Annotated in this window: 49 protein-coding genes and 5 pseudogenes (2 of these 54 cut by a window edge); 32 read left to right on the forward strand and 22 right to left on the reverse strand. The window is 64.3% G+C overall.

All coding sequences use genetic code 11. The features are described from left to right. A protein-coding gene (gene tkt / locus F6X42_RS10900; RefSeq protein ID WP_187634214.1) for a transketolase crosses the window boundary here: on the forward strand, positions 1–708 show its 3' end. It extends 1,377 nt beyond the left edge of the window; 708 of the gene's 2,085 nt are visible here — the last part of the coding sequence; its start codon lies beyond the left edge, outside the window; its stop codon occupies positions 706–708. Positions 709–757: 49 nt separating this feature from the next. Here tkt and F6X42_RS10905 read toward each other — a convergent pair whose 3' ends face one another. Next, positions 758–922, reverse strand: a complete 165-nt coding sequence (locus F6X42_RS10905) for an FmdB family zinc ribbon protein (RefSeq protein ID WP_187634215.1) — start codon at positions 920–922, stop codon at positions 758–760. A gap of 224 nt (positions 923–1,146) precedes the next feature. On the opposite strand from F6X42_RS10905, the gene F6X42_RS10910 reads away from it, so the two are divergent. Beyond that, a complete protein-coding gene (locus F6X42_RS10910; RefSeq protein WP_187634216.1) occupies positions 1,147–1,599 on the forward strand; it encodes a VOC family protein in 453 nt (150 codons plus the stop codon). A gap of 108 nt (positions 1,600–1,707) precedes the next feature. On the opposite strand, the gene F6X42_RS10915 is transcribed toward F6X42_RS10910, so the two are convergent. Genes F6X42_RS10915 through F6X42_RS10925 form a run of 3 tightly spaced genes read right to left on the reverse strand, consistent with a single transcriptional unit; the run spans position 1,708 to position 5,512 of the window. Beyond that, on the reverse strand, positions 1,708–2,523 hold the full coding sequence (locus F6X42_RS10915) for an enoyl-CoA hydratase-related protein (RefSeq protein WP_187634217.1): 816 nt from the start codon (positions 2,521–2,523) through the stop codon (positions 1,708–1,710). Continuing rightward, a complete protein-coding gene (locus F6X42_RS10920; protein ID WP_187634218.1) occupies positions 2,520–4,715 on the reverse strand; it encodes an acetate--CoA ligase family protein in 2,196 nt (731 codons plus the stop codon). Before F6X42_RS10920 ends, F6X42_RS10915 begins: the two co-directional genes overlap by 4 nt. 2 nt (positions 4,716–4,717) lie before the next feature. After that, positions 4,718–5,512: an enoyl-CoA hydratase/isomerase family protein gene (locus F6X42_RS10925; RefSeq protein WP_246530042.1), complete on the reverse strand. Its 795-nt coding sequence runs from the start codon at positions 5,510–5,512 to the stop codon at positions 4,718–4,720. A gap of 308 nt (positions 5,513–5,820) precedes the next feature. Between F6X42_RS10925 and glnH the strand changes: the two genes are divergently transcribed. The 4 genes from glnH to F6X42_RS10945 all read left to right on the forward strand — a co-directional run bounded on the left by glnH (position 5,821) and on the right by F6X42_RS10945 (position 9,070). Further along, entirely contained in the window at positions 5,821–6,573 is a 753-nt protein-coding gene (gene glnH, locus F6X42_RS10930) for a glutamine ABC transporter substrate-binding protein GlnH (RefSeq protein ID WP_187634275.1), read from the forward strand. Positions 6,574–6,636: 63 nt separating this feature from the next. Further along, entirely contained in the window at positions 6,637–7,293 is a 657-nt protein-coding gene (gene glnP, locus F6X42_RS10935; protein WP_187634220.1) for a glutamine ABC transporter permease GlnP, read from the forward strand. Further along, positions 7,290–8,018: a glutamine ABC transporter ATP-binding protein GlnQ gene (gene glnQ, locus F6X42_RS10940; protein WP_187634221.1), complete on the forward strand. Its 729-nt coding sequence runs from the start codon at positions 7,290–7,292 to the stop codon at positions 8,016–8,018. The genes glnP and glnQ overlap by 4 nt, the downstream gene beginning before the upstream one ends. A gap of 17 nt (positions 8,019–8,035) precedes the next feature. After that, a complete protein-coding gene (locus F6X42_RS10945) occupies positions 8,036–9,070 on the forward strand; it encodes a C45 family autoproteolytic acyltransferase/hydrolase (RefSeq protein WP_187634276.1) in 1,035 nt (344 codons plus the stop codon). A gap of 107 nt (positions 9,071–9,177) precedes the next feature. Here F6X42_RS10945 and pdxR read toward each other — a convergent pair whose 3' ends face one another. Then, on the reverse strand, positions 9,178–10,707 hold the full coding sequence (pdxR, locus tag F6X42_RS10950) for a MocR-like pyridoxine biosynthesis transcription factor PdxR (protein ID WP_187634222.1): 1,530 nt from the start codon (positions 10,705–10,707) through the stop codon (positions 9,178–9,180). 204 nt (positions 10,708–10,911) lie between these two features. On the opposite strand from pdxR, the gene F6X42_RS10955 reads away from it, so the two are divergent. Then, entirely contained in the window at positions 10,912–11,664 is a 753-nt protein-coding gene (locus F6X42_RS10955; RefSeq protein WP_187634223.1) for an SDR family oxidoreductase, read from the forward strand. A gap of 30 nt (positions 11,665–11,694) precedes the next feature. Beyond that, a pseudogene (locus F6X42_RS10960) lies at positions 11,695–12,068 on the forward strand (SDR family NAD(P)-dependent oxidoreductase); the annotation flags it as partial. A gap of 146 nt (positions 12,069–12,214) precedes the next feature. Here the strand turns inward: F6X42_RS10960 and F6X42_RS10965 are convergent. From F6X42_RS10965 to F6X42_RS10995, 7 genes and pseudogenes are all read right to left on the reverse strand, one after another. Continuing rightward, positions 12,215–13,600 carry a GntP family permease gene (locus F6X42_RS10965; protein WP_187634224.1) on the reverse strand — a complete coding sequence of 462 codons (1,386 nt, stop codon included), beginning with the start codon at positions 13,598–13,600 and terminating at the stop codon, positions 12,215–12,217. 185 nt (positions 13,601–13,785) lie between these two features. Then, positions 13,786–14,661 (reverse strand): amidohydrolase family protein, encoded by an 876-nt coding sequence (locus tag F6X42_RS10970; RefSeq protein ID WP_187634225.1) that lies wholly within the window; start codon positions 14,659–14,661, stop codon positions 13,786–13,788. Between the two features lie 43 nt (positions 14,662–14,704). Next, positions 14,705–15,988 carry an MFS transporter gene (locus F6X42_RS10975; protein ID WP_187634226.1) on the reverse strand — a complete coding sequence of 428 codons (1,284 nt, stop codon included), beginning with the start codon at positions 15,986–15,988 and terminating at the stop codon, positions 14,705–14,707. 60 nt (positions 15,989–16,048) lie between these two features. After that, entirely contained in the window at positions 16,049–16,771 is a 723-nt protein-coding gene (locus F6X42_RS10980; RefSeq protein WP_187634227.1) for a GntR family transcriptional regulator, read from the reverse strand. 270 nt (positions 16,772–17,041) lie between these two features. Then, a pseudogene (locus F6X42_RS10985) lies at positions 17,042–18,152 on the reverse strand (hypothetical protein). Between the two features lie 342 nt (positions 18,153–18,494). Then, a complete protein-coding gene (locus F6X42_RS10990) occupies positions 18,495–20,330 on the reverse strand; it encodes a thiamine pyrophosphate-requiring protein (RefSeq protein WP_187634228.1) in 1,836 nt (611 codons plus the stop codon). Positions 20,331–20,426: 96 nt separating this feature from the next. Continuing rightward, positions 20,427–21,329 (reverse strand): YihY/virulence factor BrkB family protein, encoded by a 903-nt coding sequence (locus tag F6X42_RS10995; protein ID WP_187634229.1) that lies wholly within the window; start codon positions 21,327–21,329, stop codon positions 20,427–20,429. A 159-nt stretch (positions 21,330–21,488) separates the two neighbouring features. On the opposite strand from F6X42_RS10995, the gene F6X42_RS11000 reads away from it, so the two are divergent. The 8 genes from F6X42_RS11000 (at position 21,489) to F6X42_RS11035 (ending at position 30,617) form a co-directional block, all read left to right on the forward strand. Next, entirely contained in the window at positions 21,489–22,571 is a 1,083-nt protein-coding gene (locus tag F6X42_RS11000; protein ID WP_187634230.1) for a ligase-associated DNA damage response exonuclease, read from the forward strand. Positions 22,572–22,581: 10 nt separating this feature from the next. Further along, entirely contained in the window at positions 22,582–24,255 is a 1,674-nt protein-coding gene (locus tag F6X42_RS11005) for an ATP-dependent DNA ligase (protein WP_187634231.1), read from the forward strand. Positions 24,256–24,700: 445 nt separating this feature from the next. After that, complete coding sequence (locus F6X42_RS11010) at positions 24,701–25,162, forward strand: response regulator (protein ID WP_187634232.1); 462 nt, start codon at positions 24,701–24,703, stop codon at positions 25,160–25,162. Between the two features lie 271 nt (positions 25,163–25,433). Continuing rightward, positions 25,434–26,300 carry a glucose 1-dehydrogenase gene (locus tag F6X42_RS11015; RefSeq protein WP_187634233.1) on the forward strand — a complete coding sequence of 289 codons (867 nt, stop codon included), beginning with the start codon at positions 25,434–25,436 and terminating at the stop codon, positions 26,298–26,300. Positions 26,301–26,387: 87 nt separating this feature from the next. Then, positions 26,388–26,702 (forward strand): hypothetical protein, encoded by a 315-nt coding sequence (locus tag F6X42_RS11020; RefSeq protein WP_187634234.1) that lies wholly within the window; start codon positions 26,388–26,390, stop codon positions 26,700–26,702. 92 nt (positions 26,703–26,794) lie between these two features. Beyond that, positions 26,795–27,355 carry a (2Fe-2S)-binding protein gene (locus tag F6X42_RS11025; RefSeq protein WP_187634235.1) on the forward strand — a complete coding sequence of 187 codons (561 nt, stop codon included), beginning with the start codon at positions 26,795–26,797 and terminating at the stop codon, positions 27,353–27,355. Continuing rightward, positions 27,352–28,359, forward strand: a complete 1,008-nt coding sequence (locus tag F6X42_RS11030) for an FAD binding domain-containing protein (RefSeq protein ID WP_187634236.1) — start codon at positions 27,352–27,354, stop codon at positions 28,357–28,359. Before F6X42_RS11025 ends, F6X42_RS11030 begins: the two co-directional genes overlap by 4 nt. Beyond that, positions 28,356–30,617, forward strand: a complete 2,262-nt coding sequence (locus F6X42_RS11035; RefSeq protein WP_187634237.1) for a xanthine dehydrogenase family protein molybdopterin-binding subunit — start codon at positions 28,356–28,358, stop codon at positions 30,615–30,617. The genes F6X42_RS11030 and F6X42_RS11035 overlap by 4 nt, the downstream gene beginning before the upstream one ends. Before the next feature lie 19 nt (positions 30,618–30,636). Here the strand turns inward: F6X42_RS11035 and F6X42_RS11040 are convergent. After that, positions 30,637–31,059: pseudogene (locus tag F6X42_RS11040) on the reverse strand (PRC-barrel domain-containing protein). A gap of 263 nt (positions 31,060–31,322) precedes the next feature. Here F6X42_RS11040 and glgX point away from each other — a divergent pair. The 3 genes from glgX (at position 31,323) to F6X42_RS11055 (ending at position 36,025) form a co-directional block, all read left to right on the forward strand. After that, positions 31,323–33,536, forward strand: coding sequence for a glycogen debranching protein GlgX (gene glgX, locus F6X42_RS11045; RefSeq protein WP_187634238.1), 2,214 nt, complete (start codon positions 31,323–31,325; stop codon positions 33,534–33,536). A gap of 141 nt (positions 33,537–33,677) precedes the next feature. Then, positions 33,678–33,854, forward strand: coding sequence for a DUF2934 domain-containing protein (locus tag F6X42_RS11050; protein WP_187634239.1), 177 nt, complete (start codon positions 33,678–33,680; stop codon positions 33,852–33,854). Between the two features lie 95 nt (positions 33,855–33,949). Further along, positions 33,950–36,025: an AI-2E family transporter gene (locus F6X42_RS11055; protein WP_187634240.1), complete on the forward strand. Its 2,076-nt coding sequence runs from the start codon at positions 33,950–33,952 to the stop codon at positions 36,023–36,025. A gap of 430 nt (positions 36,026–36,455) precedes the next feature. Here F6X42_RS11055 and F6X42_RS11060 read toward each other — a convergent pair whose 3' ends face one another. Further along, the gene (locus F6X42_RS11060; protein WP_187634241.1) at positions 36,456–36,647 is read right to left on the reverse strand and encodes a hypothetical protein; all 192 of its coding nucleotides are present in this window, start codon (positions 36,645–36,647) and stop codon (positions 36,456–36,458) included. A gap of 63 nt (positions 36,648–36,710) precedes the next feature. Beyond that, positions 36,711–38,351, reverse strand: a complete 1,641-nt coding sequence (locus tag F6X42_RS11065; protein ID WP_187634242.1) for an FAD-dependent oxidoreductase — start codon at positions 38,349–38,351, stop codon at positions 36,711–36,713. 263 nt (positions 38,352–38,614) lie between these two features. On the opposite strand from F6X42_RS11065, the gene F6X42_RS11070 reads away from it, so the two are divergent. The 4 genes from F6X42_RS11070 to F6X42_RS11085 all read left to right on the forward strand — a co-directional run bounded on the left by F6X42_RS11070 (position 38,615) and on the right by F6X42_RS11085 (position 42,675). After that, positions 38,615–40,774, forward strand: coding sequence for a hybrid sensor histidine kinase/response regulator family protein (locus tag F6X42_RS11070; RefSeq protein WP_222945543.1), 2,160 nt, complete (start codon positions 38,615–38,617; stop codon positions 40,772–40,774). 152 nt (positions 40,775–40,926) lie between these two features. Next, positions 40,927–41,205 carry a hypothetical protein gene (locus F6X42_RS11075; RefSeq protein ID WP_187634243.1) on the forward strand — a complete coding sequence of 93 codons (279 nt, stop codon included), beginning with the start codon at positions 40,927–40,929 and terminating at the stop codon, positions 41,203–41,205. 188 nt (positions 41,206–41,393) lie between these two features. Continuing rightward, the gene (locus F6X42_RS11080; protein WP_187634244.1) at positions 41,394–42,161 is read left to right on the forward strand and encodes a hypothetical protein; all 768 of its coding nucleotides are present in this window, start codon (positions 41,394–41,396) and stop codon (positions 42,159–42,161) included. Between the two features lie 28 nt (positions 42,162–42,189). Then, positions 42,190–42,675 (forward strand): hypothetical protein, encoded by a 486-nt coding sequence (locus tag F6X42_RS11085; RefSeq protein WP_187634245.1) that lies wholly within the window; start codon positions 42,190–42,192, stop codon positions 42,673–42,675. 115 nt (positions 42,676–42,790) lie between these two features. Here F6X42_RS11085 and F6X42_RS11090 read toward each other — a convergent pair whose 3' ends face one another. The 3 genes from F6X42_RS11090 to F6X42_RS11100 all read right to left on the reverse strand — a co-directional run bounded on the left by F6X42_RS11090 (position 42,791) and on the right by F6X42_RS11100 (position 44,644). Further along, entirely contained in the window at positions 42,791–43,810 is a 1,020-nt protein-coding gene (locus F6X42_RS11090) for a class I fructose-bisphosphate aldolase (protein WP_187634246.1), read from the reverse strand. 78 nt (positions 43,811–43,888) lie between these two features. Continuing rightward, positions 43,889–44,308 carry a secondary thiamine-phosphate synthase enzyme YjbQ gene (locus tag F6X42_RS11095; RefSeq protein WP_187634247.1) on the reverse strand — a complete coding sequence of 140 codons (420 nt, stop codon included), beginning with the start codon at positions 44,306–44,308 and terminating at the stop codon, positions 43,889–43,891. Between the two features lie 15 nt (positions 44,309–44,323). Beyond that, positions 44,324–44,644, reverse strand: coding sequence for a thioredoxin family protein (locus F6X42_RS11100; RefSeq protein ID WP_187634248.1), 321 nt, complete (start codon positions 44,642–44,644; stop codon positions 44,324–44,326). A gap of 199 nt (positions 44,645–44,843) precedes the next feature. Between F6X42_RS11100 and F6X42_RS11105 the strand changes: the two genes are divergently transcribed. From F6X42_RS11105 to F6X42_RS11125, 5 genes and pseudogenes are all read left to right on the forward strand, one after another. Next, positions 44,844–45,140 (forward strand): DUF2628 domain-containing protein, encoded by a 297-nt coding sequence (locus tag F6X42_RS11105; RefSeq protein ID WP_187634249.1) that lies wholly within the window; start codon positions 44,844–44,846, stop codon positions 45,138–45,140. A 183-nt stretch (positions 45,141–45,323) separates the two neighbouring features. Next, a pseudogene (locus F6X42_RS43940) lies at positions 45,324–45,724 on the forward strand (hypothetical protein). 235 nt (positions 45,725–45,959) lie between these two features. Continuing rightward, positions 45,960–47,303 (forward strand): sugar efflux transporter, encoded by a 1,344-nt coding sequence (locus F6X42_RS11115; RefSeq protein ID WP_187634251.1) that lies wholly within the window; start codon positions 45,960–45,962, stop codon positions 47,301–47,303. A gap of 217 nt (positions 47,304–47,520) precedes the next feature. After that, positions 47,521–48,555 carry a phosphogluconate dehydrogenase (NAD(+)-dependent, decarboxylating) gene (gene gnd / locus F6X42_RS11120; RefSeq protein WP_187634252.1) on the forward strand — a complete coding sequence of 345 codons (1,035 nt, stop codon included), beginning with the start codon at positions 47,521–47,523 and terminating at the stop codon, positions 48,553–48,555. Positions 48,556–48,626: 71 nt separating this feature from the next. After that, positions 48,627–49,325 (forward strand): HAD family hydrolase, encoded by a 699-nt coding sequence (locus tag F6X42_RS11125; RefSeq protein WP_187634253.1) that lies wholly within the window; start codon positions 48,627–48,629, stop codon positions 49,323–49,325. 29 nt (positions 49,326–49,354) lie between these two features. On the opposite strand, the gene F6X42_RS45270 is transcribed toward F6X42_RS11125, so the two are convergent. Beyond that, entirely contained in the window at positions 49,355–49,483 is a 129-nt protein-coding gene (locus tag F6X42_RS45270; protein WP_281393953.1) for a hypothetical protein, read from the reverse strand. Between the two features lie 268 nt (positions 49,484–49,751). On the opposite strand from F6X42_RS45270, the gene F6X42_RS11130 reads away from it, so the two are divergent. Further along, positions 49,752–52,145, forward strand: a complete 2,394-nt coding sequence (locus tag F6X42_RS11130; RefSeq protein WP_187634254.1) for a phosphoketolase family protein — start codon at positions 49,752–49,754, stop codon at positions 52,143–52,145. A gap of 13 nt (positions 52,146–52,158) precedes the next feature. Continuing rightward, positions 52,159–53,327, forward strand: a pseudogene (locus F6X42_RS11135) (acetate/propionate family kinase). 15 nt (positions 53,328–53,342) lie between these two features. Here the strand turns inward: F6X42_RS11135 and F6X42_RS11140 are convergent. Next, positions 53,343–53,597: a BON domain-containing protein gene (locus tag F6X42_RS11140; RefSeq protein ID WP_187634255.1), complete on the reverse strand. Its 255-nt coding sequence runs from the start codon at positions 53,595–53,597 to the stop codon at positions 53,343–53,345. Between the two features lie 216 nt (positions 53,598–53,813). On the opposite strand from F6X42_RS11140, the gene F6X42_RS11145 reads away from it, so the two are divergent. Continuing rightward, on the forward strand, positions 53,814–54,509 hold the full coding sequence (locus F6X42_RS11145; protein ID WP_187634256.1) for a YceH family protein: 696 nt from the start codon (positions 53,814–53,816) through the stop codon (positions 54,507–54,509). Here F6X42_RS11145 and F6X42_RS11150 read toward each other — a convergent pair. After that, positions 54,490–55,062 carry an SLATT domain-containing protein gene (locus F6X42_RS11150; protein WP_246530043.1) on the reverse strand — a complete coding sequence of 191 codons (573 nt, stop codon included), beginning with the start codon at positions 55,060–55,062 and terminating at the stop codon, positions 54,490–54,492. The two genes, F6X42_RS11145 and F6X42_RS11150, sit on opposite strands and share 20 nt — an antisense overlap. Positions 55,063–55,084: 22 nt before the next feature. Next, positions 55,085–56,128 carry a rod shape-determining protein gene (locus F6X42_RS11155; RefSeq protein WP_187634257.1) on the reverse strand — a complete coding sequence of 348 codons (1,044 nt, stop codon included), beginning with the start codon at positions 56,126–56,128 and terminating at the stop codon, positions 55,085–55,087. Positions 56,129–56,475: 347 nt separating this feature from the next. Here F6X42_RS11155 and F6X42_RS11160 point away from each other — a divergent pair, with 347 nt between their 5' ends. Beyond that, positions 56,476–57,052 carry the 5' portion of a trypsin-like peptidase domain-containing protein gene (locus tag F6X42_RS11160; RefSeq protein ID WP_187634258.1) on the forward strand. Its footprint extends 842 nt past the window's final position, so only the first 577 of its 1,419 coding nucleotides appear in the window; the start codon lies at positions 56,476–56,478; its stop codon lies beyond the right edge, outside the window.

A 57,052-nucleotide genomic window follows, 5' to 3' on the forward strand; every position in this document is an offset into this window, starting at 1 on the left:
AAGCCGCCGATCCGCCTGTCCGCGATCATGGAAGTGCCGGCAATCTACGTGTTCACGCACGATTCGATCGGCCTCGGCGAAGACGGTCCGACGCATCAGCCGATCGAGCAACTCGCGTCGCTGCGCGGCGTGCCCGGCCTGACGCTGCTGCGTCCCGGCGACGCGAACGAAGCGGCCGAGGCATGGCGCGTCGCGCTGACGCAGCCGCATCGGCCGGCGTGCATCGTCTTGTCGCGCCAGCCGCTGCCGACGCTCGACCGCAGCCGCTATGCGCCCGCGAGCGGCGTCAAGCACGGTGCGTATGTGCTCGCGGATGCGCCCGCTGGCAAGAAGCCAGAGGTGATCCTGATGGCGACCGGCAGCGAGCTATCGATCTGCGTCGATGTGTACGAGAAGCTGAAGAGCGAGGGCATCGCGGCGCGCGTCGTGTCGATGCCGTCGTGGGACATCTTCGAGCGCAAGGACAGCGCGTATCAGGAGTCGGTGCTGCCCGCGGATATCGAAGCGCGCGTCGCGGTGGAGCAGGCCGCGTCGCTCGGTTGGGATCGGTATACGGGGCGGCTCGGTGCGCAGGTCGTCATGCATACGTTCGGCGCGTCGGCGCCGATTGCGGATCTGAAGAAGAAATTCGGCTTCACGCCGGACGCCGTGTATCAGGCGGCCAGGCAGCAGATCGAGCGAGTGAAGAAGGGCAAGGGCGCCGCCTGATTTGCTGCGCTAGATGCGGTGGTGAACCTTTCGCCCGGTCAGACAGAGTTCAGCTCTTTCTGGACGTTTTTGGCACAAATGGCGTGGGTATGTGCTGAACCTGCTCGCTTCCGCATTGCGGACAGGGCGGATGGGCGGTTTCATGCTCGGCAAGATGCTCGGCATGTTCGAACGTCTGACCGCACTTGTCGCACCTGTACTGGTAAGTCGGCATGGCATTCCTCCAACGAGAATCGTGCGCGTCGTACTGGCCAGATACTGTCTACGACGCCCGGCAATAATCCATTCTACGTGTTTCAGCGGGAAATATGATGAGCTTCCGATCTATTGCACAGCCGGCGGCGCAGCGGTCGACATTGACGAAACGTTTACCGGCGATGTTCGACGCGACGAACCGAGTTTGTGAACGCAATCCCCTGATTGCAAGCGGAGGATTAAATGGCTAACTCCACCAGGCCGCGCGTCATCGGCTTCAACCACGTCGCGCTGGAAGTCGGCGATATCGAGCAAGCGCTGGCATTTTATGGCCGCATCTTCGACTTTCAGTTGCGCGGCAAGAGTAAAACGATGGCCTTCATCGATCTTGGCGATCAATTCATCGCGTTGCAGGCCGGGCGCAAACAGGCCGCCGATGACGGCCGGCATGTCGGCCTCGTCGTCGATGACAAGGAGGCGGCGCGCGCCGCCCTCGAGGCGGCCGGCGTCGAGACGATCGACGGTCCGTTTCTGGATTTCCGCGACCCCTGGGGCAATCGCATCGAGATCGTGGGCTACGACAACATTCAGTTCACCAAGGCTCCGAACGTTCTGCGCGGCATGGGCCTGACGCAATTGACCAAGAACGAGAGCGCGAAAAAGGAACTGGCGGACAAAGGCATGGCGGCGAGCTAATCCCTTGTCGATGATGGTCTCGTGCGGGCCGGATTGCGGTCCTTCAGTCACGCTCGTTGGATGGCCGCCTCGCGCCACCAATACCAACCGATGCTTCGGCGTATGAGACTAATGCCCTTTGAAGACGGGTGGCCGCTTTTCGAGTGTTGCTGCGAGCGCTTCAATATGGTCGTCGGTGTTGTGGCACATGCCCTGGAAGACGGCGCAGTGCTCAAGGAAGTCCGCGAGTTCCATCCGCTGTGCGGCCTTCATGAGCCGCTTGGTCAGGCGCAGTGCGCGAGGCGGCTTGCCGGCGAAGCCTTGCGCCAGACGCTGCGCGGCGTCGAGCAACTCGTCAGGTGCCGCAACGTCAAGGACAATGCCCATCGCCTTTGCTTCTTCGCCGTTGAAGGTGCGGCCCGAGAACGTGAGCTCGGCCGCGCGCTCGTACCCGACGAGACGCTGAAGGAACCAGGCGCCACCGTCGCCCGGGATAATCCCAACGTTGATAAACGTCTCGCCCAGAATGGCGTCCGGCACCGCCAGCCGGATATCACACATGCAAGCGAGGTCGAAACCAGCGCCCACGGCAGCTCCATTGATTGCGGCAATGGACGGCACTTCGAGCTTCTGCAGGGCCAGCGGAATTCGCTGTACCCCGGCACGATAGCGGTTCTGAACCTCGTAGACGTCACCGCCGAAGCTGCCTTCACGGTGAAGCATATGCTTGATATTCCCGCCCGACGAAAACGCCTTGCCGGCTCCGGTGATAATCAGGGCCGCCACATCTTCGTTCGCGTTGATCCACGCGACTGTCCTTTCTATGTCGTCGACCAGTTTTGTGCCAGTCAATTCGTTGCGAACGTCGTCACGATTCAGCGTCAATGTCACGACGCGTCCACTGCGCGTGACGATCGCGTCCGTCAGAGTTGGGACCAAGGTCATGTCGGGCTCCCTTTTCGATCAATGGCTGCCGTCTGCGACGCGGCATCGAGCAGAATCCGTGCATCGAGAATGCTGACTCCCGACGGGTAGGCCATCACCGGGTTGAGATCCAGTTCCTCGATTTCTGGAAATGCCGTACACAATGCCGAGATGCCTAGCATCAACTGGACCAGCGCGTTTTTATCGGTGGGAGGTGCGCCGCGAACGCCGTTCAGGATCTCGGCCGCCCGTATCTCTTCGAGCATTTGATGCGCGTCACCTTCGTTCAGAGGCAGTGAGCGGAACACGACATCCTTGAGCACTTCGACCAGTATTCCGCCGAGTCCGAACATCATGACTGGGCCATAGGTTGGGTCGCGCACGACACCGACGATGACCTCGACTCCTCCCTTCGGCGCCATGGGTGTCACGAGCACGCCAGTGATGTCCGGGTCCTGGATGAATTGACGGCTGTTTGCAAGAATGACGTCGAAGGCCTGCCTGACCGCGCCGACATCGCCGACCTCCAGTTGGACGCCGCCTGCGTCGGACTTGTGAATGATGTCGCGCGACACGACTTTCATTGCGACCGGGACTTCGCCGAGCTGCCGGAATGCCTCTACCGCTTCATCAGGGCTGCGTGCAAGGACCGCTTTCGCCGTCATCGGAACACCGGCGTCGGCCAGCGCCTGGCGTGCCTCGTGTTCGAGGACGACGGTGCGGTTCTCGGCGCGGCAGACGTCCACGATCCGCGCGAAAGTGCTCGACCGTTTGGCTGGAATCGGTGCCTGGCGTTCGGTTCTGGTGTGAGCTTCGCCGACCTCGGCGAGCGCCTGAAGACAGCGGACGGCCATTTCCAGCGAGTCGTAGACCGGAACCCCCGCCGTGCGAATCGAGGCCAGAGGGGCTGGACGCAAATCGGCATACAAGCTTCCGTAGAGGCTGTGAACCACCACCGGCTTGCCCGATTCGTTGTGAATCCGCGCGATCCGGGCGGAAGTTTCCATCTCGATGGGCGTCAGCGACTGCGAAAAACGCACGCCATATCCTCCATAGAGCCCTGTAATCAGCAGACCATCGACATCCGCATCGTCAAGGAGAATTTGCGCACATTCGGCGAATACGGCGGGGTTTGAATCGGTGCCGCCGGCCACGTCGACGGGGTTCGCGGTCGCGGCCGCAGGCGGCAGGAGGGCCGCGAGGCGTGAGCGCGATTGCGGGGACAGCGTCGCCAGTACGAGTCCCGATTCGCTCAACGAGTCGGCGGCAATCGTTGCGTGTCCTCCACCGTCGGCGAGCACCGCCACGCGACGCGACCTGAGCGGCTTGAGCAGCGCCAGCGCTTCGGCCAGCGACATGATTTCGTCGGATTTCGTGGCCAGCACGGCGCCGGCCTGGCGCAGAACGCCCTCGCTCACTGCATAGTCGCCGGCAAGTGCGCCGGTGTGCGATTTCGCCGAAACGATGCCGGCACTGGTGCGGCCCGACTTGTACAGCACGACTGGTTTCTTGCGGGTGATGCGTCGCAACCCTTCGAGAAATTCGGCGCCGTCTTTCATTCCCTCGACGTACGCAACCAGTACCCTGGTGTTCTCGTCATCCGCGAAGTAGTCGAGATATTCGTGGAACCGGATGTCCGACTCATTGCCGATACCGACATAGGTCGACAGGCCGATCTGACCATTCGCCTGCGCCTCGGTCACCAGCGACAAGGCCATGTTGCCCGACTGTGACAGGAGCCCGATGTCACCCTTCCTGAGGTTGCTGAAGCCAACGATGTTGCAGTTCCTGTGGGTGTTGAAAATACCCGAAGTATTAGGTCCCACGATACGAACGCCGTGCTGGCGCGCCACGCTGACCATCTGTTCCTGAAGCAGTCGGCCGTGCTCCCCAGCCTCCGCGAATCCGCCGGCGAGCACCACCGCACCCTTCGCGCCTTTCTTCCCGCATTGTTCGATCACCTCTGGAAGTGTCTTCGCCGGCGTGCAGACGAGCGCGAGATCGAAAGCCTGTGGAATCTCCTCGATACTTGCATAGCATTTCAAACCGAGAATTTCCGATTCCTTCGGATTGACCGGATAGATTGTGCCGGGGAAGCCGTCTTCAAGCAGCTTATGGATGGACCGGAAGCCGCGCTTGGTTTCGTCCTTCGAAGCGCCGACCACGACGATGGAATCCGGGTAGAACACGTCACGCAAGTTACGGGCTGGCATGCTTACTCCCCCTTGAAAACCGGTGCACGCTTTTCGGCGAACGCATCGACACCTTCCTGCCAATCCCGCGTGGTGGAGCAGAACATCATGCCCTCGAGTTCTGCGGTCAACGCAGCATCGAAGGTCCGTTCACCCGCGAAGTTGAGTTGATCCTTGGCGAGCCGCATCGAGTGCGGCGCTTTACTCGCGACCTTGCGCGCGAATTCCCGGGCGTGCTGCAGGAATCCATCATCCGGAAAGACCCGATTCGCCAGGCCGATCCGCGCCGCTTCCACGCCATCGATGCGCTCGCCGAGAAAAACGAGTTCGCGCGCCTTTGCCAGTCCAACGAGGCGCGGCAGAAGGTACGTGATGCCGCCGCCGAGAAAATTCCCGATGCTGATTTCCGGAAGCCCAATCTGCGCGCTTTCGGCCATCAGAACGAAGTCGGACGCAATCGCGATTTCCGCTCCGGCGCCGAGCGCGAAACCATTGACCGCAGCGATCACGGGCTTGCCGAGCGTGAGAAGCCGCTTGCAGGCCACCTGCTCGCCGCGCAGGTACTCGCGGCGCTCGAAGGGCGTGCGGCCGGCCTTGTGTTCCTTGAGGTCGGCGCCCGCGCAGAATGCCCGGCCCTCACCCGTAAGCAGGGCAACCCGCACGCCGCGATCCGCCTCGACCATGGTCAACGCTTCGCTCAATTCGTCGTAAAGCTTTTGCGTCACTGCATTCAGACGGTGCGGACGGTTCAGCCGGATTTCGGCGATCCCGTCCTGCACGCCATAAAGAAGCGTTTCAAATGCCATCGGAGACTCCATCGGTGAACCGGATCACAACCACGAATTGACACAACGTATGTTGCTATCAATATAGGCACAAGAAACGAATGTTGCATTGTGGCGTTTACCCGCAAATCGCGCCGTCGCCGTACCGGCTGTCATTTTCAACGAGGGTTTCCCACGACTAAATTCTTATTGACGACTGTTTTTGGTGTACTAGTATTGGTCGTGACAACATATGTTGTGCATCGTAAGAATATTGCACCGCACGTTGCAATGCACCCAGGGTGTTGTCGCTCGTACCCCGCCTCCCGGAGGGGCATCGTCAATCACTGCGGAGAATATCCATGGGACGTCGTTCCTTCCTCATATCTGTCGTCGCCATTGCCATGTTCGGAACGAACCTCGCGCACGCGCAAAGCAAAGAACTGATCGTCGGCACTGACACCTCTTTCATGCCGTTCGAATTCAGGCAGGGTGACAAGTACGTCGGCTTTGATCTCGACCTGTGGGCCGAAATCGCGAAGGACCAAGGCTGGAAGTACAAGGTCCAGCCGATGGATTTCAGTGGCCTGATTCCAGCTCTCCAGACCCAGAACATCGATGTGGCGCTGTCGGGCATGACCATCAAGGAAGAGCGCAAGAAGGCCATCGACTTTTCGGCTCCCTACTACGACAGCGGGCTCGCTGCCATGGTCCAGGCCGACAACACCAGCATCAAGTCCATCAACGACCTGAACGGAAAAATCATCGGCGCCAAGACGGGTACGGCGACAATCGACTGGATCAAGGCACACCTGAAGCCGAAGGAAATCCGCCAGTTTCCTAACATCGACGAAGCATACCTGGCGCTGGAAGCAGGCCGCGTCGATGCGGCAATGCACGATACGCCGAACGTCCTGTACTTCGTGAACACCGAAGGCAAGGGCAAGGTGAAGGTGGCGGGCGCCCCGGTCAGTGGTGACAAATATGGAATTGGCTTCCCGAAGGGCAGTCCGCTGGTGCCGAAGGTGAACGAGGAACTGATAAAAATCAAGGCGGATGGCCGCTACGCCAAGCTGTACAAGAAATGGTTCGGTTCGGAGCCGCCCAAGTCGTAACCGTCCGCAATGAGGGCGCGGCGCCAGTCGCCGCGCCGTTGACGAATCAACCAGGAGCGATTTGTGGAATTCGATTGGTCAGCCATCTGGGCTGCACTTCCGGACCTGCTGGAGGGAGTGAAGCTAACGGTATTCATTGCTTTTGTCGGGCTCATCGGTGGGTTCATCGTCGGCATGATCACCGGCATGTTCCGGGCGTACGGCCCCCCCGCACTGAACGTTCTGGCCCAGATCTACATTGAACTGATCCGCGGCACGCCGATTGTGGTGCAGGTCATGTTCCTGTACTTCGCACTGCCGTTGCTTGCGCATATCCGCGTCGACGCCCTGACAGCCGCCATCATTGCCATCACCGTGAACTCGGGAGCCTATCTGAGCGAAGTCATACGTGGCGCATTGCTGTCAATTTCCAGAGGTCTCACGGAAGCGGGTCTGGCGATGGGTCTGTCGATGCCCCGGGTGCTGCTGAAAATCGTTGGACCACTGGCGTTCCGCCGGCTGATTCCGCCGCTTGGCAACCAGTGCATCGTCAGCCTGAAGGACACGTCGCTGTTCATCGTCATTGGTGTGGGTGAACTGACGCGCAAGGGGCAGGAGATCATTGCCGGGAATTTCCGGGCGGTTGAAATCTGGACCGTCGTGGCACTCATCTACCTGATCCTGACGGGAGTGATGACAATCACGCTGCGTCTCGTTGAAAGAAGGATGCGCATACTATGAGCATGATCGAATTTCACGGTGTATCGAAGAGCTTCGGCCATGTGCCCGTGCTCAAGGACATCAATCTGAGTATCGACTCTGGCGAGGTGGTGGTCGTGGTCGGGCCCTCCGGGTCGGGTAAGTCCACCATGCTTCGATGTATCAACGCGTTGGAGAAGATCTCAGGCGGCGAGTTGCTGGTGGATGGTCAGAGTGTCAAGGGCAACGCGTCGGTCATTCGCAACATCCGGCTGGAAGCCGGCATGGTCTTCCAGCAGTTCAACCTGTTCCCGCAGATGACCGCGCTCGAGAACGTCATGTTCGGCCCCATCCAGGTGCGCGGAGCCTCGCGGGCCGAGGCCCGCGACCAGGCGATGGCGCTGCTCGACAAGGTCGGTCTCGAATCGCGGGCCAATCACTTCCCGTCCGAATTGTCCGGCGGACAGCAGCAGCGTGTGGCGATTGCGCGGGCGCTCGCCATTCGACCGAAGCTGATGCTCTTCGACGAGCCGACTTCCGCCCTTGACCCCGAACTGCGGCATGAGGTGCTGAAGGTTATGCAGGACCTGGCGACTGAAGGCATGACGATGATTGTCGTCACGCATGAAATCGGATTTGCGAAGCGCGTCGGCACGCGCCTGCTTTTCATGGATCAAGGCGGGATTGCGCAGGATGGCGAACCGATAGAACTGGTCGAACGGCCGCCTACGCCGCGGCTTAAAGACTTTCTCAAACACGTCGCCTGAGCGAGATCATGTTCAACATGCAAGCATTCGCACCGACGGTCATCTCCGGTTCGCCGTATGAAATTGGTCTTGCTCTTGGCCAAGCCGCGCGTCCGGTGATCGACGCGTACATGGGACAGAGCTCCGCCTGGCGGGCGGTCAGACAGTGGCGCGGGCATCAGTTCGTGCAGGACCTGCGCCAGGCCGCCGAAGCCACGCACCCGGATCAGGTCGTCGAAATCGATGGCATGGCGGTCGGCCTCGGCTGGCCGGCGGAAGACGCATTCATCTGGAACTGCCGCGGGGAGCTGATTCACCATGCGCCAGACGGTTGCACTACGCTAGCGGCAAGCACGCCAGACGCACGCTTCATTGCGCACAACGAGGACGGCGACCCCTACCTGCGCGACAAGTGTTGCATGGTGGACATCCGGCCAACCGGCAAGCCCGGGTTCGTCAGCTTTTACTATCCTGGCTCGCTGCCAGGACATACCTTCGCCGTCAATCGTGCCGGTCTTGTTCAGGCGATCAACAATCTCCGCATCAAACAGCCGGCAGTCGGCGTGCCCCGCATGGTCCTATCGCGCGCCGTGCTCGACGCGGCTTCGCTTGATAACGCGGTGCATGTCCTCAATAACGTACAACGAGCAAGTGGCTTTCACCATACGCTGGGCTGCGTAGGCGATGAGCGGCTGATGAGCGTCGAGGCGACAGTCAAACGCTGCTCGGTTTCGCAAGTCACCGGTAGGTCGGGTCATGCGAACCATCTGATCCATGCAGGGTGCGACGCTGAGGCGCAGATTGTCACGCGCTCGTCAGGCGACCGCCAGGCGCGGGTCGATCTGCTGCTTGCGGCCGGTGGCGACATGAGTGGCGCGAGCCTGCTGCAGGTGCTGTCGGACAGGGCTCCCACGGGCCTGCCGATATATCGCGACGACCCGGCCGACCCTGACGAAGAAAACACCCTCGCGACGGCGCTTTTCATCCTTACGGACGCCGGTGTGAACTTCGAGGTACGCCAGCAGGGCGAACTACGGTTCAGCCAATTCCTTACCCCTCAGACGCACCCCTGAGTCGCGTCCTGAACACACCGAGGCAAGGCAGTACGGCGAACCCGATCCGTGCGGGCCGGATTGCGGTCCTTCAGTCACGCTCGCGGGAACTGCACACTTGCTGCGCCTCAGCCGTCCAGACACGCGCGCAGCGTTCGCGCGAGACGGCCTGCTTCACCCGCATCGGCGATGTTCGCGAAGCCGATTACGAGGCCGCGCGGCGTGCGCGGCGCGCGGCCGTTCGCGTACCAGATCGAAAGGGGCAGCACCGCGAGTCCGAGCTCCCGGGCGCGCGCGGCGACGGCGACATCGTCGGCCGGGCCATCGGGACCTTCTGGTAATTGCACCGCGAACTGAATTCCACCGGGCGGCAAATCGACAATCAGCCGCTCCCCGAACGCCTGCTCCAGCGCATGGACGATCAGCATGCGCCGCTCTGCGTACAACGCGCGCATCCGCTTCAGATGCCGGGCAAAATGTCCGTGCCGGATGAAATCGGCCGCGGCCGCCTGCAGTAGCGTCGGCGAGCCGGCGTTCATGCTGTGTGCCACCCGCGCCACACGCTCGACAGCTCGCTCCGGGACCACCGCATACGCGAGCCGCAAACCGGGAAACATCACCTTGCTGAACGTGCCGCAATAGATCACGCGATCGCGCCGGTCAAGGCTTTTCAAAGCGGGCAATGGCCGGCCCGCATAACGGAACTCGCTGTCGTAGTCATCCTCGATGATCCAGGCAGACGCCTTTTCTGCCCAGTCCAGCAGCGCGATGCGTCTTGCCAGCGACAGCGTGTGTCCGAGCGGGCTCTGATGCGACGGCGTGACCAGTGCGAAGCGCGCCTCCGGGTCCAGTCGAGTGCCGCGCTCGATGTCGATCCCTTCGCCATCCACTGGCACCGGCACGAGCTGCACGCCGGTTTCGACCAGAAAACCACGCGCGAGCAGATAGCCCGGATCCTCGAACCACATGCGATCGTTCGGGCGCGCGAGACTGCGCAACACGAGCTCGAGCGTCGCACGGTAGCCGCCGGTAATGAACACCTGTTCCGGCACGCAGGTCACGCCGCGCGACAGCCCGAGATAGGTGGCGATATGTTCGCGCAGCGGCCGGTAGCCGGCCGGGTCCGGGTACGCGAGCATCGCGCGTCCGCCGCTGCGCGCGCGCTGCGCAACGAGCCGGTCCCATACCTTGCTCGGGAACGCGTCGAGCGCGGGCAGCCCGGGTTGCAGCGGTCGCGGCTCGCCGCTCATGGCGACGGCGATGGCCAACTGGCGCGGCGCAGGTTGACCACCGCGCGATGCGTCTGGCGAATTCAGCGGGCCCGTGCCTTCATCGCCCGGTTGAGCTTGCCGGTCCTGAGGACCTTGCCCACGCGGCGAGCGCATTACCGATGCCGGCAGCGTCGGCGAGACGAACGTCCCCGCCGCGCCGCGCATCTGCAGGTAGCCTTCGTCGACGAGGATCGAGTAGGCCAGTTCGACCGTGCCGCGCGCCGTGCTCAACTGCATCGCGAGGCCGCGCAGCGCCGGCACGCGATCGCCGGGACGCAGATGCCCCGAGGCGATCGCGGTCCTGAAACGCTCGCAGATCTGCAGATAGATCGGCAACGGCTGCTGCCGATCGATTTCGATGATCAAAGTGGGAGTCGGCAAGGTCATGACGGTCTCGCGGCCAACGGAAGCGGAAACGACATGGACTAGTCGGATCGGCAATTCTTGGCACTTATCGGTAGGGCATGAGTCTCCCACAATAGCCTCACGCGATGGGACGGCCGCGAACACTTTCACGCAATACGACTCCCGCCAGGCGTACCCGCGCATTCATTGTTCATTGTTCATTGTTGTTGCTCTGGAGAATCTGCCATGAAGATCGTCGTAATGGGTGGTTCCGGCCTGATCGGGTCGCGTGTCGTCGCGCTGCTCAACGAGGCGGGTCACGAGGCGCTAGCCGCGTCGCCGCGTACCGGCGTGAACGCCGTGACGGGCGATGGACTGAGCGACGCGCTCGCGGGAGCGGACGTCGTAGTGGATGTGACGAATGCGCCGTCATGGGAGCCGCAGGCGGTGCTCGATTTTTTCCGCGCCTCGGCGCGCAACCTCGGCAAGGCTGAAGTGGCCGCAGGGGTACCCCATCACGTCGCGCTATCCATCGTCGGATGCGACCGCACGCCGGAGAACGCCTATTTCGTTGCCAAGGTCGCGCAGGAACAGGTGATCGAGGCGGCGGGCGTGCCGTACACGATCGTGCGCGCGACCCAGTTCATGGAGTTCATCGGCGCGATTGCTGATTCCAGCACGGACGGCGGCACGGTGCGCGTCGGCGACGGGCTGTTTCAGCCGATCGCCGCGGACGACGTCGCGGCGAACCTCGCGCAGATCGCGCCTGGCGCGGCGCTGAACGGCACAGTCGAGATCGCCGGCCCAGACCGTGCGCCCTTCGCGGAGATCGTCGCGCGTTATCTGAAGTCGGCAGGCGACGCACGCCCGGTGGTGACAGATCGCGACGCGCGGTACTACGGTGGCCGCGTAGAGGAACAGTCGCTCGTGCCGCTCGGCGACGCGCGCATTGGTCGCGTCAGTCTCGACCAATGGCTGGCACAGGCTAAAAAGGGTTGATTGAAGGGCGTCGTTTCGCAAGCTCGATTGCAACTCGCCATCACCGAAATGGAAAAGCATTCGCGCGGCCACGTGGTGAGCGTCACCTCCAGCACCGCCGACGCCGCGATCAGTGGCGTGTATTCAGTACTGGCCGCCTGACGAAGGGTGGTCTGAACGCCGCCACGAAGTCGCTGGCGATCGAGTATGCCGGGAAAGGAATCCGCGTGAATGCGGTCGCGCCAGGGATCATCAGGTCGCCGATGCACGCGCCGCAAACCCACGAAGCGCTGGGCGCCTTCCATCCGCTCGGGCGCATGGGCGAGATGAGCGATATCGCCGACGCGATTCTATTCCTCGACTCCGCACCGTTCATCACGGGGGAAATTCTGCATGTCGATGGCGGGCAGAGCGCCGGTCGCTAACAGTCGTCGGGCACCGTAAGCCGGTGCCCTTTCGTGTATCCGTACAGTCGTCGTTCGTCGGCCAGGAGCGCCGCGTCCGGGGGATTAACACATGCCCCTATCCACAACGAGACAGAGGTGGGTCCGTTCACTGAATGAATCGCAATTCAATGAACAGGAATTGCCACGTTGAAAATCAGCACCATGATCAAGCCCACCACGGCCACGATGGATTGAACCACCGAGATCGTTTTGGTGGCTTCGCCCATGGTCATGCCAAAGGATTCCTTGACCATCCAGAAGCCGGCATGGTTGGCATAGTTGAAAAACAGCGAGCCGCAGCCAATGGACAAGGCCAGCAAAGGCAAGCTCAGGCTGGGATCGGCGCCGGCCAGCGGCGCGAGCAAGCCGGCTGCGCCCACGATACCTACGGTGGCCGAGCCGGTAGAGACGGAGAGCAGCATGGCGATCAGCCAGCCAAGAATCAGCGGGGGAAAGGCGAACTGCTGCGTCAGATGCACGATGGCATCGCCGACCTTGGCACTGGTCAGCATTTGCTGGAAGGCGCCGCCTCCGGCAATGATCATGATGATGGAGGCAATCGGCTTGAGACTCTTGCCTAGTGCGTCGCGAAGCTTTTCGGCATCGCCTCCGCGCGCGAGGACCAAGGCCACGGCGGCGAACAGCACACCCAGCAGCATGGCGATCAAGGGATCGCCCAGAAAGCTGGCCACATGCAGGGCCGGCGTGCCCTTCGGCAGCGCCATTTCGGAGACGGCATGAACCAGCATCAAGATCGCGGGCAGCAAGGCTGCCAGCACCCCGAGCCCGACGCCGGGCCGCTGGCCACCGCCAGTCTTCTCGGTGAGGGTGAATTGGTCCAGCAAGGCCTGGTCGGGCTTGGTCCTCATGCGCGGCGAGATGAATGCGCCATAGAGCGGGCCGCCCAGAATCATGGCCGGAATGGCCGCCAGAAAACCGTACAGCATGGTGGGGCCCACCGAGGTTTTAAGGGTCGCGATGGCTGTCAAAGGGCCAGGGTGAGGCGGCACCATGCCATGCATCGCGGCGAGAGCCGAGATCACGGGGACGCCGACGTACACATAAGCCGAGCCTTTGAAGCGAGCGTGGCTTTCCAGCTTGCGCGCCACGCTGAATATCAAGGGCAACATGACCACCAGACCCACTTCGAAAAACATGGGAATACCCACCACGAAGGCCACCAGCGTCATGGCCCAGGGAATCAGCCGATCCGAGGCGCGACTCAGAATGGCTTCGGCGATTTGCTCGGTGATGCCAGCATCGGCAAGAATCTTGCCCAGCATGGCGCCCAGGGCGATCACGATCCCCACCGCGCCCAATGTTTTGCCCGCGCCGTTGATCAGGTGCTTGACGATGCTTTGCGGCTCCATGCCGGCTGCAAAGCCCACGCCGATGGAAACGACGAGCAGGGCTAGAAGCGGGTGCATCTTGATGCGCGACACGATGAGTGCGACCAGCACCAGCACGCTGACCAGCGCTGTCAGCAACAGTTGTATATCTAGATGGGTCATGAATGAATTTATGGTTTTGACCGAGTTCTACCGACGCGCATTTTGCATCCGATCACGTCTGCCAAATAAAAAGGACATGCACGTTCCAGCTGTAGGCTGTTGCGTCGGCGCGCGGCAAGATTGATGAGGAAAGGGCTGTTTGCGACAGCTGCAGTTATGTTGTTACCTGATCGTTGAATCGTCACCTAAATATCGTCGAACATGTAGATGCTGGCTGGTGTGCCCGCCAGAACCACGCTGCGCTCTTCCTCATCCGGAATCAGTGCGCACAACAGTTGTAGCGCACGGGAAAAATGCTCGCGTGCCTCGAACTGCGTATGTGGCCAGTCGCTGCCCCACATCATGCGATGCACGCCAAAGGCCGCTTTCAGGAGACGGAACGCCTCGTGCATCTCCTTGCCACCCCCGTTATCGTCCGGCCAAATCCGGTATGCGCCCGATACCTTGACCCACACGCGCTGTGTGTGAGCCAACTCGAGAAGACGGCGAAACCCGGGGTCGCCTGCACCTAGGCCAGAATCGGGCCTGCCGAAATGGTCCACGACCACGTTCATTTCGGCCTCCAGAAGCGGCTCGACGATACTTTGCAGCCTCGCAGCTTCCGCGTGCACTTCGACGTGCCATCCCAGTTTTTTAACATGCGCTAGCGTGCGCGCGCTAACCCAGCTGTCGAGCGGCTGATCGGCACGTCCGATAAGGTTTAGCCGGATTCCCGCGATGCCTGCTCGAGCCATTTCAGTCAGGGTATCGGTTCCGCAATCGCGCTCGATCACCGCGACGCCGCGTAGCCTGTCAGAGGCGCGACGCAGCGCACCGAGCAAATAGTCGCAATCGGTGCCAAGAAAGCTGGGCTGCACGAGCACGCCGCGCGATACCTGGTTCGCGTCGAGTTGTGCGAAGTAGGTGTCCAGTGGCGCATCGTAGTCGGGCGCATAGCGGTGCTGCTGGGCGAGCGGCAGCCCGCGCTCGAATACATGGGCATGCGTATCGATCGATGCGATGCGGGCCGGACGATGCGCGCCCTGCTGGCGACTCGCGGCGGTCCACGACTTATCCGTCATTCATATTCCTTCATCAACAGTGTTGCGCGGCTCGCCCAGCGCGTTAACGCGTTTGAGCGTGAGAGAGTGGACCGCGGATGTCCATATCGAGAGCCGCTTCGCCTAGCACGCGGCCTCGTGTCTCCGGCAGCATCAGCACGGACAGCACGACAATGGCGTAGGCCAGTGCTGCATCAATGCCGATCGCCGTTCCGAGCGACATACTCGCGGACATATGCCCGACCAGCACAGGGAATCCCGCGGATACGACGCGGCCGAAGTTGTAGCAAAACCCGACACCCGTGCCGCGCATCCCGCTTGGATACAGTTCGTTAAACAGCGCGCCCATGCTCGCCGGAATGCCTGCTGCAAAAAATCCTAGCGGAAAGCCGAAGAACAGCATCGCGGTATTGCCGAGCGGAAGAAACAGATAGGCGATCACCGTTATTACGCAGCAGATCGCAAATGTGAGAATGGTTTTGCGGCGTCCGATGCGATCCAACAGTTGCGCACTCACGAGGCAGCCGCAGAAAAAGGCGATGATCACCACAGCAAGGTAGCCGCCGGTACTTAGAACGGACAGATGGCGCTCGCTCTTCAGGAACGTCGGCAGCCAGGTCATCAGCGCGTAATAACCGCCATGGGCGCCGACGCCGAGCAGCGCACCGATCAACGTTATGCGCAGCATCTTCGGCGAGAAGATGCCGACGATCACGCCAGATGCCGGCTCGTCGTGACGCGCGCGCGTGTCACGCGCCGGGGTCGGCTCCTGCACGCCACGTCGAACGTACAGGATCAGCAGCGCGGGAACGAGGCCAATCCCGAACATCACGCGCCATGCCGTTTCTACGGGCAGCAGCGAGAACATCAGCGCGTAGAGCATCACCGCCGCGCCCCAGCCGACCGCCCATGCGCTCTGCACGCTGCCCATCGCCTTGCCGCGATGCTCGTTGCGGATAGTCTCGGCCATTAGCACGGCGCCTGCCGCCCATTCTCCGCCGAAGCCGAACCCCTGCAGCGTCTTCAGCACGAGAAACTGCGGATAGTTCTGCGCGAACGCGCACAGGAACGTAAACACGGCGAAGAACGCGACCGTCCACTGCAGCGTCTTAACCCGTCCGAGCCGGTCCGACAGCATACCGGCGATCCAACCGCCAAGCGCCGACGCAACCAGCGTGACGCCGCTGACCAGGCCCGCCTGGGTGCGGTTGATCGACCATTCGGCGATGATCGCCGGAATCACGAGGCTGAACATCTGCACGTCGAGCGAATCGAGCGCCCAACCGCCGAAGCACGCCCAGAATGTCCGACGTTCATTGCCCGAAATCTCGCTGAACCACTTAAACATTGCTGTCTCCTCCTCGTCGTCCCATGCTGAGAACAACGCATTTTTGATGGCGCCAGATCGCTAGCGGATCTCCGCCTGGTAGATGAATTCGCTGGCGGGTCCGCGCGAGCGGCGCCATTCGAGCGGCTGTCGGTCGTAGCCGTACGCAAGACGCTCGATTACGACAGCCGGCGTGCCCGGTGCAATGTGTAAGAGCCTTGCGTGCAGCGGGCCAACGGCCTCGACGGTCAGGGTTTCCGTGGCGGACGCCACAATCTGGTTGCATTGCGCCTCATACACCGGGTACAAGAGGTCACCGACTTCGTTCAGGTCCATCTGCGCAAACGCCGCGAAACGTACGTAGGGCAACCAGATTTCTTCAACGAGCATCGGCACGCCGTCGATGAGTCGCACGCGCGACATCTGAATCACGCGCGCGCTACTCGAAATCTGCAAGGTCGCGGCGACAGCCGACGGTGCGTCGACCACCTCGCGGCGCAAGATGCGGCTCTCTGGAATGCGGCGTTCGCCTTGCCGCGTCTGGAACCGGAAGAAGCGAAACAGGGAACCGTCGAAGTTCGCGCGGCGCACGAACGTCCCTCTACCCTGAAAGCGCTCAAGCAGACCTTCCGCAACGAGCAGATCGACGGCCTTGCGAACTGTCCCGATGGCCAGGCCGTAGCTATTGGCGAGCGCCTGTTCCGTCGGAATCGCCTCACCGGGGCGCCAATGGCGAGCCGCGATAAGAGCGACAATTTCGTCCCGCAGGCGCTGGTAGCGGGGCAATCGGGCATTGACGTCCATCGTCGTCTCCTTCAATTCATCTATATGATTGCATGTTTACGCCGCCGGCGGAACGGGGATAACCCGTGGTATCCATTGATCTGCCGAGGTCGTTAGCGTCCGTTGCGGACAGAGCGTCCGATCGTACATATATATGAATCTGTTCGAGACGGGATTGGGGCCGACCCATGCCTGCCGAGCAGGGTGCCGTGAAGAGCTTCACCTGGCCGGTGCCGCTAGTGATCTCTTTCGAATGACGACCGATCGAGCGCCGGGCCTTTTATTCACCTCTCAATTCGCCGGAATCGTCACCACCGGCGCCTTGCTGCTCGTATCGGCCTCCGCGAGCGCCATCAGATTCTGCACGACCGTAAACGCGTATTTCGAATCGAAGTCGTTGCGCTCGACCCAATACACCGACGGTCCATACGCGATCGACACATAAGCATCGGCCGGCGCGGCCTGGCCCGAGTGCACGATGATCGTCGGCCGCGTTTCCCCGCCGATCAACCCGACGGTCGGCTTCGTCGAACCATCGCTGATGCGCTCCCGCGGCACCTGCACCTGCGCGCCGAGATCGCTGAGGATGCCGAGCACCGAGCGCGTCACCATCGGAATGCGCTCGCCGTTCTGAGAACTCGACGACGGCCCGTACACGATTTCATAGCTGCGCGTCTTGGCCGACAGATGCAGCAGCTTGCGCACGCGCGCGACATCGGCCGCCGTGCCCGGCGAGCCGCCGCTCGTCGTCGCGCCGATCGACAGGAACACCGCCAATGCGGGGGTCTGGCCGCCTTTCAGATCGGCCTTCGTCTCGAGTTGACGCGTCTCGACGTTCAGTTCGCCGGCCGGCCATTTGCAGACGACGCAACGCCTGCAGCAATTCGAAGAAGCCCGGCGCGCCCGCGCTGTTGTCGCCGCCGAGTACATTGCCGTTCTGCAGACCGCCGATCGATTGCGCGGTGATGCGCAACAGCAGATCGATCGGCACGCCGCCCTCGGCGAGCGGCAGCACGAGCGCCGGCGCGAGCGGCCGGATGTACGCGGAGGCGAACGCTTCGCCAGTGGTTGGCGTGAAAGTGAAGGTCGGCCGATTCGAGTACGACACGCTGCCAGTCGCCTGCGCGTAGTTCGGCATGCTGCCCGAGCCGGCGTTGACTGTCGCGCCGCCGGTGGTGTCGAACGTGTAGGCGGCGATGATGCTGCTGACGCTCAGGAAGGCCGGCGCATCGCCGTAGCGCAGACCGATCACGGCGGCGAGGATCGCACGCTTCTTCGCGTCGCCGAGCGCGCGCGCATAGTCGACCTGATCGGCCTTCAGACGCGAGGGGCCGATATGCACACAAGCGGACATCAGGCAGGCCGCGCACAACGAGGTGGCGAAGGAAGCGGTTCTGCGCATGGGCGGGCGCGAGCGGAGGCAATCCGCTGAATAGTGGAATCTGCGCTCGGCGGTAGCAGAAGCCATTCCCGCGCAGGCGGCGAGCCGCACCCGGGGCCGCTTGGTTGTCGGTCCGACGCATGGCCCAGCAGCGCTGTGGCGCGCGTGTCGGCGTGACAGGCCCCTGGCACGCTTTACCGTCGCTTTGCAAGAATTGCAGAAATCCGCGCGGAGCAGATGCGGGGCTATCAGGCTTTTGCGTCGATGCCGTCTGGCGCGTTGTCCTCGCCGCGTCGCAGCGCGCGACCCGCTGCGCGCGCTTCGAGCGGCCGGCCCGCCGCGCCTCGTCGAACCGCTACCGCGTCATTTGTCCCGATGCCCCGGCAGCACGGCACCGAGCACCTGCTTCGCCGTTTCGACGACCACGTTGCCCTCATCGGGATCGCCCTTGAGCAAGGTTTCGGTGAACGCCTTTGCCTGCGCGAGCGTGACGTGCGGCGGCAGCGGCGGCACGTTCGGATCGGCCTTCACCTCGATCACGACCGGGCGATTCGACGCGAGCGCGTCGTCCCAGGCGGTGGCCATCTGATCGGGATTGTCGACATAGATGCCCTTCAGACCGATCAGCTCCGCGAAGCGGTGATACGGCACGGACGGAATGTTCTGCGAGGCCTCGAACTTCGGATCGCCTTCCATCACACGCTGCTCCCACGTCACCTGATTCAGGTCGCCGTTGTTGAGCACCATGCAGATCCAGCGCGGATCGCTCCAGCCTTGCCAGTACTTCGCGACCGTGATCAGCTCGGCCATGTTGTTCATCTGCATCGCGCCGTCGCCGACGAGCGCGATCACGGGCCGCTCGGGATGCGCGAACTTCGCGGCGATCGCATACGGCACGGCCGCGCCCATCGATGCGAGCCCGCCCGACAGCGAGCACATCATGCCGCGCTGCACCTGCAGATCGCGCGCGTACCAGTTCGCGACCGAGCCCGAATCGCTGGTGACGATCGCGTTCGATGGAATGCGCTTCGACAGCTCCCATACCGACAGCTGCGGATTGAGACCGTCCTTCGCGGGTTCGTGCGCGCGCTTCTCGAGCGTCTTCCACCAGTCGGCGACCCAGCCTTCGATGCGCTCGCGCCACAGACGATCCTTCTTGTCATCGAGCAGCGGCAGCAGCGCGCGCAGCGTCTCGGCGCTATCGCCGACGAGGTTCACTTCCATCGGATAACGCAGGCTCAGCATGTCGGCCTTGATGTCGATCTGCACGCCGCGCGCGTCGCCTTCCTTCGGCAGAAACTCCGAGTACGGGAAGCCCGAGCCGATCATCAGCAAGGTGTCGCAATGGGTCATCATGTCGTAGCTCGGTTTCGTGCCGAGCAGGCCGATCGAGCCGGTCACCCACGGCAGATCGTCGGGCAGCGCGGCCTTCCCAAGCAACGCCTTCGCGACGCCGGCGCCAAGTTTCTCGGCGACGGCGATGACTTCGTCGGTCGCGTTCAGCGCGCCCGCGCCGACCAGGATCGCGACCTTGCGGCCCGCGTTCAGCACGTCGGCGGCCTGGCGCAACTGCGCGTCGCTCGGCACCACGCGCGGGCGCGCGTAACCGATGCCCGAATGCAGGGTGCCGTGCTTGCGCCCCGGCGGCTCGTACGGAATGTCCTGCAGGTCGTTCGGCAGTATCAGCGCGGTGACCGCGCGCTCGGCGAGCGCGATACGCACCGCGCGATCGACCAGATGACGCACCTGCGCGGGCATCGTCGCAAATCCGACGAACGAGCCGGCGACGTCCTTGAACATCGCCGGCAGATCGAGCTCCTGCTGATAGTGCCCGCCGATTGCCGCGCGCGCCTGCTGACCGCTAATCGCCAGCACCGGCATGTGATCCATGCGCGCGTCGTAGAGGCCCGTCAGCAGATGCGAAGCGCCGGGCCCCGAGGTGGCGATGCATACGCCCAACTCGCCGGTGAACTTCGCATGCGCGGAGGCCATGAACGCGGCCATTTCTTCGTGACGGACCTGGATGAATTCGATCGGGCCCGGCTGATCCGTGCCTTTATCGCGTTTTCTCGCTTCGGCTTGTGCGCGGTTCAACGCGCCGAACACGCCGTTGATGCCGTCCCCCGGATAGCCGTAGATTCGCCGCACACCCCATGCGTGCAGCCGCCCGATGATGAAATCGCCGACGGTTTCAGCCATGATCCTCGCTCCTCGATAGCCAGTCGATGCCGCCCTGCGAAACGGGCGGCCGTCGTCGGTATCGGCGAGCAAGGGTCGTTCCTTTTGAGTGGCTTGCTACCCGGTCTTGATCCTCGGCTGCGGCGCGTCGAGCGGTTCGTGCCCGAAGCGCTCGTATTGCGATATCACCTGCGCGCCGAACAGCAGCAGTGTCGCGAGCCATTCGAAGCTGAGCAGGATCACGATCGCCATCGTCAGCGAGCCATAGACGACGCTGACCTGCGACAGCGTGGCGAAATACCAGACCAGCACGTGCCGCGTGATCTCCCACAGCACGCCGGCCACCACGCCACCGATCAGCGCGTGTTTGAGCGACGGACGTCCCACCGGCATCACCAGATACACCGAGGTCAGCACGAAGATTTCGCCGGCGAGCCCGAACAGATACAGCATCACTCGCGAGAAGCCCTGCAACGACACGTGGAGACTAAACAGTCTGAGTCCTTCTGCGCCGATCGTGTCGAGCGCGCTCGACACGAACGTGACGATCAGCAGTCCCACGCCAAGAAACAGGATGTAGCAGTACGGCAGCAGCGCCGAGATCAGGAAGTGGCGCCGCTTCACGACGACCCGATGCACGAAGATCAGCGACATCGCGTTTTCGAGCACGGTGAACGCGAGCGAGCTGAAGAAGATCATCGTCAGCAGCAGCACCCAGCCGATCACCGCGCGATGCAGCAGGAAGTTCGACAGCTCACGCACGAGCGCGGCCGATTGTCCGGGCACGAGCCAGCGCAGCAGATGCGCAAGCGCGTCGAGCACCAGCTGCTGCGGCACCACGCGCGACAACACGATGACGATCAGGATCAGCAGCGGCACGATAGACAGCAACGCGTAGTACGCAACCGCGCCCGCTAGCAGCAGCCCCTGGTTCGCGCGAAACGCCTTCAGCGTTTGCAGCAGGAAGCGCCAGGGATGTCTGGCGATATGCAGCGCTTGCTGGTCGAGCAGGATCGGCATGGGACCTCGCGGTGCGCGCCGGGCACTGCCGGATGGCAGCCGCTCTCGACACGCCTGTGTGCTTTATATACCGTAAGCAGAAACGGGGCCATCAATGGCGCGGCATATAGTTTGCGTGGCCGCGTTCGGAAGATCGCATTCCATTCCCGAGGACAGCCAATGGATCAGCCGCTGCGTCAGACCAACACCGCGCCGCAAGCCGACGATCTGGTGGTCGCGCGACCGGAGGGACTGTATTGCCCGGCTGGCGATTTTTACATCGATCCGTGGCGGCCGGTCGAACGCGCGGTGATCACGCACGCGCATTCCGATCATGCGCGCTCCGGTCATCAGCGCTATCTGGCCACGCGCGCGGGCGCGACCGTGCTGCTATCGCGCCTGCCCGGCATCGCGCTGCACACGCTCGACTATGGCGAGCCGTTGACGATCGGCGCGGCGCGCGTGTCGCTGCATCCGGCCGGGCACGTGCTCGGCTCGGCACAGGTGCGCATCGAACACGCGGGCCGTGTGTGGGTCGCATCGGGCGACTACAAGCTCGAAGCCGATCCGACCTGCGCCGCGTTCGAACCGGTGCGCTGCGATACTTTCATCACCGAATCGACGTTCGGTCTGCCGATCTATCGCTGGGACGCGCCGCAAACCGTGTTCGATTCGATCGATTCATGGTGGCGTCGCAACGCCTCCGAAGGCCGCGCGTCGGTGCTGTTCTGCTATTCGTTCGGCAAGGCGCAACGCGTGCTCGCGAGCGTCGATGCGGCGATCGGGCCGATCTTCTGCCATGGCGCGGTCGAGCCGCTCAATCGCGCGTATCGCGACGCGGGCGTGCGTCTGCCGCCGCTCGGTCTCGTCAGCGAAATAGCCGCGAAACAGAAGGCGCTATTCAAACAGGCGCTGATCGTCGCGCCGCCGTCCGCGCAAAACAGCGCGTGGCTGAAGCGCTTCGGCGATTACAGCGATGCGTTCGCGTCGGGCTGGATGCGCCTGCGCGGCACGCGTCGCCGGCGCGGCGTCGATCGCGGCTTCGTGCTGTCCGATCACGCGGACTGGCCGGGTTTGCAAACGGCCATACGCGAGAGCGGCGCCACGCGCGTGATCGTCACGCATGGCTCGATCGAACCTATGGTGCGCTGGCTCAACGAACAGGGCCTGCAGGCCAGCGCATTCGACACGCAATACGGCGACGATACCGTCGAGGCCGATGCGGCGGGCGCCGACGAAGCGCCGGCGACGAGCCAATCGTGACGGGCATCGTATGAAACGCTTCGCGGCCCTCTACACCGCGCTCGATGCCACCACGTCGACGCACGACAAGCTCGCGGCACTGACCAGTTATTTCTCGGTGGCCGAGCCCGCGGACGCCGCATGGGCGTCGTACTTCCTCGCGGGCGGCAAGCCGCGGCAACTGGTGCCGACGCGATTGCTGACCGAACTCGCGCGCGAGCGCGCCGGCTTGCCCGAGTGGCTATTCGCGGAGTCGTATCACGCGGTGGGCGATCTGGCCGAGACCATCGCGCATATCCTGCCGCCCGCGCAGCGCAGCTCGGAGCTTGGCCTCACGCAATGGATCGAGCAGCGCATGCTGCCATTGCGCGGCCTGCCGCCCGACGAATTGCGCACACGTCTGCTCAGTTACTGGGACGAACTGGACTGGGGCGGCCGTTTCCTGCTGACCAAGCTGATCGGCGGCGGCTTTCGGGTCGGCGTCGCGCGGCAACTGGTGGTGCGCGCGCTGGCGGAAGTGGCCGGCGTCGATCACAAGCGGATCGCGCAACGGATGGTCGGCTGGACCGATTCGCGACAGAAGCCCGACGCGGCTCGTTATCTGCGTCTGATCGCGCCGCAGGCCGACGACGATACGCAAGCGCACGCGCTCGAATACGACAGCGACCTCGGCCTGCCGTATCCGTTCTTTCTCGCCCATCCATTGCAGAGCGATCCGGCGACACTTGGCGATCCGTCGCACTGGCTGATCGAATGGAAGTGGGACGGCATTCGCGCGCAACTCGTCAAACGCGGCGGCCGCGTATGGTTGTGGTCGCGCGGCGAGGATCTGATTACCGATCGATTCCCCGAAGTCGCGGCATTGGGCGAGTCCTTACCCGAGGGCTACGTGATCGATGGCGAGATTCTCGCGTGGGAGCCCGGCGCGGCCGCGCCGTTGCCGTTCGCGCGGCTGCAACCGCGCATCGCGCGCAAGACGCTGACGCGCAAGATACTCGCGGATTCGCCGGCCGCGCTGCTCGCGTACGACCTGCTCGAAGCGAACGGACAGGACCTGCGCATGAGCCCGCTCGCTGAACGGCGCGAACAGCTCGATGCGCTGGCCACCTCCGTCGATAGCACGCTCGCGGGTGGTCTGCTGCGCGTATCGCCGCTCGTCCCTGGTGCGGACTGGAGCGCGCTCGCGGCATTGCGCGACCAGAGCCGTGCGCGCGGCGTCGAAGGATTGATGCTGAAGGAGCGCGGGTCGATGTATGGCGTGGGCCGCACCAAGGCATCGGGTACGTGGTGGAAATGGAAGATCGAGCCGTATGCGGTAGATGCCGTACTTGTATACGCGCAGCGCGGTCATGGCCGTCGCGCGAGTCTTTACACCGACTACACGTTCGCCGTGTGGGACGAAGCCGACGGCGTGCGCACGCTGGTGCCGTTCGCGAAGGCCTATTCAGGGCTCACCGACGAAGAGATGCGTCGGGTCGATGCGATCGTGCGCAAGACCACCGTCGATAAATTTGGCCCCGTGCGCAGCGTGACGCCGACCCTCGTGTTCGAGATCGGTTTCGAAGGAATACAGGCCAGCTCGCGCCACAAGTCTGGCGTGGCCGTGCGCTTTCCGCGCATGCTGCGCTGGCGTACGGACAAACATATCGACGACGCCGATACGCTCGCGATGCTGAAGGGCTTCATCGATGATCGTGCGGGATAACCCGCAGAGCACAAACCCCTAACATGTCGCGCATTTTTTATCGGGCTTCGTCGCTTATCCTTTGGGTATGACCGCGTGATCGATCCGCGCCATCAAGAGCGCTAGCGGCATGCATTGCGTCATCCCCTCAATCCGTCGAAATACCAATACCGTGCGACGCCCCTGAGCGAGGCGGCTGCACGAAGACAGAGCGCCAACCGATGTTGCGCAAAGCGCGCATCGCAAGCGCCGTCATTCAAACGCCGCGTTCAATGGGCACGCTGAGCCCGCGCATTCCAGCTCGTTGCAACGCTGGAATGCGCGACGAAGCGCGTTGGCCGCGGCATTGCGCGGACGAAGCGGGAATCGCGAAAACGGGCCGTAGTCTGGCCGACGCAATGGGATCGAATCTTGCGCGCGTGGCGCGAGATGCCCTTTAGGGCGAATGGAAAAAGGGCGACAAATAATGACTGTGTTCAACGACAGCGTGGACAGCAGCGACGACGTGCTCGTGTGGCGGCCGATTCGCTACGCGATGGCGGCGCATCGTCGCGTGCTGGTGGTCGACGATTACCGGGAAGCAGCCGAGGCGCTGCAAATGCTCCTGATGGCCGATGGCTTCGAATGCCGTGCGCTCGACGATCCGTTTGCCGTATGCGAGACCGCGCGCGAATGGCAGCCGTTCGCGGTGGTGCTGGACATCAAGATGCCGGGACTCGACGGGCTCGAACTCGCGCGCCGTCTGCGCGCTCATCCGCAGACTTCCCACATGTTGCTGGTTGCGTGTACCGCGTTTGCGTCGCGTGAAGATCGCGCGCTCGCGAAGGCCGCCGGCTTCGATGCGCATTGCGCGAAACCGTTGACGCCCGAGCGTCTGTTGCGCGTGCTCGAATCGGCGGCGGCGTTGCACGCGGCGGGGCCGTCATGACCAAAGGTGGACGCTACCCCGCGATCATCTGAATCACGCTGTTAGCGAAAACTGACTGACAGTGCAGTCATTTCTGCACGGTCGTCGCCAGAAAATCGCACTCGGCGCTGTGCGAATTCTGTTTTGTCATCTACCTGACATCTGTCCGCCTCGGTTCTGTGCGTCGCAGTTCGCCGCGCTCGCGCACGCAGGCCCACTCGTTGCTGAAGGACCGAATGACGCGGCGCGTTCGTGCGCGCCGCCCATGATCATTCGCAACAGGGGATCCGTCATGAGCGACACACAACGTCCGGCACCGCCGTTTCCGAAACAGCAGCAGAATCAGACGCCCGGCCGCACCGCCGACATGAAACCGCAACCGGATCACGGCGAGAAAACCTATCAAGGATCGGGGCGTCTCGCGGGGAAGGCGGCGATCGTGACGGGCGGCGACAGCGGCATTGGCCGCGCGGTGGCGATCGCGTTCGCGCGCGAAGGCGCCGATGTGCTGATCGCCTATCTCGACGAACACGACGATGCGCGCGAGACCGCACGCTGGGTCGAGGACGCGGGCCGCAAGGCGGTGCTGGTCGGCGGCGATATCCGCGATCCCCAGCATTGCGAAGCGATCGTCGACAAGGCGATCGAGGCATTCGGCCGGCTCGACGTGGTAGTCAACAACGCCGCGTATCAGATGAGCTATCCGTCGCTCGACGCGATCAGCGACGAAGAATGGGACAAGACCTTCGATACCAACATCGGCGCGATGTTCAGGATCACACGCGCGGCGGTGCGCCACATGAAGCCGGGCGGCGCGATCGTCAATACGTCGTCGATCAATGCCGATCATCCGAATCCAGGCCTGATCGCGTACGCGACCACCAAGGGAGCGATCCAGAACTTCACAGGCGGCCTCGCGCAATTGCTCGCGGAAAAAGGTATTCGCGCGAACTGCGTGGCGCCGGGACCTATCTGGACCCCGCTGATTCCATCGACGATGCCGCCCGACAAGGTCGAGCAGTTCGGCAAGCAGGTGCCGATGAAGCGCCCCGGCCAACCCGCGGAGCTCGCGGCCGCGTATGTGATGCTCGCGTCGGATCAGGCGAGCTACATTTCGGGCGCGACGATTGCCGTGACGGGCGGCGCGCCGATCATTTAGCTCGTCGAACTGAAGGCGGCGTGGCCGCCAGCGATCGCGTACGAGGTTCGCGCAGTGGGTTTTGTTAACGTCATCAGGGAGAGTGTCATGAAGATCGATCTATCCGTCAAACTGGGCGCCGCGCTCGTTTCGGGCTGCCTCGCGCTAGGCTTTGCGCAGGCGAGCTTCGCGCAGACCGGCTCCAATCCGTCGATGCAAAAGAGCAAGCCCGGCGCGCAACCCGGCGCCGGCCTGGAAGAATCGCGCACGCCGGATACGAGCAGCGCGAACGATGCGAACGGCAATGTCGGTGAGTCGGGGGGCGCCACCAATGGTGTCGCCGGCAGCGGGAATGGCAAAACCACTAACAAGCGCTTCAAAGGCGCGACGCCTCCGCGCGCGGGGAGTGGGGCGGGGCAATAAGCGATCCGTCGAGCGCGTCGGCGTGCGTTGCGTTGAGCTGCGTTGAGTTTCTTCGCGTCGCGTTACGCGACCCTTTGTGAGGAGAAAATCCGATGGCTACTCCCGAAGCTGAAGCCGCGCGGGCCGACGCGCCCGTGTCGCATGCATTGACGTTCGAGATCAACGGCGAGACGCGGTGCTTCGACGTCGAGGCGTGGACCTCGCTGCTCGATCTGTTGCGCGAGCACGCGCGTCTGAGCGGCACCAAGAAGGGCTGCGATCATGGCCAATGCGGCGCATGCACGGCGATCGTCAATGGTCAGCGGATCAATACCTGCCTCGCGCTCGCGGTCGTGTACGACGGCGCATCGATCACGACGATCGAAGGTCTCGCGAGCGGCGACACGCTGCATCCGCTGCAGCAGGCGTTCATCGATCACGACGCGTTTCAGTGCGGCTACTGTACGCCGGGCCAAATCTGCTCGGCGCACGCGATGCTCGAAGAAGGGCACGTGCGCTGCGCCGCCGACGTGCGCGAGCAGATGAGCGGCAATCTGTGCCGCTGCGGCGCGTACACGAACATCGTCGCGGCGATTCTCGATGCGGCGCATCTGGCCGACGCGGATGACACGCAAGCCGTCCCGCTCGCGAATCAACCCGGAGCGCGGCCATGAACCGCTTCTCGTACATGCGCGCCGATGCGGTGCAGGACGCGCTCGAACGGCATCGGTCGGACAAGCGCGCGGCGTTCATCGCGGGCGGCACGAATCTGGTCGACCTGTTGCGCGAAGATGTTGCGCGGCCCGCTTTGCTGGTCGACATCAACCGTTTGCCGCTCAGGCAGATCGAGGCGTCGGAGCAAGGTGGCCTGAAGATCGGTGCGCTCGTCACCAACAGCGCGCTCGCGTATGACGATACCGTCGCGACACGCTATCCGCTGCTCGCGAAAGCGATCCTCGCGGGCGCGTCGCCGCAGATTCGCAACGTCGCCACGGTCGGCGGCAATCTGCTGCAACGCACGCGCTGCTACTACTTCTATGACGTGGGCACGCCTTGCAACAAGCGCGAACCCGGCAGCGGCTGTCCGGCGCTGCACGGCGTGAACCGCATTCACGCGATCCTCGGTGCAAGCGAGCACTGCATCGCCGTGCATCCGTCTGATATGTGCGTCGCGTTGGCGGCGCTCGGCGCCACCGTGCATCTGATCGGCAGCGACGGCGCACGCACGCTGCCGTTCGCGGAGTTTCACCGGCTGCCCGGCGACACGCCGCATATCGATACCAATCTGCGCGACGACGAACTCGTGAGCGCGATCGAACTGCCGCCGCAAGGCTTTGCCGCGCATCACGCGTATGTGAAAGTGCGCGACCGCGCGTCGTATGCGTTCGCGCTGGTGTCGGCCGCGGTCGGTGTCGAACTGGACGACGATTCTCGAATCGTCGACGCGCGTTGCGCGCTCGGGGGCGTCGCGCATAAGCCGTGGCGCGATCCCGCCGCCGAAGCCGCACTGCGCGGCGAGACGCTGAACGCGCGAAGCGTGCGCGATTTTGCGGCGGCGCTGCTGCGCGATGCGCACGGTCGGCGCGACAACGCGTTCAAGATCGAACTCGCGGCGCGCGTGATCGTGCGCGCCTTCGCCGAGGCCACGCAACACTCGTTCGAGGAGGCCGCGCGATGAACCGTGCCCAAACCTTGCCATCGACCGGCAGCATCAAGCCTGCGACCGGCGCGCCGCATTCGCGCGTCGATGGGCCCGCCAAAGTGACGGGCGCCGCGCAATATGCGGCCGAATTCTTCGCCGAGGGGCTCGTGTATGGCGTCGTCGTGTCGAGCACGATCGCCAGCGGCAACATCGTATCGATCGATACGTCGGCCGCCGAGGCGTTGCCCGGCGTGCTGCTCGTGCTCACGCATCGCAAGCGCCCGGCGTTGCCGTCGGACGTCGACGCGTTCAAGGACATGATCGCGCCCGGCGGCACGCCGTTGAGGCCGCTGTGGGACGAGCGCGTGTGGTACAGCGGGCAGCCGGTCGCGCTGGTGGTCGCGCGTTCGCTCGAACTCGCGCGCTACGCGGCGTCGCTGGTGCGGGTGCGCTACGAGGCGACTTCACATCAGACCGATCTCGAAGCCGCGTTGATGAGCGCCGTGCCGCCGTCGACCGACAAGGGCGGCTTCGATCCGCCGCCACCCGCGCGCGGCGACCCACGCAAGGCGCTGGCCGATGCGAAGGTGCGGGTGGACGCGTTCTACACGACGCCCGTGGAATATCACAATCCGATGGAAATGCACGGCTGCACCGTAGTGCCGGACGCGCAAGGACGCTTGACCGTCTATGAGAAGACTCAGGGCGTCGTCAATACGAAAGGCTATCTGACACGCGTGTTCGGTCTGCAAGACGACCAGGTGCAGGTGGTGTCGCCGTTCGTCGGCGGCGCGTTCGGCTCCGGCTTGCGGCCGCAATATCATCTGGCGCTCGCGGTAATGGCCGCGCGTGAACTCGGCAAACCGGTGCGCGTCACGCTGACCCGGCAGCAGATGTTCACGTTCGCGCATCGTCCGCAAACGGTGCAGCGCGTCGCGCTCGGCGCGTCGGCGGATGGCCGCCTGCAGGCGGTAATCCACGAGGCGGTGTCGGAAACCTCGCGCTACGAGGATTTCTGCGACGCGGTGGTCAACTGGGCGGGGCAGCTATATCGATGTGAGAACGTGTCGATGGGCTACAAGGTGGCGAAGCTCGACGTGCCGACACCAGCCGACATGCGCGCGCCCGGCGCGACACAAGGGCTGTTTGCGCTCGAAGTCGCGATGGACGAACTCGCCCAGGCGTTGCGGATGGACCCGCTCGAATTGCGGCTCGTCAACTATGCGGAGCGCGACGCGAACAGGAACCTGCCGTATTCGAGCAAGGCGCTGCGCGACTGCTATCGCGAGGGCGCGGCCCGCTTCGGCTGGGCCGGGCGGCCGCTCGAAGCCCGCGCACGCCGCGAAGGCAACGAGTTGATCGGCTGGGGCATGGCGACCGGCGTGTGGGACGCGATGCAGAACGAAGCGGCCGCACGCGCGGTGTTGACGCGCGATGGCCGCGTCGAGGTGTCGAGCTCGACCGCCGACATCGGCACCGGCACCTACACCGCGATGACGCAGATCGCCGCCGACGCGCTCGGCATGCCGCTCGGCGACATCTGCTTCGAACTCGGCGATACGCGGCTGCCGAAGGCGCCGATCGAGGGCGGGTCGTGGACGGTATCGTCGGTGGGCAGCGCGGTCGATGCCGCCTGCACGCGCCTGCACAATCGTCTGGTCGAACTGGCGCGCGAACATGGCGGCGCGCGCTTTGCGTCGGTCGCGCGCGAAGACGTGCGGCGCGAGCGCGACCGGCTCGTCTGCGGCCCGCACGCGGACGACTCGATCGAGATCGCGACGCTGTTCGAGCGCGCCGGTCTCGACGAACTCGAAGAGCAGGCGAGCGTGAAGCCGCACGAAAAGCAGCAGGCGTATTCGATGGGCACGCATTCGGCGGTGTTTGCCGAGGTGCGCGTCGACGAAGCGCTCGGCACCGTGCGCGTGACGCGCGTGGTCAGCGCGGTCGCGGCGGGGCGCATCGTCAATCCGAAGACCGCGGGCAATCAGGTCGCGGGCGGCGTGGTGTGGGGCATCAGCATGGCGCTGCACGAGCACGGCCTGTTCGATCACGCGCTCGGGCGGCAGATGAACCACAACCTGGCCGAATATCACCTGCCCGTGAACGCCGACATTCATGCGATCGACGTGCTGTTCGTCGACGAGCTTGACGACATCGTCAATCCGCTCGGCGTCAAAGGCGTCGGCGAAATCGGCGTGGTGGGCGTAGCGGCAGCCGTGTGCAACGCGATCTGGCATGCGACCGGCAAACGCATCCGCGATTTGCCGATCACGCCGGACAAACTGCTGGGCTGAACGCCTCTGCCTGCGCCGCTCAATTCGCGTATTTGAACTCCGGCAGCGCCTCGAGCGATTTCTTCGTCGCCTCGGGCAGCACGATGCGCCGGTTGTCGATCTGCAGATCGTTGAACGGCACCGCGACGAGATGCTTGCCCATACCGAGAAAACCGCCGACCGACAGGATCGCGTACGTGGTGCGCTCGGTGCCCGGCGAGACGATCAGATCGTCGAGCGTGCCGATGTCGTCCTTGTTGCGGTTATACACGTCCGCCCCCGACAACTTCGACGCGCGATAGCCGCTCGCGAGCTGCACGACGTCCGTGCGTTTTTCGGTGATCGCCTAGGGCGCGCCCTGCGCGAACGCGCTGCCGCACGTGGCAATGGCGGAACTCAGCGTGATGGCGGCGAGAAGCGATGCGGAAGCGGCCAGCGGTTTGATCTGTAGGTTGCGCATCATTTGGGTTCTCCCTGTTTGCTGTCGTGGCTTGCGGCGGCGCGCAACGCGTGCGTGCGTTAGCCACTGTGCTGCAAATCGCGTGCCGCGGCGTTAATCTGAAGGCGCACCCGGCCGGGCCCGTAAGTTGCTCATCAAGCCCGCTTGCTGCGTTGCGCGTACACTGGATCACGCGCTGCACGCTGCAAGAAGACGTGAAAAGCCAGTTGAAAAAAGCACCTCACGACCCGGAACTACCCACACCTTTGCGTCCACAGAGAACGCTTATGTCATCCCCAGCCAGCTATTCGACGCGCATTTCCGAAGGCACGCCGTTTCCGCTCGGCGCGACATGGAACGGCAGCGGCGTCAACTTCGCGCTGTTCTCCGCGCACGCGACTAAAGTCGAACTGTGTCTGTTCGATGAAACCGGCGAGCACGAACTTGAACGGATCGAGTTACCCGAATACACCGACGAGGTATGGCATGTGTTCGTACCGAATCTGAAACCGGGTGCCGTGTATGGATACCGCGTGCATGGACCTTACGAACCCGAGAACGGGCATCGCTTCAATCCGAACAAGCTGCTGCTCGATCCGTATGCGAAGGCGCACATCGGCGAGCTGATATGGGCGCCGGAAATTTTCGGCTATACGCTCGATTCGGAAGAGGCCGACCTGTCATTCGATGAACGCGACAGTGCGTCTTTCGTGCCGAAGTGCAAGGTAGTCGATGCGAATTTTTCGTGGAGCCATCCGGAGCGCAACGCGCTGCCGTGGGAACGCGTGATTCTCTACGAGACACACGTGCGCGGCTACACGAAACGTCATCCGCAGGTGCCCGAGCGTTTGCGCGGTACCTTCGCGGGTCTGGCGCAGCAGCCGGTGCTCGACCACATCCGCAGCCTTGGCGTGACCTCGGTCGAACTGATGCCGATCCAGACCTTCGTCAACGACAGCCATCTGCTCGACAAGGGCCTGACGAACTACTGGGGCTACAACACGATCGGCTTTTTCGCGGCCGATCCGCGTTTCTTCGCGTCGTCGACCGAATCGGTCGGCGAGTTCAAGGAGATGGTCGACCGCTTTCATCAGGCCGACCTCGAAGTGATACTCGACGTCGTGTACAACCACACCGCCGAAGGCAACGAACGCGGGCCGACGATCTCGTTCAAAGGCATCGACAACGCGTCGTACTACCGGCTGATGCCCGACGAGCCGCGCTACTACATCAACGACACCGGCACCGGCAATACGCTGAACCTGTCACATCCGCGTGTGCTGCAGATGGTGACCGACAGCCTGCGCTACTGGGTCACCGAGATGAAAGTGGACGGCTTCCGCTTCGATCTCGCAACGATCCTCGGCCGCGAAGATCACGGCTTCGACGAGGGCGGCGGCTTTCTCGACAGCTGCCGCCAGGACCCGGTGCTCTCCAGCATCCGGCTGATCGCCGAGCCGTGGGATTGCGGCCCCGGCGGCTATCAGGTGGGCGGGTTTCCGCCGGGCTGGGCCGAATGGAACGATCGCTTTCGCGACACCGCGCGCGCTTACTGGAAGGGCGACGAAGGCACGGCCGCCGATCTCGCGACGCGCGTCACCGCGTCGGGCGACAAGTTCAACCATCGCGGCCGGCGGCCGTGGGCGAGCGTGAACTTCATCGCCGCGCACGACGGCTTCACGCTGAACGATCTGGTCTCGTACAACGACAAGCACAACGACGCAAACGGCGAGGACAACCGCGACGGTCACTCGGACAACAGGTCGTGGAACATGGGTGTCGAAGGACCGACCGATGACGCCGACATCCGCCAGCAACGCGAGCGCCAGAAGCGCAATCTGCTGGCGACGCTGCTGCTGTCGCAAGGCACGCCGATGATCCTCGCCGGCGACGAATTCGGCCGCACGCAGCAGGGCAACAACAACGCGTATTGCCAGGACAACGAGATCAGCTGGGTCGATTGGGATGCGATCGACGACGACGGCCGCGCGCTGAGCGAGTTCGTGCGCAATCTGACTACGCTGCGCCACCGCTTGCCGGTGCTGCGGCGCGGCCGTTTTCTGACCGGCGAACACAACGACACGCTCGACGTGACCGACACGCGCTGGCTATCGCCGGACGGCACCGACATCACCGACGAGCAGTGGGCCGATCCGGCGATGCGCTGCTTCGGCCTCGTGATCGACGGCCGCGCGCAGGCGAGCGGCATTCGCCGTCTCGCGTCCGACGCGACGTTGCTGCTGGTGCTGAACGCGTATCACGATGTCGTCAACTTCACGCTGCCTGACATTCCCGAGGGTGGGCTCTGGACCTGCCTCGTCGACACCAACATGCCGGTTCGCGCCGAGCTGCCGCAATTCAGCGCGGGCGATGCCTTTCAGGTGACCGGCCGCTCGCTGCTGCTGTTCGCGCTCGAAGCGCCGAGCCGCGCAACGCAGCGCGTGTTCGATCGGCTCGAAGAGCAACTGACTTCCGACGAAGGCGACGTTTCGCCAGGCTAGTGAGCGATGCCTGTTCCGTTGCAGTAGCGGGCCGCAACCCAGGTACAACGTTTGCTCCCTCTGTGGGTGACGACACGCACGCGTCTCCGATCTTCGTCACGGCAGGCGCGCGCACCCAAACAGCCAGGCCGGGGTGAACAAATGGACCAGGAACCGAGCATCGACGAGATGATCCGCATGCGCGCCTACTATCTTTGGGAGCAGGCGGCCGAGCCGAAGGGCACGCCCGAGCAATACTGGGAACAGGCGCGCAGTGAGATCGAGAAGGAGGCACCACCGGTCGAGAGCGGGCCGGTGCCGGGCGATACGCTGAAATAGGCATGACTCGATAGTACTGAGTGATCAGACTCTGAGCCGGCGCATCGCGCGCGGCTCGGAGACGGTATTCCCATGCCCGAGTTTCGCTCCACAAGATGAACGACACACCCGAGTCGCGCGGCACGAGACCCACCGCACGCATTCCCGCGGCATCCGCCGCAATCGGTATCGAGGGCCTCGTCACGTTCGGCGTTGCCGTGATCGCGGTCGCCTGTCTGTACTTCGCGAGCGCCGTGATGATTCCGATCACGCTCGCGATCCTGTTGAGCTTTCTCGTTGCGCCGCTCGCCGATGCACTGTCCCGGCTCAGGCTCGGCCATGTCGCGTCGGTGTGCGCGGCGGTTCTGATCTCGGTGTCGATCATCGCGCTGCTGTGCGCGGTGATCGCCACCCAGCTGACCGATCTCGCGGCCGGCATGCCGCGCTATCAGGCGACCATCGCACACAAGCTCGACACCGTGCACAGCCTGACGATCGGCAAGCTGAACCGTTTCGCGAGCGAGGCGGGACAGGCGTTGCAGCGCGCGACGATCGAGCCGCCGCAACCGCAAGCGCCGAACGGCGCGGCAGCCGCGGCGAGCCCGCATGCATCGGCGGCGGTGCCGGTGGAAGTGCGCGAGCCGGTGCCGACGCCGTTCGAGCTCGCGCGACGCGTGCTGTCGCCGGCCATCAGTCCGTTGGCAACCGCGTTCATCGTATTCGTGGTCACGATCGTGATCCTGCTGCAACGCGACGACCTGCGCGATCGCGCGATCCGGCTGTTCGGCTCGCGCGACCTGCACCGCACGACCACGGTGATGGACGAGACCGCGCGCCGCCTGAGCCGTTACTTCGTGTCGCAGCTAGGCGTGAACACCGGAGTCGGCGTCGTGATCGGCGCGGGGCTCTTTCTGATCGGCGTGCCGAGCCCGATCCTGTGGGGGATTCTCGCGGCGCTGCTGCGGCTCGTGCCCTACGTCGGCATCTGGATCGCGGCGATGCTGCCCACCGCGCTCGCCGCCGCGGTGAGTCCCGGCTGGACGATGGCGATCTGGTCGCTAGTGTTGTTCGTGGTCGCCGAGCTGACGGTGGGGCAGGTGATCGAGCCGCTGTTGTACGGGCGCAGCACGGGCCTGTCGCCGTTTTCGGTGGTGGTCGCGGCGATCTTCTGGAGCTGGATCTGGGGGCCGATCGGCCTGATCCTGTCGACGCCGTTGACGCTGTGTCTGCTGGTACTCGGCCGGCATGTGCGGCGTCTGGAGTTTCTCGACGTGCTGCTCGGCGATCAGCCCGCGCTGACGCCGGTCGAAAACTTCTATCAACGCGCGCTCGCGGGCGATCCGGACGAAGCGATCGAGCAGGCCGAAGTGCTGCTGCGAGACCGCTCGCTATCGGCTTACTACGACGAAGTCGCGATCAAGGCCTTGCGGCTCGCGGCCAACGACGTGACGAGCGGCAGCGTGACGAGCGCGCAGCTCGCGCGCATCGAGTCGACGACCAACGACCTGGTCGACGGCCTCGACGGTTATGAGGATCGCGTGCCCACGCCGCTCGGGCCGCTCGGGCCGCAGGCGAACTGGGGCGCGGTAGGGCCGATGGCGCCGCCCGACGAAACGCAGGCCGCGCGGGTGATGCCACAATCGGTCGACGCCGCGAATAGCAGCATGAGCACCACTACGGTCGCGCCGGAACCGACCCACGGCCGGGAACCGGCGGCGATCAGCGAACCGTCCGTCGCGGCGCCCGTGTTCGCCTGGCATGCGCCGACGAGCCGCGTGTTGTGCCTGCCGGGCCGTGGCCCGCTCGATGCGCTCGCGACGGTCATCCTGCTGCAGTTGCTCGCCAAGCGCGGCTTCGCGGCGCGCTCATTGCCGCACGAGGCGGTGTCGCGCGCGTCGATCGACAGCCTGGAGGCGGACGACGTCGGCATCGTCTGCATTCTGTATCTGCAGATCGACGGCGTTCCGTCGCATCTGCGCAATCTGGTGCGGCGCATTCGCGCGCGCTTGCCGAAGGTGTCGGTCGTGGTCGGCCTTTGGACGCCCGAGGATATGCGGCAATGGAGCGCCGATCAGCAAGACTCGCTGGAAGCCGAGTGCTCTGTGACGTCGTTGCAGCAGATGCTGGCCGCGTGCCGCCGCATCGATGCGACGCGAACGGTGATTGCGGAGCCGCAGTTCGAGCATGGCTGAAGCCGCGCGGCATCGCGGCCTGTGATCCGCCACTGCCTGGCGGCCTCGCCACGCCGGTTGCGCGCGCCGCATCGGCATCGCTCTGCCAGCCGCCTGACTTCGTTGCGAGTCGCGAACCACCAGACGAAGCCGACGAGACCAATCAGGATTACGACCGCGCCGAAGATGATCAGCGGCTTCTTGCAGGGCTTCTTGTCCTTCTTGCCGCCGTTGCCGTCGCCGCGATCATCGCGGTGCGACGCATCGCGCCCCGATGCTTCCTGCCCGGTGCTGGCCGAGCCGGTCTCGTCTGACATGATCAGTCGTTCCGTCGTTCCAGTGGGTCGAGAATGGCTGAGCGCAACAGCTGCCATCCGCGGCCGCCCGCGATCACCGCGAGGGCCCGGGCGCTCGGAAGGCGCGTGGCAACGCGAACCGCGCTGCCACGCGTCTATTGACCGGCGGGTTTGTCGTGCCCGGCCTTTGCCTTGTCCTGCTCCGGCTCGATCCTGGTGGTGCCGCCCGTCGAAGGCGGGTCGCTAGCCGGGAAGCTGTCTTCGATCTGCGTGTCGATCTGCTTTTCGCTCTTTTCGCTCTTTTCCGAGTGCGGATGCTGCGGATGCTTTTCCTTGTGTGTCGTCATGTTGGCTCCTTCCTTCAGGTTGAACGGCAAGACATCGGATCGCGCTGATCCACGTACGCATCGTCACGACGTGGTCGGTTCCGGCGCGCCGCGCGTCGTTGCATCGGGCGCCGCCGCGCCGATGATGGCGAGCGCCTCGGCGCGCGACAGCCCGCCGCGCATCGCGTCGGAGAGCCGCGCGGTCAGCGCTTCGCGCTCGCAGGCAAGTAACGCGTCGACGTTGCCGTCGCGCACGTACAGCGCGATGAACTGGTGATGATCGAAGTCGCCATCGACGACGATCTCGTCCCACTCGCTCGCATGGCCGAGGTATTCGAAGTTCTTGCCGTAGTGATAGGTCCAGAAGAACGGCACGTCCAAATAGCGATTGCGCGCGCCGCACATGTTCTGCGCGGCAATGCGCGCATGCTGCTGCGCGACGCGCCAGTGTTCGATACGCACCGGCTCCTGGTTCTCGCGCAGCGAGAACACGGCGATATCGCCGGCCGCATACAGACCGCACGCGGCGTGCATGCCGGCATTGACGATCACGCCGCCGTCCTGCTGCAACGGCAGACCTTCGACAAACGCGGTAGCCGGCGCAACCCCCGTGCCCAGCAACACGACATCGGCGGGGATGGCCTCGCCGCCGTCGAGCATCACCGCATGCACGTTGCCTTCGTCGCCCTCGAGCGATGCGACCTTGGCGTCGAGATAAAACTTCACGCCGTTGCTTTCGTGCAGCGCGCGAAACATCTGGCCCGCGCGCTCGCCGAACTGCTTCACGAACGGCACCGTGTCTCGCGAGATCACGGTGACGGGCACGCCATGCTTGCGCAACGCGGACGCGACTTCGAGGCCAATGAAGCTGCTGCCGAGAATCGCGACGCGGGTTTGCGCGGCGTCGTCGCCGAGCGCGTCGATCAACGCGGCGGCATCGTCGAGGTGCCGCAGCACGTGCACGCCGCCGAGCTCGCAGCCGGGAATGTCGGGCACTGTCGGCACGCTGCCGGTCGCGAGCAGCGCGGTGTCGTAGGTCAGCGGCTCGATGCTTTGCTGGCTGCCAGCCGCGCCGGCCTCGAAATGGATCGTGCGCGCGGGCACGTCGAGCCGCGCGACCTTCGCGACGATCCGCTCGATGCCGTGCATAGTCAGCCAGTCGGGCGGCAGCAGCGGCGGCACGTCGGCGGGCGCCATTTCGAACGACGGTACGAACTTGCTCAGCGAGGTGCGGTCGTAGGGCGCGTGCGCTTCGTCGCCGATCAGCGTGATGCGGCCGTCGAAGCCGAACTCGCGTAACGCGGCACAGGCGGCGGCGCCGGCCGCGCCCGCGCCGATCACCACGTAGTGTTTTGCCGGTGCGGCGGCAGCGTCCGGTGGCGTGTGCGGCGCCGGCTCCGGACGCGCGATTTTTTCCGCCGACACGAGCACGTCCTCGCCATCGAGCGTGACCGGGTAGCGATCGAGCGGCAGCAGCGCGGGCGGCTCCAGCACGTCGCCGGTCGCGACGTCGAACGTGCCCTTATGCCACGGACAGATGATGCGACCGTTGCACAGCGCGCCCTCTTCGAGCGGGCCCCCGGCATGCGGGCAATCAGGTGAATACGCGCGCACGGTGTCGCCATCGCGCACCAGCAGGATCGGCGTGTCGTCCACGGTTACGCGCACGGCACGATCCTCCGGCAATTCCGATAGCTGCGCGACGCGGCGGGCAGACGTGGACATGGTGAGGCCTCGCGAAAGGAAGGGCTCGTGTAGCGCACGCGAAGGCATCGCGAGCGGTGGCGGAAGTGGGATTGCCATCGAGCAGCGATAAGACAGCAACCGCTGTGCCTGCAAGCGTCGGCGAAGTGATGGTGGCAACCCACTTTGGAAGATAGGCCGAGTTGGGGTAAATTCCGAGACAGGGGAATTAGCGCGCGAACAGCGACGTGCGTAGCGGCGTGCGAATTCGCAGGCAATGCCTTCCCTGACCGTATGCAAATTTGATGGAGCAGGTGACCGTGCAGCGTGCAGAACGTGCCGCAGTCGATGTGCCGATGCCGTCGCGCAACTTCGCGGCGACGCGGCGCGTGCTGCTGATCGTGCTGGCCGTGTCGATGGTGTTTCCGTTGGCCTGCCTCGTGGGTTACGGCTACTTCGACTACCAGCGCCGAATCTCCGATGCGAACGATATGATCGACCGCCTCGCGCGCGTGGCCGAGGAGCAGGCCGTCAAGGTGCTGGATCTGAACCGGCAGATGGCCTCGCGCGTGATCGAGCTGCTCGGCGATTCCGACGATGCGCAGATCCGCGCGCGCGAGCGTGAATTGCACGAGCGTCTGCAGACCATCGGCGGCGATTTTCCGCAGGTGGCATCGATCTCGCTGCTCGGCGTGAACGGCGAGCTGCTCGCGTCGAGCTTCGCGTATCCGGCGCCGGCGATGACGATCGCCCAGCGCGACGACTTTCTGAGCGCGAAGGCGATGCGGCCGCAGCCGTATTACTCGCTGCCGATGTTCGCCAGGCTGTTGAAGATCGACGTGTTCACGACCGCGATCGGCCGCTCCGATGCCGACGGGCGGTTTCTTGGCGTGGTCACGGTGGAGCTGCGCAACGAATATTTTTCGCACTTCTATCGCGAGCTGACTAACGGCGATCCGTCGCTCGCGCTCGCGCTATACCGGCAGGACGGCAATCTGCTGGTGCGCTATCCGTCGTGGCCGGCCGGCGCGCGGCCGTCGATTCACAGCGCGTTCATGTCCGCGTTGCGCGACAAACAGCTATCTGGCCACGTGCGTCTGGATTCGACCGTCGACGGCGTCGAGCGGCTGCTCGCGTTTCGCCGCGTCGGCGACTATCCGTTGTATGTGATGAGCGCGTACGCGACGTCGTCGATCATGGCGGCGTGGCGCACGCACTTCCTGCTGATCGCGGCGCTGACGGCGCTGCCCTGCATCGCGATCTGGGCACTCGTGCTGTATTCGCTGCGTCAACTGGAAGCGGAGCGGCGCGCGTGGGAGCGCTGGCAGGGCGAGGTCGCGATGCGGCTTTCGGCCGAGGCGTCGAGCCGGCAGCTGCAGCGCATGGGCGCGCTCGGCAATCTGGTCGCCAATGTCGCGCACGATTTCAACAACCTGCTGATGGTGGTGTCGGCGAACACCGAGCTTGCGCGGCTCAAGCATTACAACGATGTCGAGAAGGAAGTGCATGCGGTCGAGCGTGCCACCGCCACGGCCGAAGCGCTGACGCGGCGTCTGTTGAGCGTCGCGCGCAAGCAGCCGTTGAAGCAGGAGCCCGTCGAGCTCGCGCGCTGGCTGCCGGGCGCCGCGCCGCTGATCGACGCGGCGCTCGGCGACACGATCGAGCTGGCGCTGCGCGTGCCGGAGAACCTGTGGCAGGTGCTCGTCGATCCGACCGATCTCGAGTTCGCGATCGTGAACATCGCGATGAACGCGCGCGATGCGATGCCGCGCGGCGGGCACTTCGTGATCCGCTGCCAGAACAATCGGCTGGTCGGCAGCGACACGCTGCTGCCGGACGGCGAGTACGTGCTGATCGCCTGTTCCGACGACGGCGAAGGGATGCCCGAATCCGTCGTGCGACGCGCGTTCGAGCCGCTCTTCACGACCAAGCTGCGCGGCTCGGGCACCGGCCTCGGGCTCGCCCAGGTGCTGTCGATGTCCGAGCAGGCCGGCGGCACTGCGAAGATCGACAGCGTGCCGGGCAGCGGCACCACGGTGCGGATCCTGCTGCCGCGCTATCGTGAGCGCGACGCGCTGGCCGGCGCCGACGCGCGCGAGCCGCTGCCGATCGCGGCCGGGGCGGTGCTGCTCGTCGAGGACAACGAGGACGTCGCGGCCGGCGTGACCGCGGTGCTCGAAACCTTCGGTTGCGAGGTGCGTCACGAGCCGACCGCCGACCAGGCGTTCGACGTGCTGAGCGCCGGCGAGCGCTTCGAGCTGGTGCTGTCGGACATTCAGATGCCGGGCAAGCTGAACGGTATCGACCTGGCGGAGAAGATCCGCAGCGCGTGGCCGTCGCAGAAGATCGCGCTGATGACCGGTTACGCCGACGAGCTCGAGCGCGCGCGTCGGCTCGGCATCGCGATACTCGCGAAGCCGTTCAACATCGACGAACTGCATGCGTTGGTGGCGTGCGGCACCTGAAGCCGCCGCGCCGTTTCGCGCATCGCGTCCATCTGCTTTTCCTGTCGTGCTGTGCTGCGGCACAACACTTGCTGAAAGCAACGCGAGGTATGCGCGTGCGGCCACCGCGCGCCCACTTCTTTTCGACACTCTCGACACCCAGGAGAAACGCCATGAAGATCAGACACGCAGTGCTCGTTTCCACGTTGCTCGCGGCTTCGTCGCTCGCGATGGCCCAAGGCGCGGGCGGTGGCGGCGGGGGCCCGGCCGGCAACGACCCGAACACCAATGCCGCGACCTCGAGCCGCGAGGGCGGCGATGCGGGGCCTGCGGCGACCGCTACGCCTTCGACCCACCATCACATGAAGAAGCATTCGAAGATGAAGAAGCCCATGAACGACACGACGAATATGCCGGGCGCCGACGCGAGCAGCGATACGAAGGGGCAGTAAGCGCAGCGTAGTCAGGCAGTAGGGCGGCTGACGCCGCGCGTCGGGCATCGTCCGGCGCGTCGGCGCCGGCCGTTTTTTTGTGGGCAGCAGTTCCCGCCGGCGTGCGGTGCTGTCGGCAGCGGGACAGGGGTTTTATGAGATGGTGTCTTGTTGCACAATCGGGCCTCGTCAATTGATTGTAAGGCACGATGACTTCACTTTTTCCCGGTTCTCACCTCGACGTCCGAGAAAGACGCTACGGACACTTCTTCTGGCAGAGCGTTCGCAAATCGATCTACCTTCACATTCAATCGCCCCGCATGTTTGACGCGGACCGGTGGTTTCATTTTGCGCTGCACGCCGGAGCACCCCGCGCGAGAAGCGACGACCTGGCGCAAGGCATGGAGGAAGCGCGCGCAGCGTGGCTGCGACACGCACTCTCAATGCTGCTGTCCCTCCAGTCGTACGAGTTGCGCGACGTGCTTGGCCGAAGCGACAACCGATTCGAGATGCGCAGGATGGACGACCATGAGGTTGCCACGGCCCTTTACAACGAAGTGCAGAGCGGCGCGCTGCTCTTTGTGCCGGAACGGGAGGATATGCGCAAGTGTGTGCATGCAATACGCGAGCAGCGCGAAAAGGGTGCCAAGCCAGCGCACGCGTGCACACAACAGCCAGCCGACGCGGACATGGCAAAGCTTCTTTATAGCAACAGCTCGCGCGTGCCGCAGGTTCTTGCCAATGCAAAGCCGTTCGAGTACATACCCGACCCGGTAAGCGGCGTCGTTGATGTACTGGCGGGCGGCGAGGGAATGCCGGGTAATAATCAGGCGCAAAACAGGCAGACTCGTGATGTGGCAACTGCCTTGGGCCTCAACAAAAATCAGGCCCAGCAGCTTCATCGGGAGATTGGCGGTCGCGGTCTCGGCTATCACGAAATAATGGAACGCGCGAAAGATATGTTCAACTTGTGGTAACGCGGCCAACAAACACCGGGATTATCGAATGATCAACACACGAGAAGAGATTGAGCGCCGCCTGTCAGCGATTGAAGGACTGTCGATAAGTGCGGTACACCATGCAGCAGGCACACTTACGATGCAGTTTGGCTCGCTACGACCGGTAGCCAGTTTCAAAGGTGCGCTCAGGCACGTTGGGGAGTGGTCGTTACACGTTCAATGCAACTGGAATATAGAACAGGCTGGCACTGCTATTGCGACGCAAGACGATCTTTTCGGGCCCGACGAAAAAGCACACGGTTCGGCGCAGCGCATCGACGATTTGCTGGTTAAGCAGGGCCCGGCAATCGTGAAGAGCGTATCGGGAAGCGAAGAAGGTGGCGCGGTCATTTTATTGTCCGGTGGATTGCGGCTTGTCATTACACCGAACAGCGCACCTGATCAGGAAGACTGGCGCTTTTTTGACCCAACCTCCGAGGCAAAGCACTTTGTCATCGAGGGCGGCAAGGTTGATCCGTGGTCTTTATCGTGACCGAACGCGAAGTCACAAGCGCCGTGATATGGGCAGCGTGGATTTTGTGCGCGGACGGGTTCTAACCCGGAAGCCTTTGACCGTTGCTCCCGGGTACCTGCGCCCGCGCGCGGGTTCAATCCTTTTCCATCGCCGCGTCATACTTGCCGAGCGCGGCCGCGCCATTCAGGCGCGCGCGCTTGAGCAACGCCTGCTGCGCTTCCTTCACGTTGCCCGGCTGACCGCGCCACGCCTGCAACGGCGGCTCCTGCAACGCGCGCCCGTACGAAAAACTCAGATTCCACGGCAGCGCGCCGAGCCGGTTCATCGCGTCGAGATTGGCGGTCGCCTCCTCGGGCGACTGTCCGCCCGACAGGAACACGAGACCGGGCACCGCCGAAGGCACCGTTCGCTTGAGCACGCGCACGCTTGCCGCCGCGATATGCGCCGTGCTCGACTGCTGCTGATGCTCGGAGCCGGGCAGCACCATGCTCGGCTTCAGCAAGATATGTTCGAGCACCACGCGATGCCGATGCAGTGCATGAAACACCTCGTGCAACACCGCCTCGGTGACTTCCGCGCAACGCTCGATCGTGTGATCGCCGTCCATCAGCACCTCGGGCTCGACGATCGGCACGATACCGGCTTCCTGGCTGATCGCCGCGTAGCGCGCGAGCGAATCGGCATTCGCTTCTATCGCGAGGCGGCTCGGCAGGCTCGACGTGATGTTGTAGACCGCGCGCCACTTCGCGAAGCGCGCGCCTTGCCGTTTGTAATCGACGAAGCGTTTGGCGAGGCCGTCGAGGCCTTCGGTGATCTCGTCGCCGGGAGCGAGCGCGAGCGGCACCTTGCCAAGGTCGACCTTGATGCCGGGCACGACGCCGTTCGCCGCGGCCACTCGCGGGAACGGCGTGCCGTCGTCGGCTTTCTGGCCGAGCGTTTCCTCGTAGAGGATGACGCCACTGACGAACTCGCCGAGACCGGGCGTCGTCAGCAGCAGGTTGCGATAGGCACGGCGGTTTTCCTCGGTCGATTCGACGCCGATCGTCTTGAAGCGTTTGGCGATGGTCGGGCCGCTTTCGTCGGCGGCGAGAAGACCTTTGCCCGGTTGAACCATCGCTTTGACGGTGGCTTGCAGTTCGCTACGGGTGTCCATGACGTGTGCTCCGTTGGGTAGGCTCCGTTCGATGCGGTACAGCTTCCTTTGCGTGACGCGTGAATGCGATAGCGGACTTCATTCGCCGAGCAGATGCAACACGATATCGCGCGGCTGCGGGTGACGCCGATGTTCGAACAGATACAGTCCCTGCCATGCGCCGAGCACCATCCTGCCGTGCTCGACGGGCACCGACAGTTGCGTCTGCGTGAGCGCAGTGCGCAGATGCGCGGGCATGTCGTCGGGGCCCTCGGTGTCGTGCTCGTAGCGCGCGGCGTCTTCGGGCGCGAGGGTCTCGAAGTAGCGCTCCAGATCGCGTCGCACCGACGGATCGGCATTCTCCTGAATCAGCAGCGACGCCGACGTGTGCCGGCAAAACAGCGTGAGCAGACCGGTACGGATGCCCGTATCGTCGACGAAGCGGCGCGCGTCGTCGGTAAATTCGACGAGGCCGCGCCCGCGGGCCTGGATGATCAAATGATGGATAGCCTGGCGCATGACGGATGTCGACTCTCAGAGCGACGCGAACGCATCCTCGATATCCTCGACGCCGCGCGGCCGCACCACGCGCGCGAGCTCGGCGCCATCGCGCATCAGCACGAGCGTCGGCCACAGCTTGATTTTGAACGAGCGGCCGAGCGGGCGGCCGGGGCCGTCTTCGATCTTCAGATGCCGCAGGCCCGCGTGCGGCGCGAGCGCCTGCCGGATCGATGCCTGCGCGCCCTGGCAATAGCCGCACCAGTCGGTGCCGAACTCGACGACTGTGACGCCGGGCAGGGAGTCGAGCTCGGCGCGCGTCGGGGCTTTCGTGGAATAAGCGGTCGGGGAGGTCATGCCTGCTTCGCTCATGATGATGATCTGCCAAGGGTAGCAGCTATGCCGCGGATCGTCAGCGAGACGGCTTTGGGCCGTCGATGCGCGCAGTGTCGCCGCGGCATGTTAAAAAGCGGTGCGCGCTCGCTCGACCGATCGACGCGCCGCGTCATCCACGAAACCCCGCGCACCAAACCTCGCGCACGGAACCTCGCAAAAAATGAATGCACGAATCTTTCTGCAACATCCGCAGCACAAGGACGCTATCGCGGTCGCCACCGGCTTTAGCTGGGGCGCCTGCCTGCTGGGCTTTATCTGGGCGCTGTCCAAGAGAATGTGGTTCGCCGCGTTCGTGATGCTCGGCATCAACGTAATCCTGCTCGGCATCGGTTTGTGGGGCGAGACGGCCGATCTGATCGGCTTCGTGCTGTCGATCATGTTCGCGTTCGCGTGCGGCGCATATGGCAACCGGTGGCACCGCTGGACGCTCGAACAGCGCGGCTACGTCGCGGTGTGATGCGCTCGCGCTGGAGCGAGGATTGCTGCGCGCAGGCGTGTGATCGAGGGCGAGTTCAATTCGTCATGGAGGCGTTTCATGCTCATTGCATCGGCAGTCCCTAGTCTCTCCGGTAATCGTTTCCCGATGCGCGGCGCCGCGCGCCGCGGCGTGCCTGGAGTCGCGCTGGCCGTGTCGTTGGTCATGCTGGCGATCGCGCCGCTCGCCCACGGCGCCGACGCGGCGCCGGCCCCCGCCACGGTTGCAGCCACCGCAGCCACGCCAGCCTCCGCCCCGCCGACGACACCTTCCTGCTGACCATCTTCCTGCGCCACGACGAATCGAAGCCGCTGCCGAAGATCAACGATCAGCTGCGCGCGCAGGGCTTCTTCAAGACCTTCCCGCCGCCCGGCATCGAAGTCGTTTCGTGGTACGTGATGATGGGCATCGGTCAGGTCGTGACGCTGCGCGTGCCCGCGAGCCGGCTGCGCGAAGTGAACCGCGCGATCGAATCGACTGCTTGGGGCGGCTACCACACTGAGTTCTATCCGACCTACGACTACAAGGCGCAGGCGCAGCAAATGCGCGCAACTGAGGGCAAGTAGCAGCGAGCGCGCGATCAGCTTGCCGCTAACGGCACGCATCGCCACAGCACGGCGGGAGCAGCCCGATGCACCAGCGCGCGTCCCACGGAATTGGGACAGCGCTTCGCGGGTTTACGCGGGCCGCGCTCCGGGTCGATAATGCCCCGGTCGTTCCGGCCCCGAACCTGCGGCGCCAATCGTGCCTTCGAGCGCATTGTTGCGCATCGCGGCTCGCCCCACCTGACCCACCGTCCCCGTGTTGAAAACTGCGCGCTTTTTCGACCTGCTTCGCATTCCTGGCTTCAAGCCGCTCGCCGCCGCCACGCTGATGCTCGGTGTGGCGATGTCCTTCACCGCACCGTATCTGTCTCTGTTCGGCATCGAACGCGCCGGCATGACGCCGTTCCGGCTCGGCGTGTTCATGACGCTGATCGCCGCGAGCGGCGTGCTCGCGAGTACGCTCGCCGGGCGGTGGAGCGACAGGAGCGGGCGGCATCGACCGTTATTGCTGGCGGCGCTCATCGCGGCCGCGCTCGGCTACCTGAGTCTGTGCGTGGTGCGCGATTACCGGCTGCTGCTCGTGGTCGGCATCGTGTTCATCGGCGCGGGCGGCTCGGCGATCTCGATGGTGTTCTCGTTCAGCCGCGCGGCGCTGCCGGTGCCGGACCCCGCCGAGCGGGTGTTCGCGAGCGCGACGCTGCGCACGATCCTGTCGGCCGCATGGGTGTTCGGGCCGTCGGTCGGCGCGCTGGTGCTCGCCGCCACGAGCTTCACCGGGCTGTTCCTGTTCGCGGCCGCGAGCTTCGCGACCTGCGGCTTCATCGTCTGGCGCATGCAGGAGCCGCGGAGCCATCTCGGTGACCACACGGTCGAGGACACCGCGGCGGAGCCGTCCGCGTCGATCACGGTGCCACCGCTGAGGCAGCCCGGCGAGGACGCGCACGAAACACTGCCGATCGCGTCGGCGAACGACATCCTGCGCTCGGTGACCGCGCTGACCTTGCTCGGCCTCGCCGCGAACGCGACGATGATCGTGCTGCCGCTGTACATCGTGCACGGTCTGAACGGCACGCATCTCGATGTGTCGGTGATGCTCGGCCTCGGCGCGCTGACCGAAATCCCGATGATGCTCGCGCTCGGCGCGAAGTCCTCTTCGCTGCATAAGCCGAACTGGCTTGCCGCCTGCGCGGCCGTGCATGCGGTGTACTTCGTCGCGATGTCGCTGGCGGGCACCGTCAGCATGCTGATCCCGATGCAGATGTTGAACGCCTTCGTGGTCGCCGTAACCTCGTGCCTCGGCATGACCTATGTGCAGGATCTGATGCCGCATTCGCCCGGACGCGCGACCGCGCTGTTCTTCAATGCAGCGCGGGTCGGCTCGATCCTGTCGGGCGTGCTGTCGGGGCTGCTCGTGCAGGCGTTCAGCTATCGCGGCACGTTCCTGTTCTGCGGGCTGCTGGCGCTGTGCGCGCTCGTGCTGTTCGCGGTGCCCGGCTATCGCTACCCGCTGATGTGGCGCGCGTTCACGCGCTTCGCGGCTGCGCAATACCTGAAGCTGGCCGCGCGCCGCGGCGTACGCGTGCCCGAGCGCGGCGAATGACGGGGGCGCCGGCGCATTCGCGTTCGAGCGGATGCGCCGCGCCTCCAGCCGCCCGGAGCTTTGAGCCGCGCCGCGCCTCTGCAAAAAAGTGCGGCTTCGTTCGACACATTCGGCGTTCCTCGCGACACAGCGCCTATGCTTAAGGGCAGCCACGCCGCCGCACAACACGACGACCAGAGAATCTCACAGCGCAACGCAGCATCTTTCGGAGCGAGCCATGCAGCTAGGCATGATTGGATTGGGACGGATGGGTGCCGACATGGTGCGGCGCCTGTCGAAGGGCGCTCAGCAATGCATCGTCTACGACGTGCAGCCGGCGGCGGTCGACAGGCTCAAACAGGAAGGCGTGGCCGGCGCGAGCTCGCTCGAAGATCTCGTCGCGAAGCTCGACAAGCCGCGCGCCGTTTGGCTCATGGTGCCCGCGGCCGTGGTCGACGCGACGCTCGACAAGCTCGTGCCGCTGCTGGAGCCGGGCGACGTCGTGATCGACGGCGGCAACTCCTACTATCACGACGACATTCGCCGCGGCCAGCAACTCGGTGCGCGCCAGCTTCACTATGTGGACGTCGGCACGAGCGGCGGCGTCGCGGGGCGCGAGCGCGGTTACTGCCTGATGATCGGTGGGGATGCCGAGATCGTCAAACGGCTCGAACCGATCTTCTCGACATTAGCGCCGGGCGAGGGTACGGCGAGCGCGACACCGGGCCGCGCGGCGGGCGCCAGCACCGCCGGGCCGGGCTTCCTGCATTGCGGCCCGCAGGGCGCGGGGCATTTCGTCAAGATGGTCCATAACGGCATCGAGTATGGCCTGATGGCCGCTTATGCCGAGGGTCTGAACGTGCTGCGCCACGCCGACGCCGGTCGGCACGCGCGCGAAGCCGACGCCGAGACGTCGCCGCTGCGCCGCCCCGAGCTGTATCAGTACGATCTGAATCTCGCGGATATCACCGAAGTATGGCGGCGCGGCAGTGTGATCGGCTCGTGGCTGCTCGACCTGATCGCCGGCTCGCTTGCAAGCGACACCGAACTGAAAGGCTACGCGGGCCGCGTGTCGGATTCGGGCGAAGGGCGCTGGACCGTCGCGGCGGCCATCGACGAAGGCGTGCCGACGCCGGTGCTGAGCGCGGCGCTGTTCGCGCGTTTCAGTTCGCGCGGCGAAGCCGATTTCGCGAACCGCGTGCTATCGGCGATGCGGCACGATTTCGGCGGCCACGCGGAAAAACCTGTCGCCCCGGACGGCGGGCTGAAGTAGCCGAGCCGTTCACGAGTCCGCTATCACGCCGATCCGGCGAACCGTCCCGCGAACCGCCACCAGGAGCCGCGATGCCAGTCACTTCCGCTACGCCGCACGACGTCGTATTTCTGTTCGATTGCGACAACACGCTGCTCGACAACGATCACGTGCTGCAGGATCTGCGCGCGCACATGATGGGCCAGTTCGGCGAAGAGAACAGTGCGCGCTACTGGGAAATCTTCGAGAACCTGCGCGCCGAACTCGGCTACGCCGATTACCTCGGCGCGCTGCAACGCTACCGGACCGAGCATCCCCGCGACACGCGCCTGCTGTTGATGTCGTCGTTCCTGATCGAGTATCCGTTTGCGAACCGGCTTTATCCGGGCGCGCTGGACGCGCTGCGGCATGTGGGCAAACACGGGCCGACGGTGATCCTGTCGGATGGCGACGTCGTGTTCCAGCCGCGCAAGATTTCGCGCTCGGGCCTGTGGGACGAAGTCGACGGGCGCGTGCTGATCTACATCCACAAGGAGCTGATGCTCGATCAGGTGATGGAGTGCTATCCGGCGCGCCATTACGTGATGGTCGACGACAAGCTGCGGATTCTGAGCGCGATGAAGAAGGCTTGGGGCGCGGAGCTGACGACGGTGTTCCCGCGCCAAGGGCACTATGCGTTCGATCCGAAGGAAATCGCGAGCAATCCATCCGCGGACGTGACGCTCGGGCGGATCGGCGAGTTGGCGGAGATCGACGTGCAAACCCTGTTGCGTAGCGCAAAGGGCAACTAGCGGGCGCCGCTGCGCCGGGCGCCGCCGCGCTAGCCGTGGCCGAACAGCTTGACCAGCAGCCCGAACACACCAATCGGGATGGCGACCGCCACGCACAGCACCACCAACGTAAGGACCAGGACCACGAGCACTTTGATCGCACTGGGAGATGTCGACATAACGGCCATTGACCTGAGACAAAGGAACCCGAAAGGAAAGCAGGTCGCGCAACGCGAATGCAGTACGAATGCCACATTCGGCGCGACATACTGTGACAGGTAGCAGGCATTCGCCACCGTTTGAGCAGCTTAGTACATTCGACTCGCGCAACACGGCTTCGTTTCGATTGCATCGAATCATCCTCCGCCGATTCGTGCGAGCGCATCACTCATCCACTACCGCATCATCCGCCAACCCGCTTGACAGTCGTTTTCGAGGAGTGACGCCATGGCCGAAGCAACCTCGCAACCCACCCCGCCGCAAGTGCTGGACCACGACACGCTGCGCAACATGGATCGCTACTGGCGCGCGTGCAATTACCTGTCGGTCGGCATGATCTATCTGCGCGACAACCCGCTGCTGCGCGAAGCGCTGAAGCCCGAGCACATCAAGAACCGGCTGCTCGGCCATTGGGGCTCCGACGCCGGACAGAGCTTCGTGCTCGTGCATCTGAACCGGCTGATCCGCAAACTCGATCTCGACATTATCTATCTGTCCGGTCCCGGTCACGGTGCGCCCGCGAGTCTCGCGCACTGCTACCTGGAAGGTCATTACTCGGAGATTTATCCGGATCGCAGCGAGGACGAAGCCGGCATGCAGCGCTTTTTCCGGCTATTCTCGTTCCCGGGCGGCATCGGTTCGCATTGCACGCCGGAAACGCCGGGCTCGATTCATGAAGGCGGCGAACTCGGCTACTGCCTGTCGCATGGCTACGGCGCCGCGTTCGACAATCCGGAGCTGATCGTCACGGTGATGATCGGCGATGGCGAAGCGGAAACCGGCCCGCTCGCCACCTCGTGGCATTCGAACAAATTCCTGAACCCGATCCGCGACGGCGCGGTGCTGCCGGTGCTGCATCTGAACGGCTACAAGATCGCCAATCCGACGCTGCTCGCGCGCATTCCGCGTGAAGAACTCGAAGCATTGATGATCGGCTACGGCCATAAGCCGTATTTCGTCGAAGGCGACGATCCGGCCACGATGCATCAACAGATGGCTGCGGCGCTCGAACAATGCATCGGTGAAATTCGCGCGATCCAGCAACATGCGCGGCAGAACAATGACGCGACGCGGCCGCGCTGGCCGATGATCGTGCTGCGCTCGCCGAAAGGCTGGACCGGGCCGAAGGAAGTCGACGGTCACAAGGTCGAAGGATCGTGGCGCTCGCATCAGGTGCCGGTGGCCGATGCGGTGACCAATCGCAAGAGTCTGAAAATCGTCGAGGAGTGGCTGCGCAGCTACGGCCCCGACACGCTGTTCGACGCGAACGGGCGGCTCGTCGAGGAACTGCGGGCGCTTGCGCCCGAAGGCGCGCGCCGCATCAGCGCCAATCCGCACGCGAACGGCGGGCTGATGTGCAAGATGCTCGACATGCCGCCGTTTCGCGATTACGCGGTGGCCGTGAAGAAACCGGCAGCGGACTATACGTCGCCGACGGCGGTGCTCGGCACGTTCCTGCGCGACGTGATGCGCAACAACATGTCGAATTTCCGGTTGTTCGGTCCCGACGAAACCGCGAGCAACAAGCTGCACGCGGTTTATCAGGCATCGGGCAAGACCTGGGTCGCCGGGCTCGAAGCGAGCGACGCCGACGGCGGCGACCTGTCGCCCGATGGCCGCGTGATGGAAATGCTCAGCGAGCACACGCTCGAAGGCTGGTTCGAAGGCTATGTGCTGACCGGTCGCCACGGACTCTTCGCGACCTACGAGGCGTTCGTGCACGTGATCGACTCGATGTTCAACCAGCACGCGAAGTGGCTCGAAAAAGCCAAGCGCGATCTTGACTGGCGGCAGCCGGTGCCGTCGCTCAATCTGCTGATCACGTCGATCGTGTGGCGCCAGGACCACAACGGCTTCACGCACCAGGACCCCGGATTTCTCGACGTGGTCACGAACAAGAGTCCGGACGTCGTGCGAATCTATCTGCCGCCCGACGCGAACTGTCTGCTCAGCGTCGCCGATCACTGCCTGCGCTCGCGCGACTACGTGAACGTGATCGTGTCCGACAAGCAGCCGCATCTGAACTACCTGGACATGGATGCGGCCGTCACGCATTGCACGAAGGGCATCGGCATCTGGGACTGGGCATCGACCGATCAGGGCGTCGAGCCGGACGTCGTGATCGCGTGCGCGGGCGACATCGCGACGATGGAAGCACTCGCCGCCGTGCAGATCCTGAAGGAGCATTTCGCGACGCTTAAGATCCGCTTCGTCAACGTGGTCGATCTGTTCCGCCTGATGCCCGAGCATGCGCATCCGCACGGACTGTCCAACCGCGACTTCGATTCGCTGTTTACGACCAGCAAACCGGTGATCTTCAACTTCCACTCGTATGCATCGCTCGTGCACAAGCTGACGTATAACCGCGAGAATCACAAAAATATTCACGTCCACGGCTATCGCGAGAAGGGCAACATCAATACGCCGCTCGAACTCGCGATCATCAACGGGATCGACCGATTCACGCTTGCGATCGATGCGATCGACCGGGTGTCAACGCTACGCGGCGTCGGCGATCATACGAAGGAGTGGCTGCGCGGGCAGATCATCGAGCATCTCGCGTACGCTCACTCGGAAGGGATCGACAAGGAGGAAATCCGCGACTGGACGTGGAAAGGCTGAGCGAGGACGCGCCATGCATAACCACGATCAGGAACGGACGATCCTGGTGCTGAATAGCGGCTCGTCGTCGCTGAAGTTCGGGCTTTTCGTGCACTCGGCCGACGACGAACAGCTGCTGCTCGAAGGGGCGGCGGCCGGGGGCATCGGCCGCGACGACGGGCGCTGCGGATCAAGGCGGCCGATGGCCGCGTGCTGTTGCAGCAGCAGCGCAAGCTCGAATCGCAGTCCGACGCGCTGCAGAAGCTGTCGCAGGTGCTCGTGCAACAGCATCATGCGCGCCCCTGTGCGGTCGGGCACCGCGTCGTGCATGGCGGCCCGCATCTGCGCACGCACCAGCGCATCACCGGCGACGTGCGCCGTCAGTTGCACGACGCGCTGCACTTCGCGCCGCTGCATATTCCGCCAGCACTCGCGCTGATCGACGAAGCCACGCAGATTTTCGGCGACGCCGCGCATTTCGCCTGCTTCGACACCGCGTTTCATGCGACGCTGCCGCCGCGCGCCGCGCAACTCGCGATACCGCGCCGTTACGCGGACGCGGGCGTGATCCGGTATGGCTTTCACGGGCTGTCGTACGAATCGCTGGTCACGCAGATCGGCGCGGCGTTGCCGTCGCGCGCGGTCTTCGCGCATCTGGGCAACGGCTCGAGCATGTGCGCGCTGCTCGATGGGCGATCGGTCGATACGTCGATGGGCTTGACGCCGACCGGCGGCATTCCGATGGGCACGCGGTGCGGCGACCTCGATCCGGGCGTGCTGCTGTATCTGATGCGCGCGGAACGGCTCGACGCCGATGCGCTCGAAACGCTGCTCAATCGCCACAGCGGTCTGGCTGGTTACGCGGACGGCGAAAGCGACATGCAAGCGCTTGAAACACGCGCGACGGCTGGCGACGCGCAGGCGTCGCTCGCGCTCGATGCCTTTGCGAGCGCGGTGCGCAAGACGATCGGCGGATACGCGGCCCTGCTTGGCGGCATCGATCTGCTGGTTTTCACTGGCGGGATCGGCGAGCACAGCGCCGAGGTGCGGCGACGCGTGTGCGATGGGCTCGCGTTCGTGGGGCTCGTCGAAAACGATCCGACGGGCAAGGTGAGGGTGCTGCACACCGAGGAGGAACGGCAGATCGCGCGGCATTGCCGGGCATTGCTGCAAGCGGGCGAGGGCTCCGCCCGGTCCGTCTGAGCCGCCTGATCCACGTTAGGGCGTTCGGACGACGGTCCGGTCCGCGATCGCCGTGACGCCGAACAGCCGCGTCACGTCTTCGAGCATCGCGGCGCGCTGTGCTTCGCGCTGAAGCTCGCCCGACAGCGTGATGCGCCCCCGCGCGACTTTCACGCACACGGCGTGCGGCGGGACGGCCGAGTCCCACGCGAGTCGGCGCGTCGCTTCGGCGGCGATCTGCGCGTCTGTCAGGCGGGGAGATTCGCTCGATCTCGAGCTTGCGGACCGCATGGATGCTCCACGAAAACAGAATGCTGATCCATTCACACTAGCAGATGTGGCGGGTTTTGCCCGCGTGCGCGCTTTGCCCGCGCTTCGCCGCTACCGCCGCGCAATCGCGGGTATGCTCACGATTCGTTCCGCCACGTTTATCATGGTGCCCACCTGACAGAACGCGCTGTCGAGCCGTGAACGGCGCGCGCATCTTCCACGAGACCTCGCATCCCCATGAATTCGACTCCCGACGCTCCTTCCCGACCCTCGCCGCGCGCGCTGACCACGCTCGAAGGACGTGTTCTCGGCGTGCTCGTCGAAAAGCAGCACACGGTGCCTGACAGTTATCCGTTGTCGCTGAACGCGCTGACGCTCGGTTGCAATCAGAAGACCGGCCGCGCGCCGGTGCTCAACGCGACCGAGGCCGAGGTGCTGAGCGCCGTCGATGGATTGAAACGCCTGAGCCTCGTGTTCGAGGGCAGCAGCAGCCGGGTGCCGCGCTTCGAGCACAACATGAACCGCGTGCTCGGGCTGCCGGGACAATCGATCGCGCTCTTGACCACGCTGCTGCTGCGTGGCCCGCAAACGGCCGCCGAATTGCGCCTGAACAGCGCGCGCCTGCATGGCTTCGCCGATATTTCGTCGGTCGAGGCGTTCCTGGACGAGCTTGCCGCGAACGATCCGCCCCGCGTGATCCGGCTGCCGCGCATGGCGGGCGAGCGCGAGCCTCGCTGGATGCATCTGTTGTGCGGCGAGCTCAGCATCAGCGAAGCCGCGCAGTCCGCGATCGCCGAGGACGACAGCGTGCCGCCATCCGCATTCGAGGCGCTGAAGGCCGAGCAAAAGCGTCTCGCCGATGAAGTGACCCGGCTGCAGACTGTCGTGCGGCGCATGGCGACGGAGCTGGGTATCAGCGCGGACGATTTGTGATCTGAACCGGCAACGAAAATCCGACCGCCTGTTTCACGCATCCCGCCGACGCGGGCCTGTCCGCCAGCAACGTGCGCTGCGTGCGATAGAAGATCCGCGGTGGCACGTTCGGCGAGTCCTCGGCGAGCCGGTCGAGTTCGGTACGGATCGCGCTCAGGTAGTGCGTTTCGCGAGCATCGGCGTCGCCGGCAAACACCGCTTCGAGCCGCCGGCGCACCGCACCATAGCGCGCACCGGCCGCGCGATGCTTCTCGGCACGCTCCGCATAGCGCAGGAACGTCTGCAACGCGGCCGACATCGCCGCCGCCACGCTGACGAGCCCAACGACAATCCGCATCCCGATCGACACCGGCGGCGCGCTCAGCGAGGCGAACACCGCCGTGCCGACGAAGGCGGTCAGCGCGGTCACGAGCCACCCCATGCGGCGCTCGCGCGCCGACAGCAGATCCGCCATGTCGTAATGGCTCATCTGCGATTCGCGCGCGCGGCGAATCCATTTCAACAGCAACTCGGTTTCGTCGACGGGCGGCTCGTAGGCGGGCAGGGTCGTCATCGCTCAGCCTTCGGCACGCGCATCAATCGTAGGAAAACGAGCTGCCGAATTTCTCGATGCGCTCCAGCGCCATGCCCGAACCGCGCACGACGCAGGTGAGCGGCGCCTCGGCGACGAACACCGGCAAGCCGGTTTCCTCGGCGAGCAGGCGGTCGAGGTCGCGCAGCAGCGCGCCGCCGCCCGCGAGCATGATGCCGCGCTCGGCGATGTCGGCGCCGAGTTCCGGTGGCGTCTGTTCCAGTGCGATCTTCACCGACGACACGATCTGGTTCAGCGGATCGGTCAGCGCTTCGAGGATTTCGTTGCTCGACACCGTGAAGCTGCGTGGAATGCCCTCGGACATGTTGCGACCTTTGACTTCCATCTCCATGACCTCGGAGCCCGGAAAGGCGGAGCCGATTTCCTTCTTGATCGCCTCGGCGGTTTGTTCGCCGATCAGCATGCCGTAGTTGCGGCGAATGTAGTTGACGATCGCGTCGTCGAACTTGTCGCCGCCGACGCGCACCGAGCCTTTGTACACGATCCCGCCGAGCGAGATCACGCCGACTTCGGTCGTGCCGCCGCCGATATCGACGACCATCGAGCCGGTTGCGTCGGACACCGGCAGGCCGGCGCCCGTTGCCGCGGCCATCGGCTCCTCGATCAGATAGACCTGCGAGGCGCCCGCGCTATGCGCCGCCTCCTTGATCGCGCGGCGCTCGACCTGGGTCGAACCGCACGGCACGCAGATGATGATGCGCGGCGATGGAGCAAACAGCCGCGACTCGTGCGCCATCTGGATGAAGCGCTTGATCATCTGCTGGGTGATGTTGAAATCGGCGATCACGCCGTCTTTCATCGGGCGGATCGCCTCGATGTTGCCCGGCACCTTGCCGAGCATCTGCTTCGCTTCGCGGCCGACGGCGAGGATGATCTTCTTGCCGTTCGGGCCGCCTTCCTGACGGATCGACACGACCGAGGGCTCATCTAGCACGATGCCCTTGCCACGCATGTAGATCAGCGTGTTCGACGTGCCGAGGTCGATCGCGAGGTCGTTGGAAAAGTAGCCGCGCAGAAAACCGAACATGCGTATTCCTGTCTTTGCGTAGTCGGGCGCTTGAGCGCCGCCGGGAGGCTGTCGGGGTCTGCCGCTTGCACGCGGCGGGCGGCCACTGCGGCCGCGCGACAGCAAGAATAGCAGTTTATCGACGGGCGCGGCCGCGAAGCCGCACTATATCGTCGGCTATCTCCCGCTCGCCGGCCGAGCCGCGCCGCGATCGTGCGGCATGCCGCAAGCAGCGGCTCGACACGCAAATAGCCCCTAAATCAAGGCTTGCGCGCGCAATCTGATCGAACACCATCTTTAAGCCTCCTTTAAGTGGAGGCCACTACATTACGCACCCACCACGTAACCCTCGGCAAAACTCCCTGACTATGATCACCAAAAAGTATTGGCGCGGTAGCGCTGCGATCTGCGTTGTCCTCGCAATCGGCGGCGCGTATGCGCTCAGCCAACGCAATGCCGATGCGTCCGTGAGCGACGCGCAGGGCCCGACGTCGTCGCCGCATGCGGCGTCGGATATCGTCGGCTCGCGCACGTCGGCCCCGGACTTCTCCGGCATCGTGACGCGTTATGGCCCGGCGGTCGTGCACATCGGCGTCAAAGAAGCCGCATCGGTCGACGAAAACGGTCAACGCAAAAGCGGCGGCGAAGCGCTCGGCTCGGGCTTCATCATCAGCCAGGACGGCTTCATCCTGACCAACAATCACGTCGTCGACGGCGCGACCAGCGTGAGCGTGAAGCTCACCGACGGCCGAGAATTCCGCGCCCGCGTGATCGGCAAGGACAAGGCCACCGACGTCGCCGTGGTCAAGATCGACGCGACCAATCTGCCGACCGTGAAGATCGGCAATCCGGACAGCAGCAAGGTCGGCGAATGGGTCGTGGCAATCGGCTCGCCGTATGGCTTCGACAGCACGGTGACCTCGGGCATCATCAGCGCGAAATCGC

The organism is Paraburkholderia podalyriae (assembly GCF_014397785.1).
Taxonomy (GTDB): domain Bacteria; phylum Pseudomonadota; class Gammaproteobacteria; order Burkholderiales; family Burkholderiaceae; genus Paraburkholderia; species Paraburkholderia podalyriae.

Excerpts from the sequence above, each read along its gene's own strand:
- F6X42_RS10905 (WP_187634215.1), bottom strand. The coding sequence starts at position 922 with ATGCCGACTTACCAGTACAGGTGCGACAAGTGCGGTCAGACGTTCGAA.
- F6X42_RS10910 (WP_187634216.1), top strand. The coding sequence starts at position 1,147 with ATGGCTAACTCCACCAGGCCGCGCGTCATCGGCTTCAACCACGTCGCG.
- F6X42_RS10915 (WP_187634217.1), bottom strand. The coding sequence starts at position 2,523 with ATGACCTTGGTCCCAACTCTGACGGACGCGATCGTCACGCGCAGTGGA.
- F6X42_RS10920 (WP_187634218.1), bottom strand. The coding sequence starts at position 4,715 with ATGCCAGCCCGTAACTTGCGTGACGTGTTCTACCCGGATTCCATCGTC.
- F6X42_RS10925 (WP_246530042.1), bottom strand. The coding sequence starts at position 5,512 with ATGGAGTCTCCGATGGCATTTGAAACGCTTCTTTATGGCGTGCAGGAC.
- glnH (WP_187634275.1), top strand. The coding sequence starts at position 5,821 with ATGGGACGTCGTTCCTTCCTCATATCTGTCGTCGCCATTGCCATGTTC.
- glnQ (WP_187634221.1), top strand. The coding sequence starts at position 7,290 with ATGAGCATGATCGAATTTCACGGTGTATCGAAGAGCTTCGGCCATGTG.
- F6X42_RS10945 (WP_187634276.1), top strand. The coding sequence starts at position 8,036 with ATGCAAGCATTCGCACCGACGGTCATCTCCGGTTCGCCGTATGAAATT.
- pdxR (WP_187634222.1), bottom strand. The coding sequence starts at position 10,707 with ATGACCTTGCCGACTCCCACTTTGATCATCGAAATCGATCGGCAGCAG.
- F6X42_RS10955 (WP_187634223.1), top strand. The coding sequence starts at position 10,912 with ATGAAGATCGTCGTAATGGGTGGTTCCGGCCTGATCGGGTCGCGTGTC.
- F6X42_RS10965 (WP_187634224.1), bottom strand. The coding sequence starts at position 13,600 with ATGACCCATCTAGATATACAACTGTTGCTGACAGCGCTGGTCAGCGTG.
- F6X42_RS10970 (WP_187634225.1), bottom strand. The coding sequence starts at position 14,661 with ATGACGGATAAGTCGTGGACCGCCGCGAGTCGCCAGCAGGGCGCGCAT.
- F6X42_RS10975 (WP_187634226.1), bottom strand. The coding sequence starts at position 15,988 with ATGTTTAAGTGGTTCAGCGAGATTTCGGGCAATGAACGTCGGACATTC.
- F6X42_RS10980 (WP_187634227.1), bottom strand. The coding sequence starts at position 16,771 with ATGGACGTCAATGCCCGATTGCCCCGCTACCAGCGCCTGCGGGACGAA.
- F6X42_RS10990 (WP_187634228.1), bottom strand. The coding sequence starts at position 20,330 with ATGGCTGAAACCGTCGGCGATTTCATCATCGGGCGGCTGCACGCATGG.
- F6X42_RS10995 (WP_187634229.1), bottom strand. The coding sequence starts at position 21,329 with ATGCCGATCCTGCTCGACCAGCAAGCGCTGCATATCGCCAGACATCCC.
- F6X42_RS11000 (WP_187634230.1), top strand. The coding sequence starts at position 21,489 with ATGGATCAGCCGCTGCGTCAGACCAACACCGCGCCGCAAGCCGACGAT.
- F6X42_RS11005 (WP_187634231.1), top strand. The coding sequence starts at position 22,582 with ATGAAACGCTTCGCGGCCCTCTACACCGCGCTCGATGCCACCACGTCG.
- F6X42_RS11010 (WP_187634232.1), top strand. The coding sequence starts at position 24,701 with ATGACTGTGTTCAACGACAGCGTGGACAGCAGCGACGACGTGCTCGTG.
- F6X42_RS11015 (WP_187634233.1), top strand. The coding sequence starts at position 25,434 with ATGAGCGACACACAACGTCCGGCACCGCCGTTTCCGAAACAGCAGCAG.
- F6X42_RS11020 (WP_187634234.1), top strand. The coding sequence starts at position 26,388 with ATGAAGATCGATCTATCCGTCAAACTGGGCGCCGCGCTCGTTTCGGGC.
- F6X42_RS11025 (WP_187634235.1), top strand. The coding sequence starts at position 26,795 with ATGGCTACTCCCGAAGCTGAAGCCGCGCGGGCCGACGCGCCCGTGTCG.
- F6X42_RS11030 (WP_187634236.1), top strand. The coding sequence starts at position 27,352 with ATGAACCGCTTCTCGTACATGCGCGCCGATGCGGTGCAGGACGCGCTC.
- F6X42_RS11035 (WP_187634237.1), top strand. The coding sequence starts at position 28,356 with ATGAACCGTGCCCAAACCTTGCCATCGACCGGCAGCATCAAGCCTGCG.
- glgX (WP_187634238.1), top strand. The coding sequence starts at position 31,323 with ATGTCATCCCCAGCCAGCTATTCGACGCGCATTTCCGAAGGCACGCCG.
- F6X42_RS11050 (WP_187634239.1), top strand. The coding sequence starts at position 33,678 with ATGGACCAGGAACCGAGCATCGACGAGATGATCCGCATGCGCGCCTAC.
- F6X42_RS11055 (WP_187634240.1), top strand. The coding sequence starts at position 33,950 with ATGAACGACACACCCGAGTCGCGCGGCACGAGACCCACCGCACGCATT.
- F6X42_RS11060 (WP_187634241.1), bottom strand. The coding sequence starts at position 36,647 with ATGACGACACACAAGGAAAAGCATCCGCAGCATCCGCACTCGGAAAAG.
- F6X42_RS11065 (WP_187634242.1), bottom strand. The coding sequence starts at position 38,351 with ATGTCCACGTCTGCCCGCCGCGTCGCGCAGCTATCGGAATTGCCGGAG.
- F6X42_RS11070 (WP_222945543.1), top strand. The coding sequence starts at position 38,615 with ATGGAGCAGGTGACCGTGCAGCGTGCAGAACGTGCCGCAGTCGATGTG.
- F6X42_RS11075 (WP_187634243.1), top strand. The coding sequence starts at position 40,927 with ATGAAGATCAGACACGCAGTGCTCGTTTCCACGTTGCTCGCGGCTTCG.
- F6X42_RS11080 (WP_187634244.1), top strand. The coding sequence starts at position 41,394 with ATGACTTCACTTTTTCCCGGTTCTCACCTCGACGTCCGAGAAAGACGC.
- F6X42_RS11085 (WP_187634245.1), top strand. The coding sequence starts at position 42,190 with ATGATCAACACACGAGAAGAGATTGAGCGCCGCCTGTCAGCGATTGAA.
- F6X42_RS11090 (WP_187634246.1), bottom strand. The coding sequence starts at position 43,810 with ATGGACACCCGTAGCGAACTGCAAGCCACCGTCAAAGCGATGGTTCAA.
- F6X42_RS11095 (WP_187634247.1), bottom strand. The coding sequence starts at position 44,308 with ATGCGCCAGGCTATCCATCATTTGATCATCCAGGCCCGCGGGCGCGGC.
- F6X42_RS11100 (WP_187634248.1), bottom strand. The coding sequence starts at position 44,644 with ATGACCTCCCCGACCGCTTATTCCACGAAAGCCCCGACGCGCGCCGAG.
- F6X42_RS11105 (WP_187634249.1), top strand. The coding sequence starts at position 44,844 with ATGAATGCACGAATCTTTCTGCAACATCCGCAGCACAAGGACGCTATC.
- gnd (WP_187634252.1), top strand. The coding sequence starts at position 47,521 with ATGCAGCTAGGCATGATTGGATTGGGACGGATGGGTGCCGACATGGTG.
- F6X42_RS11125 (WP_187634253.1), top strand. The coding sequence starts at position 48,627 with ATGCCAGTCACTTCCGCTACGCCGCACGACGTCGTATTTCTGTTCGAT.
- F6X42_RS45270 (WP_281393953.1), bottom strand. The coding sequence starts at position 49,483 with ATGTCGACATCTCCCAGTGCGATCAAAGTGCTCGTGGTCCTGGTCCTT.
- F6X42_RS11130 (WP_187634254.1), top strand. The coding sequence starts at position 49,752 with ATGGCCGAAGCAACCTCGCAACCCACCCCGCCGCAAGTGCTGGACCAC.
- F6X42_RS11140 (WP_187634255.1), bottom strand. The coding sequence starts at position 53,597 with ATGCGGTCCGCAAGCTCGAGATCGAGCGAATCTCCCCGCCTGACAGAC.
- F6X42_RS11145 (WP_187634256.1), top strand. The coding sequence starts at position 53,814 with ATGAATTCGACTCCCGACGCTCCTTCCCGACCCTCGCCGCGCGCGCTG.
- F6X42_RS11150 (WP_246530043.1), bottom strand. The coding sequence starts at position 55,062 with ATGACGACCCTGCCCGCCTACGAGCCGCCCGTCGACGAAACCGAGTTG.
- F6X42_RS11155 (WP_187634257.1), bottom strand. The coding sequence starts at position 56,128 with ATGTTCGGTTTTCTGCGCGGCTACTTTTCCAACGACCTCGCGATCGAC.